At 72.9% G+C, this 47200-nt stretch carries 39 protein-coding genes; 15 read left to right on the top strand and 24 right to left on the bottom strand.

The features are described 5' to 3' along the window. Nucleotides 1-342: 342 nt before the first annotated feature. Nucleotides 343-906 carry an orotate phosphoribosyltransferase gene (gene pyrE / locus LX15_RS27770; protein ID WP_253673083.1) on the bottom strand — a complete coding sequence of 188 codons (564 nt, stop codon included), beginning with the start codon at nucleotides 904-906 and terminating at the stop codon, nucleotides 343-345. Between the two features lie 47 nt (nucleotides 907-953). After that, nucleotides 954-1733: an SDR family NAD(P)-dependent oxidoreductase gene (locus LX15_RS27765; RefSeq protein WP_253673081.1), complete on the bottom strand. Its 780-nt coding sequence runs from the start codon at nucleotides 1731-1733 to the stop codon at nucleotides 954-956. A 226-nt stretch (nucleotides 1734-1959) separates the two neighbouring features. Here LX15_RS27765 and LX15_RS27760 point away from each other — a divergent pair, with 226 nt between their 5' ends. Then, nucleotides 1960-2202, top strand: coding sequence for a hypothetical protein (locus tag LX15_RS27760; protein WP_253673079.1), 243 nt, complete (start codon nucleotides 1960-1962; stop codon nucleotides 2200-2202). A gap of 16 nt (nucleotides 2203-2218) precedes the next feature. Here LX15_RS27760 and LX15_RS27755 read toward each other — a convergent pair whose 3' ends face one another. Both LX15_RS27755 and LX15_RS27750 read right to left on the bottom strand, forming a co-directional pair. Then, complete coding sequence (locus LX15_RS27755) at nucleotides 2219-2947, bottom strand: TtfA family protein (protein ID WP_253673077.1); 729 nt, start codon at nucleotides 2945-2947, stop codon at nucleotides 2219-2221. 274 nt (nucleotides 2948-3221) lie between these two features. Beyond that, a complete protein-coding gene (locus LX15_RS27750; protein WP_253673075.1) occupies nucleotides 3222-3719 on the bottom strand; it encodes a hypothetical protein in 498 nt (165 codons plus the stop codon). A gap of 919 nt (nucleotides 3720-4638) precedes the next feature. Between LX15_RS27750 and LX15_RS27745 the strand changes: the two genes are divergently transcribed. After that, nucleotides 4639-4797: a hypothetical protein gene (locus LX15_RS27745; protein WP_253673073.1), complete on the top strand. Its 159-nt coding sequence runs from the start codon at nucleotides 4639-4641 to the stop codon at nucleotides 4795-4797. A gap of 21 nt (nucleotides 4798-4818) precedes the next feature. Here the strand turns inward: LX15_RS27745 and LX15_RS27740 are convergent, their stop codons facing one another. The 9 genes from LX15_RS27740 to LX15_RS27700 form a co-directional block, all read right to left on the bottom strand. Continuing rightward, on the bottom strand, nucleotides 4819-7236 hold the full coding sequence (locus LX15_RS27740; RefSeq protein ID WP_253673071.1) for an oxidoreductase: 2418 nt from the start codon (nucleotides 7234-7236) through the stop codon (nucleotides 4819-4821). A 170-nt stretch (nucleotides 7237-7406) separates the two neighbouring features. After that, nucleotides 7407-8174 carry an amino acid ABC transporter ATP-binding protein gene (locus LX15_RS27735; protein ID WP_301305368.1) on the bottom strand — a complete coding sequence of 256 codons (768 nt, stop codon included), beginning with the start codon at nucleotides 8172-8174 and terminating at the stop codon, nucleotides 7407-7409. Next, nucleotides 8171-8995 carry an amino acid ABC transporter permease gene (locus tag LX15_RS27730; protein WP_253673069.1) on the bottom strand — a complete coding sequence of 275 codons (825 nt, stop codon included), beginning with the start codon at nucleotides 8993-8995 and terminating at the stop codon, nucleotides 8171-8173. The genes LX15_RS27735 and LX15_RS27730 overlap by 4 nt, the downstream gene beginning before the upstream one ends. A 73-nt stretch (nucleotides 8996-9068) precedes the next feature. Further along, the gene (locus LX15_RS27725; RefSeq protein ID WP_253673066.1) at nucleotides 9069-9884 is read right to left on the bottom strand and encodes a basic amino acid ABC transporter substrate-binding protein; all 816 of its coding nucleotides are present in this window, start codon (nucleotides 9882-9884) and stop codon (nucleotides 9069-9071) included. Nucleotides 9885-10472: 588 nt separating this feature from the next. Then, complete coding sequence (locus LX15_RS27720; RefSeq protein ID WP_253673065.1) at nucleotides 10473-11117, bottom strand: response regulator; 645 nt, start codon at nucleotides 11115-11117, stop codon at nucleotides 10473-10475. Continuing rightward, nucleotides 11108-12289, bottom strand: a complete 1182-nt coding sequence (locus tag LX15_RS27715) for a sensor histidine kinase (RefSeq protein ID WP_253673063.1) — start codon at nucleotides 12287-12289, stop codon at nucleotides 11108-11110. The genes LX15_RS27720 and LX15_RS27715 overlap by 10 nt, the downstream gene beginning before the upstream one ends. 18 nt (nucleotides 12290-12307) lie before the next feature. After that, the gene (locus tag LX15_RS27710) at nucleotides 12308-13045 is read right to left on the bottom strand and encodes a DedA family protein (RefSeq protein WP_372502802.1); all 738 of its coding nucleotides are present in this window, start codon (nucleotides 13043-13045) and stop codon (nucleotides 12308-12310) included. A gap of 195 nt (nucleotides 13046-13240) precedes the next feature. Then, a complete protein-coding gene (locus LX15_RS27705) occupies nucleotides 13241-14662 on the bottom strand; it encodes a M20/M25/M40 family metallo-hydrolase (protein ID WP_253673061.1) in 1422 nt (473 codons plus the stop codon). 823 nt (nucleotides 14663-15485) lie between these two features. After that, nucleotides 15486-16517, bottom strand: a complete 1032-nt coding sequence (locus LX15_RS27700) for an alpha/beta hydrolase (protein WP_253673059.1) — start codon at nucleotides 16515-16517, stop codon at nucleotides 15486-15488. Between the two features lie 258 nt (nucleotides 16518-16775). On the opposite strand from LX15_RS27700, the gene pdhA reads away from it, so the two are divergent. The 3 genes from pdhA to LX15_RS27685 are packed head-to-tail and all read left to right on the top strand — an operon-like array spanning nucleotide 16776 to nucleotide 20549. Further along, nucleotides 16776-18008 (top strand): pyruvate dehydrogenase (acetyl-transferring) E1 component subunit alpha, encoded by a 1233-nt coding sequence (gene pdhA / locus LX15_RS27695; protein ID WP_253673057.1) that lies wholly within the window; start codon nucleotides 16776-16778, stop codon nucleotides 18006-18008. Further along, nucleotides 18008-19042 carry an alpha-ketoacid dehydrogenase subunit beta gene (locus LX15_RS27690; RefSeq protein WP_253673055.1) on the top strand — a complete coding sequence of 345 codons (1035 nt, stop codon included), beginning with the start codon at nucleotides 18008-18010 and terminating at the stop codon, nucleotides 19040-19042. Before pdhA ends, LX15_RS27690 begins: the two co-directional genes overlap by 1 nt. A gap of 10 nt (nucleotides 19043-19052) precedes the next feature. Then, complete coding sequence (locus LX15_RS27685; protein ID WP_253673053.1) at nucleotides 19053-20549, top strand: dihydrolipoamide acetyltransferase family protein; 1497 nt, start codon at nucleotides 19053-19055, stop codon at nucleotides 20547-20549. A gap of 424 nt (nucleotides 20550-20973) precedes the next feature. Here LX15_RS27685 and LX15_RS27680 read toward each other — a convergent pair whose 3' ends face one another. Together LX15_RS27680 and LX15_RS27675 are read right to left on the bottom strand one after the other, a co-directional pair. Continuing rightward, entirely contained in the window at nucleotides 20974-21708 is a 735-nt protein-coding gene (locus tag LX15_RS27680) for a PadR family transcriptional regulator (protein ID WP_253673051.1), read from the bottom strand. A 181-nt stretch (nucleotides 21709-21889) separates the two neighbouring features. Then, nucleotides 21890-22546, bottom strand: a complete 657-nt coding sequence (locus LX15_RS27675; RefSeq protein WP_253673042.1) for an SCP2 sterol-binding domain-containing protein — start codon at nucleotides 22544-22546, stop codon at nucleotides 21890-21892. A 100-nt stretch (nucleotides 22547-22646) separates the two neighbouring features. Between LX15_RS27675 and LX15_RS27670 the strand changes: the two genes are divergently transcribed. After that, on the top strand, nucleotides 22647-23330 hold the full coding sequence (locus LX15_RS27670; protein ID WP_253673040.1) for a TetR/AcrR family transcriptional regulator: 684 nt from the start codon (nucleotides 22647-22649) through the stop codon (nucleotides 23328-23330). 348 nt (nucleotides 23331-23678) lie between these two features. Here the strand turns inward: LX15_RS27670 and LX15_RS27665 are convergent, their stop codons facing one another. Together LX15_RS27665 and LX15_RS27660 are read right to left on the bottom strand one after the other, a co-directional pair. Then, a complete protein-coding gene (locus LX15_RS27665) occupies nucleotides 23679-24521 on the bottom strand; it encodes a MaoC family dehydratase (RefSeq protein ID WP_253673031.1) in 843 nt (280 codons plus the stop codon). Then, nucleotides 24521-25852: a 3-oxoacyl-ACP reductase gene (locus tag LX15_RS27660; RefSeq protein ID WP_253673029.1), complete on the bottom strand. Its 1332-nt coding sequence runs from the start codon at nucleotides 25850-25852 to the stop codon at nucleotides 24521-24523. Before LX15_RS27660 ends, LX15_RS27665 begins: the two co-directional genes overlap by 1 nt. A 76-nt stretch (nucleotides 25853-25928) precedes the next feature. Between LX15_RS27660 and LX15_RS27655 the strand changes: the two genes are divergently transcribed. Further along, entirely contained in the window at nucleotides 25929-27209 is a 1281-nt protein-coding gene (locus LX15_RS27655) for an acetyl-CoA C-acetyltransferase (RefSeq protein ID WP_253673027.1), read from the top strand. A gap of 152 nt (nucleotides 27210-27361) precedes the next feature. Here LX15_RS27655 and LX15_RS27650 read toward each other — a convergent pair whose 3' ends face one another. Together LX15_RS27650 and LX15_RS27645 are read right to left on the bottom strand one after the other, a co-directional pair. Further along, nucleotides 27362-27967: an SIMPL domain-containing protein gene (locus tag LX15_RS27650; protein WP_253673025.1), complete on the bottom strand. Its 606-nt coding sequence runs from the start codon at nucleotides 27965-27967 to the stop codon at nucleotides 27362-27364. A 15-nt stretch (nucleotides 27968-27982) separates the two neighbouring features. Next, nucleotides 27983-29908 carry an APC family permease gene (locus tag LX15_RS27645; protein WP_253673023.1) on the bottom strand — a complete coding sequence of 642 codons (1926 nt, stop codon included), beginning with the start codon at nucleotides 29906-29908 and terminating at the stop codon, nucleotides 27983-27985. A gap of 391 nt (nucleotides 29909-30299) precedes the next feature. Between LX15_RS27645 and LX15_RS27640 the strand changes: the two genes are divergently transcribed. Together LX15_RS27640 and LX15_RS27635 are read left to right on the top strand one after the other, a co-directional pair. Further along, nucleotides 30300-31487, top strand: coding sequence for a DUF8462 domain-containing protein (locus tag LX15_RS27640; protein WP_253673021.1), 1188 nt, complete (start codon nucleotides 30300-30302; stop codon nucleotides 31485-31487). Nucleotides 31488-31788: 301 nt separating this feature from the next. Beyond that, a complete protein-coding gene (locus tag LX15_RS27635) occupies nucleotides 31789-31947 on the top strand; it encodes a hypothetical protein (RefSeq protein ID WP_253673019.1) in 159 nt (52 codons plus the stop codon). A gap of 548 nt (nucleotides 31948-32495) precedes the next feature. Here the strand turns inward: LX15_RS27635 and LX15_RS27630 are convergent. Continuing rightward, complete coding sequence (locus LX15_RS27630; RefSeq protein WP_253673017.1) at nucleotides 32496-34115, bottom strand: trypsin-like serine peptidase; 1620 nt, start codon at nucleotides 34113-34115, stop codon at nucleotides 32496-32498. A 261-nt stretch (nucleotides 34116-34376) separates the two neighbouring features. Here LX15_RS27630 and LX15_RS27625 point away from each other — a divergent pair, with 261 nt between their 5' ends. After that, on the top strand, nucleotides 34377-35042 hold the full coding sequence (locus LX15_RS27625; RefSeq protein WP_253673015.1) for a phosphatase PAP2 family protein: 666 nt from the start codon (nucleotides 34377-34379) through the stop codon (nucleotides 35040-35042). Nucleotides 35043-35138: 96 nt separating this feature from the next. On the opposite strand, the gene LX15_RS27620 is transcribed toward LX15_RS27625, so the two are convergent. Further along, a complete protein-coding gene (locus tag LX15_RS27620; protein ID WP_253673005.1) occupies nucleotides 35139-35879 on the bottom strand; it encodes a class I SAM-dependent methyltransferase in 741 nt (246 codons plus the stop codon). A 101-nt stretch (nucleotides 35880-35980) separates the two neighbouring features. Next, nucleotides 35981-36811: an alpha/beta fold hydrolase gene (locus tag LX15_RS27615; protein ID WP_253673003.1), complete on the bottom strand. Its 831-nt coding sequence runs from the start codon at nucleotides 36809-36811 to the stop codon at nucleotides 35981-35983. 198 nt (nucleotides 36812-37009) lie between these two features. Here LX15_RS27615 and LX15_RS27610 point away from each other — a divergent pair, with 198 nt between their 5' ends. The 3 genes from LX15_RS27610 (at nucleotide 37010) to LX15_RS27600 (ending at nucleotide 41817) form a co-directional block, all read left to right on the top strand. Further along, nucleotides 37010-38878 carry an NHL domain-containing thioredoxin family protein gene (locus tag LX15_RS27610; protein ID WP_253672994.1) on the top strand — a complete coding sequence of 623 codons (1869 nt, stop codon included), beginning with the start codon at nucleotides 37010-37012 and terminating at the stop codon, nucleotides 38876-38878. A gap of 59 nt (nucleotides 38879-38937) precedes the next feature. Next, entirely contained in the window at nucleotides 38938-39258 is a 321-nt protein-coding gene (locus LX15_RS27605; RefSeq protein WP_253672992.1) for a GroES family chaperonin, read from the top strand. Nucleotides 39259-39333: 75 nt separating this feature from the next. Further along, the gene (locus tag LX15_RS27600; RefSeq protein ID WP_253672990.1) at nucleotides 39334-41817 is read left to right on the top strand and encodes a VanW family protein; all 2484 of its coding nucleotides are present in this window, start codon (nucleotides 39334-39336) and stop codon (nucleotides 41815-41817) included. 326 nt (nucleotides 41818-42143) lie between these two features. Here LX15_RS27600 and LX15_RS27595 read toward each other — a convergent pair whose 3' ends face one another. Further along, the gene (locus tag LX15_RS27595) at nucleotides 42144-42548 is read right to left on the bottom strand and encodes a winged helix-turn-helix transcriptional regulator (protein WP_253672988.1); all 405 of its coding nucleotides are present in this window, start codon (nucleotides 42546-42548) and stop codon (nucleotides 42144-42146) included. Nucleotides 42549-42641: 93 nt separating this feature from the next. Here LX15_RS27595 and LX15_RS27590 point away from each other — a divergent pair, with 93 nt between their 5' ends. After that, complete coding sequence (locus LX15_RS27590) at nucleotides 42642-43586, top strand: NADP-dependent oxidoreductase (RefSeq protein ID WP_253672980.1); 945 nt, start codon at nucleotides 42642-42644, stop codon at nucleotides 43584-43586. A 77-nt stretch (nucleotides 43587-43663) separates the two neighbouring features. On the opposite strand, the gene LX15_RS27585 is transcribed toward LX15_RS27590, so the two are convergent. Further along, the gene (locus tag LX15_RS27585; protein WP_253672978.1) at nucleotides 43664-45496 is read right to left on the bottom strand and encodes an acyl-CoA dehydrogenase; all 1833 of its coding nucleotides are present in this window, start codon (nucleotides 45494-45496) and stop codon (nucleotides 43664-43666) included. Nucleotides 45497-45737: 241 nt separating this feature from the next. Between LX15_RS27585 and LX15_RS27580 the strand changes: the two genes are divergently transcribed. Continuing rightward, nucleotides 45738-47048, top strand: coding sequence for a helix-turn-helix domain-containing protein (locus LX15_RS27580; protein WP_253672976.1), 1311 nt, complete (start codon nucleotides 45738-45740; stop codon nucleotides 47046-47048). The last annotated feature ends 152 nt before the right edge of the window (nucleotides 47049-47200 follow it).

Here is a 47200-nt window from a genome sequence, read left to right as displayed (position 1 = left end):
ATGGGACCTCCCATGCCCAGCGTAGGTCGACATCCCCGATTCGGCTGATCAGCGGATCGGGTGACCAGAGCCCCACTGTCCGCCCCAACGGCCACAGCCCGCCGCTTGGAGCGGCCAGCCACCCCCGAACGGGCTATCCCTGAGGGCGATCCGCGACTCCTTGCCCCGGCAAGGAGTCAACCCGCGAGGACGGCGACGGCCCGGCGACGGGGTGGGGCCGTGACGGGGTGGGGCGGCGGGCCGGCGACGGGGTGGGGCCGTGACGGGGTGGGGCGGCGGGCCGGCGACGGGGTGGGGCCGTGACGGGGTGGGGCGGCGGGCCGGCCGCCCCACCCCCGCGGATCACGCCAGGCCCAGGTCGGCCAGGGACAGCAGGTACCGGTAGGGCAGCCCCTCGGCCTCGATCGCCTCCCGGGCGCCGGTCGCGCGGTCGACGATCGTCGCCACGCCGACGACCTCCGCCCCGGCCTCGCGCAGCGCCTCCACGGCGGTCAGGACGCTGCCGCCCGTGGTCGAGGTGTCCTCGACGGCGAGCACCCGACGGCCCTCGACGTCGGCGCCCTCGATCCGCCGCTGCATGCCGTGCTGCTTGACCGCCTTCCGCACGACGAACGCGTCGAGCGCCCGGCCGTCGGCCGCGGCCGAGTGCATCATCGCGCAGGCCACCGGGTCCGCGCCCAGCGTCAGGCCGCCGACCGCCACGTAGTCCCAGTCCGCGGTGAGCTGCCGCAGCAACCGACCGATCAGCGGCGCGGCGCGGTGGTTCAGCGTCGCCCGGCGCAGGTCGACGTAGTAGTCGGCCTCCTTGCCGGAGGACAGCACGACCCTGCCGCGCACGACGGACAACTCGGTGACCAGACGCGCCAGCTCGGCGGTGGCGGTGGCATCGACTTCCGGGATTCCCACGAGGCCCTAGCGTCGCACATCCGGGGGTGGGAGAACATCCGCGCTGGTCAGGTGCGGTTGCGGGCGGACGGCGTCCGGTTGGCGATCCGCCGGAGCAGCGCGCGCGGCACGAACCGGCCCAACGCCACCACGGTCTTGTACTGGGCGCCGGGCACCGACACGGCCCGGCCCCGGCGCAGGTCGGCGAGGCACTCGTGGACGACCCGGTGGGCGTCCAGCCACGCCCAGTCCGGCGCGTCGGCCATGTCGATGCCGGCCCGCTCGTGGAACTCGGTGCGGGTGAAGCCGGGGCACAGCGCGAGCACCCGGACCCCGGTGCCCGCCAGCGCGGTGGCCAGCCCCTCGGAGAAGGAGGTCACGTAGGACTTGCTGGCGCTGTAGGTGGAGCCGCGGCCGGCGAAGAACCCGGCGACGCTGGACACGTTGACCACGTCCCCTCGGCCCCGGTCGAGCATGCCGGGCAGCGCGGCGTGGGTGAGTCGCACGACCGAGGTCACGTTCACGTCGAGCTGCGCCTGGATCTTCTCGTAGTCGGTGGTCCAGAACTCGCCGGAGGTGCCGAAGCCGGCGTTGTTGACGAGCGTGTCCACCGGGCGGTCGGGGTCGGCGAGCCGGGCGGCGACCCGCTCCCGGTCCTCGGCGCGCGCGAGGTCCGCCGGCAGCACCTCGACCGCCACGCCGTGGCGGTCGCGCAGCTCCGCGGCCAGCTTCTCCAGCCGGGGGACGTCCCTGGCGACGAGCACGAGGTCCTGGCCCTCCGCGCCGAGTCGTCGGGCGAACGCGGCTCCGATGCCCGCGGTGGGTCCGGTGACGAGAGCGGTCGGCATGCCCCGACGCTAGCGGCTTTCCCTCGACGGTGGGATCCCCTTGCCTGGTCCGGTGATTCTGGGATCGCCGGCCCGTCCCGATACCAGCGACGACACCCGCTTCGCGCCGGTCGCGGCGGGTTCCCTCACGCCGACCGCCCGACACGGGTGGGCGCCTGGGCACCGGAGGAGTGCGATCACCATGTGGGGTTGCGGGATTCGTCGGGCCGTCCGCACCACGATGTCCGTGTCGTTCGTCAGCGGTGTCGCGCTCGGCCTGGCGACGGCGGGCGCGCCGGCGGAGCCGGGGCGGGTGCCCTGCGACGGCAGGTCGGCCCCGGCCGCGTGCGTCTGGGACAGCCAGGTCCAGCGGTGCCGGGGGACCTGCGGGCAGGGGCGGGTGTGCGCGCAGGTCGACGACACACGCAACTGCTACTGCGTGCGTCCCGAGGCCAGCTCGGCGCGCGGCCGGGCCGCGCGCGCCGACTGAGCGGACGGGCTGGTGCTCAGGAGGACGGGCGGCCGGCGCGGGGCAGCTCGCGGACGTTGGACGGCAGGGGGCGGACGGCGTCGTCGGGCTCGGCGTCCTCGCCCTCCTCGCTGTCCAGCGGGTCGACGATGTCGGCCAGCTCGCCGAGGTCGCGCAGCAGCCGTTCGAGGCGGGCCGGGGCGGCGTTGGCCGGGGCCGCCGCGACGACCCACGCGTCCTCCAACCACACCACGGTCACGTCGTCGCCGATCTCGTCGGCGGCGTCGACCAGGTCCGGGGTGATCAGCGGGCGGGCCGAGGCCAGGTCGGAGACGAACGCGTACCGGTCGCCGACCGGGCCGAGCAGGTCCAGCTCGCCCTCCCTGGGCACCGGGACGCTGGGCAGCCACAGCTCGACGACGGTGGACATGGGGCGGCGCCGGTGGACGGCGACCAGCACCGCGGTGGTCTTGCCGTTGACCTCGTGGTCGAGGACGTGGACGCGGCGGCGGCCGTCGGCGGTGAACGTCGACCCGGTGACCACGTCCCTGCCGGTGCCCCGGCCGCTGACCGCGATCAACCCGTGCTGCCACCGGGTCGGCAGCACCTGGTCGACCTCGGCGAACTGCCATCCCCGGAGTCCGGCCCAGCGGCGGCGTTCCCGGTTGCGTGCCGTCCGCTGGGCCCGGTCCGTGGCGAACAGCGCCACCGCGGCCCCCGCCGCGACGACAGCGATCGTGAACCAGACCCAAGCCGGTGCGCCCACGCAGCGAAGCGTAGCGCCGGCCAGCGGACGGAGCGAAGATCGCTTTGGCGGTGCGGCCACCCGGGTGTGTCCAACGACCGTGTCGGTCGCTACGCGACGCGGGGGCGCGCACCCGGTGTGACCAGGCTTGGGGCCGTCCGTGGGACAACCCCGACCACACTTCGCGCGGCTTTTCGTGTGAACTCCGACGGTGGGTGAACACCGTGGGTGGTCATCTGCCGGGCGGGTCGGCCTCGGCCCCTCCGGGTCCCGCCCCGTCCCTCCCCGCTCCTCCTCAGTCCTTCCTCGCCGTGACCATGACGATCGCGCCTTCCGCCGCCAACAACGCCAGGCCGAGGAGGAGCGCGCCGCGCGGGCCGGCCGGCGGCGCCTCGGACGGAGACGCGGACGGGGACCCGGGCCTCGTCTCCAGCATCGGCGTCTCCAGTATCGGCGTCCTCGCTCCGCCCCCGACTCCGGCCCCGGGATCATCCGTCCGGACGAGGCCGGTCGAGGGGCGCGGGGGCTCTCCGAGCGACAGCCGGTGCGCGCAGAGCAGGAACGCGGTGGCGAGCAACGCCACCGCGACCCACGTGAGCCAGTCCGGCTGGCTCGGCTGGGCGCGGTGCGCCAGCCACATGGCCATCGCCACCACGCCGGTGACGACGCCGAGCGAGCAGACCTCGTCCTGCCAGGCGTTCGCCGTCGCCCACCAGGGCAGCCAGCTCACCAGGACGAACAACGACAACAGGAGGAGCGCGGTCTGTTCGGGCCGTCCCCACCGCTCGATCATCCGGCACCTCCGTTCGCGCGCCTTCCCCCCGGATCGGCCGAACCCCGCCTCATGATCTTGGGCATCGGCGGTGAACACCATGCGCGGGAGGGATCGCAAGGCACCACGCGGCTGGGTCACCTGGTGATGTGGTGTTTTCGCCTGGTCGGGGTGGGAGTTGTCCACAGGCGCCCGGGTTGTCCACAGGCCGGGGTTGATCGGTGGTTCGGGTGGTCGCGCACTCGCTAGGCTGGAGCGGGGCTCGCCCCCCAGGGCGGGTGGGGGCTGTCCTCGGGTGGGTGGCGACGGGCCGGTTCGGTTCCGGTGCCTGATTTCTGTGTTGTGTCAAGGCTGTCGCCGGGTTGGGCGACGGGTTTGTCCACAGGCGGCGAGGTTGTCCACAGGGGACTCGTCTGGGCCTGTGCCGTGGGGTGTTGGCCGGTAGGCTGGAGCGGGGCTCGCCCCCCAGGGCGGGTGGGGGCTGACCTGAGGTAGAGGGTCGGCTCTCGCGGTGGCGCTGACGCGGCGCGCGACTTCGCAGCACTCGATTTCGGTGAATGACGGCGATGGGCCGTCCCTCCGGGCGGTGTCCTGCGGTTCCCCCGGCATGCCGTGCCGGAGGTTCTTCGTCATCCAGATCGCGAACGGCAGCGGGGTGGCGGACGGCAACGGCTGTTCCACAACAGCTCGTTCAGCGGTGATTCCGTCAGCTCCGCCCACGCCTTCGTCTTCGCCGAGCGGCGACGGGATCAGCGCTGGGCCTCAGCGGTGGCTCAGGGTCGGGTCATCCTGCGGTATGACGGCGGCGGGCGAGGGGACCAGCCCTGGGTCGTGGTCCGGTCGCGACCGCGAGTCGACGCGCGTGCGGTGGTCCGAAGACGACAGTGGACATCACCAGGACAGCACCAGGGATGCCCCCAGTCGGAAGGGAAGACCACAGATGGCCACGATCACCATGTCCTCCGCCCCCGCCGCCACCGGGGCCGTCGAGTCGTCGCGCGTCGTGGGCGCGCTGCGCACCGCCGCCCGGTTCACCGGCAACTTCGCGGTCGCGTTGTTCAGCGTCTTCGTGCTGGGCTCCGAGGACGTCATCGGCTGACACCGCCGGCCCCGTCCCGGTTCACCCCCGCTTGAGCAGACGGGTCAGGCCGGCGGCGACCGTGGTGGCGAGGACCCAGCCCACCGCGATCAGCCCGGTGGTGATCCACTTCGAGACCCCCTCGGACCGCCACATGGCGTCGTTGCCGAGGTTGACGATCGGGATGAGCTGGTCCACGACGTAGAGGAACGGGTCCCACACCGGGTGGTCCTCCTCGTTGACCGGCACCAGCGGGTGGAAGGCGAACCAGGCGGTTCCCGCCACCGCGCAGACGACGAGCCAGGCCAGCGCCCTCGCCGGCCGGTAGCCGTAGCCCACCATCCACCGTTGCAGCCAGCTCGCGGCGCGCACCGCCGCGCCCAGCCGGCTCCGCCTGGCCAGCGCCGCGTAGCGCAGGCGTTGCTTCTCGATCAGCACGACCGTCGCGCCGTCCTCGTTGCCCCCGGCGCGGAACGTGGTGGCGAGCTGGTCGTACGGGCCGGGCGAGTAGTCGTCCAGCGCCGAGCGCAGCCAGTCCAGCCGCACCCGCGCGTCCTGCTCGGCCCGGGGGTGCAGCGTGTCGTAGACGAAGTCCTCCAGTTCCACCGGGGGCGGGCCGTGCCAGAGCGCGCCGTCGTCCCAGAGGGACGCGCAGACCGCGTAGCTGAGGATCACTCTCCCCTCGGGCGGCGCGGCCAGCGCCAGGGACAGCTCCTGGCAGCGCAGGCCGTAACAGTGCAGCGCCACGGCCCCCTCGGCGGCGCCGAGCCTGGCCCCGTGCAGCCGCACGTCCCGGCCGACCTGGGCGTTCGCCAGACGGACGCCGCCGGAGGCCGCGAACCCGGAGCCGCACACCACGTCGCGCCCCAGTTGGCCGGCCCTGAGGTCGAGCGACGGTTTGGGCCAGCCGCTGTGCTCGTGCCGGCCGGGGCAGTCGAGCACCGCCGCGCGCAGGTTGAGGCTCACACCGACGCGGGTGCCGGCGAGCAGCAACGTGCCGCAGGCCCGCAGGTCCCGCCCGTCCAGCTCGCCACCGACCGCGAGCCTCGGCGCCCACAAGACGTCCTCCCACGGGTGGCACAGCCGGGCCCGCGTGAGCAGGAGGTTGCCCTGCACGACGGTGTTGAGCATGCGGAGCTGGCCGTGCAGTTCCAGGGCGGTGGCGTCCACGTCGCCGTGCACCTCGGCGGAGTCCAGCCGCACCGCCTGCGCGGCGTCGGGCAGCACCCACGCCTCGGCCGCCGCCTGCCCGAGGCCCCTCGGGCGGGGCTGCGCCGGGTGGTGCCGGTGGCCGGGGGAGTCCCCGCAGGTCTCCTCCGGGTGGTCGGCGGCGCGCACCACCGCCTCGGCCAGGCGCAGGGTGCCGCCGACGCGCGCGCTGGTGAGGCGCACGGTCCCCGTGCAGCGGAACCCCTCGTCCAGCTCGACGTTCCCCCCGACCTGGATGCGGTCGGCGACCAACGCGGCGTGCCGGTCGGACAGCTCGCTCTCCGCCCGCTCCGCCTCGTCGGAGATCAGCGGGCCCGCGGTGAGCTGGGCCCCGGAGAAGCTCATGTCGCTGGCGACGTCCGCGCTGGGCAGGAAGACCCTGCCGTCGGCCCGGAACGGCTCGCCCCTGGCCGGCCCCCAGGTCGCGCTGCTGCACAACAGGTGGCCGCCGACGTGGACGCCGTTGCCGTTCAGCACGTCCCGGCCGGGGTTGCTCAACCACGCGCCGTTCAGCGTGAGGTACCCGCCGAGCCGCATCCCGGCCAGGCGCAGTTCGCCGTCGACCCGCAGTCCGGTGCCGAGGAGGCCGCCTCGTAACCGCATCCGGTCGGCGCGCAACGCGCGCCGACCGGGGTGGTGGAGCCGGCTGTACTCCAGGCGGAGGGAGCCGTTGATGTCGGAGTCGGTGAGGTCGACCGCGTCCGCGCGGACGTCGACAGCGCCGAGGGCGGCGGGAGAGCCGAGCGCTGCGGGAGAGCCGAGCACTGCGGGAGGGCCGAGGGCGCTGGGAGAGCCGTCGACGGTCACCGCGCCGTTGACGGTGCAGCGGTCCAGCGCGACGTCGTTCTCGCTCCGCAGGTTCTTCGCCAGCAGTCCGGGCAGCCAGCAGTCGCTCAGCTCCAGCCCGCCGATGTTGGCCTGCCGCAGGTCGATGGGGTGCTCGAAGCGGCACTCCACGAACTCCAGCACGTGGGGCAGGTCGAGTGCCCTGAGCCCGAGCCGGCCGACCACGAACGCCCGTTCCAACCGGATCACCGGCGAGCCGAGCCAGCGCCGGGAGAACGGGAGGCGCCCGCCGGCCACGCCCTCCACGATCCTGTGGGCCAGGAACTCCGCGCGCACCCGCTGCTCGGCCGGCGGGTCCGGGTCGTGGGCCGAGAAGTCGTCGGGTGGCGGATCGGCCGAGCCGTCGAGGCGGCGTTCCGCCGCGGTCAACGGCGTCATGCCGCGGTCACGCGTCTTCCCGGCCATCCCGCTCCCCTGCCCTCGCACCCAGGAAACCGGGATTTCTCCGGCGAGGCAACGGTTTCACCACCACGCGCCACCATCGCACGAGGCGGAGACGGGGACGGGCCGCCCGGTCCCGGCGCGCGCGGGCGCCGGGGCGGGCGGCCCGCCGTGTCGACCGGGAGCCGGACGGCTCAGGAGGCCGGGTCGCCGGGACCGTGGTGCGTCGGGTCGAGGACCCTGGCGAGGAAGGTGCGGGTGCGCTCGTGCCGCGGCGCGCCGATCACCTGGTCGGCGGGCCCCTGCTCGACGATCACGCCGCCGTCCATGAACAACACCCGGTCGGCGACCTCGCGCGCGAACTGCATCTCGTGCGTGACCACCATCATCGTCATGCCGTCGTCCGCGAGCTGGCGCATCACGCCGAGGACGTCGCCGACCAGCTCCGGGTCCAGCGCCGAGGTGGGCTCGTCGAAGAGCATCAGCTCCGGCGCCATGGACAGCGACCGGGCGATGGCCACCCGCTGCTGCTGGCCGCCGGAGAGCTGCCCGGGCATCGCGTCGACCTTCTCCGCGAGTCCGACCCTGGCCAGGTTCTCCCGCGCGACGCGCTCGGCCTCGGCCCGCCCGCGCCGGAGCACCTTGCGCTGCGCGATGGTCAGGTTGTCCAGCACCGACAGGTGGCTGAACAGGTTGAACTGCTGGAACACCATGCCGATCCGGCGTCGCGCCGCGTCGATGTCCACGTCGGGGTCGGTCAGCTCGACCCCGCCCACCACGACCCTGCCGCTGGTGGGCTCCTCCAGCAGGTTCACGCACCGCAGGAGGGTGGACTTGCCGGAGCCGGACGGGCCGATCACGCAGACGACCTCGCCCCTGCTGACCGTCAGGTCGATGCCCCGCAGGACCTGGAGCGGGCCGAAGGACTTGCGCAGGTCGCTGATCTCCACCAGCACGCTCATGCCTTCACCTCCAGGCCGGCGGACTCCGGCGAGCTGATCCGCTTCCCCCCGGTGCGGCGCTCCAGGTACCGGGAGAGCTGCGAGAGCGGGATCGTGATGATCAGGTAGCAGAGGCCGGCCACGAGGATCGGCGTCAGGTTCGGGCTGACGTTGAGCGCCTCCCGGCCGATCTTGGTCAACTCGTACTCGTCCCGCGCGACGCCGAGCAGGTAGACGAGCGAGGAGTCCTTGGTGAGCAGGATCAGCTCGTTGGTCAGCGGCGGCAGGATGATCCGGAACGCCTGCGGGATGACGATCGTGAACAACGCCATGCCGGCGGGCATGCCCAGTGACCGCGCGGCCTCCACCTGCCCCTTGGGCACGGCCTGGATGCCGGCGCGGATCGTCTCGGCCATGTAGGCCGCGCCGACCAGCCCCAGCGACAGCGCCACCGTGGAGTAGGTGTCGAAGCGGAGCTGGAACGCCAGCGGCACGCCGAAGCCGAACGCGATGAAGACCAGCAGCGCGGGGACGCCGCGGAAGAACTCGATGTAGGCGGTGGCGAGCCAGCGGTACGGACCCACCGACGACATGCGCATCAGCGCGAGCACCAGACCCAGGGCCAGACCCACCGCGAAGCCGAGGGCGGCGTAGATGACCGTGTTCTTCAGGCCGGTGAGGATGACGCCGGGGAACAGCCTGGCGGCGGCGTCGGCGTCGAGGAAGCCGCGGCGGACCTGCTGCCAGTCGATCAGCAGGGCGAGCGCCACGACCACGGCGACCAGCACCACGTACTGGACGACGCGCAGCACCTGGGTGCGTCTGCGCTTGGAAAGTGCCATCAGGGCGACTCCTGGGGAGGGGGTTCGGACACGGCGGGGGCCGGCGTCACCGGCCGGCCCCGTCGTCGGCCGACTACTTCTTCGAGGGCCTCTTGCCGAACCACTTCTCGTAGATCCGGTCGTACTCGCCGCTCTCCCTCGCCTTGCGCAGCACTTCGTTGACCTTCTCGCGGAGCGCGTCGTTGCCCTTCTTCACGACGACGCCGTACTGGTCGCCGGTCTCGAACTCGGCGGTGACCTCGACCTTGTCCGGGTTGGCCTTGACGTAGTCGTAGAGCACGCCGTTGTCGTTGATGCCGGCGTCGACCTGCCCGGTCTGCACGGCCGTCTCCATCAGCGCGAGGTCCTCGAACTGGACGACCTGGAAGCCCTTGGCGTCCTTGTTCCTGTTCGCGTACTCCTCGCCGGTGGTGGCGAGCTGCACGCCGACCTTCCTGCCCCGCAGGTCGTCGAGGCTTCTGATCCCGGAGCCCTTCCTGACGAGCAACGCCTGTTGGGCGTCGAAGTAGGGGTCGGAGAAGTCGACGACCTTCTTCCGTGTCTCGTTGATCGTGATGGCGGCGGCGCCCACGTCGCACTTGCCGGTGTTGAGGTCGGTACCGGTCTGGATGCCCTCGAACGGGGTGTCCACGATCTCCTGCCGGACGCCCAGCTCCTTGGCCACCAGGTCCATCAGGTCGACGTCGAAGCCGACGGTGCTGCCGCCCTCGTCGTACTGGAAGGGCTTGTACGGCAGGTGGGTGCAGGCGGTCAGCACACCCTCCTTGACCAACGCCACCCCTCCGCTGCTGGTGCCGGGCTTGACACTCTCGGCGCATCCGGCGACGCCCACCGCCACCGCGAGCGCGGGGAGCAGGGCGAGCACCTGGTGCCTGGTTCGACGAGCCACGGTGTCACTCCTCGTAGCTGGGTCCGGTCGAGTGCTGGGGATACTGCCATCCGGGTCACGTGATGCACAGCACGTCCGAGTCACGACCGGGGCGATCCGCATGGTTTTTGCGTGGATACCCCGCTTCGGCCGCAAGATGTTGATGCGGATGGGCTACTTCACAACCTCCCGTTCACGGTTCGCACCCATGTGGACACGGCGTGTGCTCGGAGTGGACTGTGCGATGTGGACTTTCGGTGTCATCTTCGCCACTCGGGGCGGGAATCTCCGCGTCAGCGAAAGAGATGACGACGGTCCTGTCAGGACGCTGTCGCCACCGTGCGTTCCGTTTCTGGCACGAACGCGCTTTTACCCACGCGCATCGGCGCCCCCTGTCAAGACGGATTCGGGGAACCTGGCGCCCCACCACGCGCCTCCCCGTTTTCCGGGAATGCTGGGGCGGCGCGAATCGCGGGCGCGCACGCCATTCGCCGGCGGCACCCGATGCGGGGGGCGTCCTCTCCGGAGACGTTCTCTCCCGGGCGTGAGTGGCTTGCCGCGTCTCCACGGTCAAGTGGTCGGCCTACCGACTACCGCCCCCGGCGGCCGTTACGAGCCCAGGTAGCGCAGGACCGCGAGGACACGCCGGCTGTAGCCGGCGGTGTGGGACAGGCCGAGCTTGTCGAAGATCGCGTTGATGTGCTTCTCCACCGCGCTCTGGGAAACGTGGAGCCGCTCGGCGATGGCGGCGTTGGTGTAGCCCTGCGCCATGTGCTCCAGCACCTCCCGCTCCCTGGCGGTGAGCGTGCCCAGCGGGTCGACGTGGGTCGTGCGCGCCAACAGCCGCCGCACCACCTCCGGGTCGAACGCCGCCCCGCCGGTCGCGACGCGGTCCAACGCGGCCAGGAAGTCGTCCACCTGGGCCACCCGGTCCTTGAGCAGGTAGCCGACGCCGTCGGTGTGCGTCGTCATCAGCTCGGTGGCGTACCGCCGCTCCACGTACTGCGACAACACCAGGACGCCCGTGCCCGGCCACCGGTCCCGGATCTCCAACGCCGCGCGCAGACCCTCGTCGGTGTGGGTCGGGGGCATGCGCACGTCCACCACCACGACGTCCGGCCGGTGGGCGGCGACCTCCCCGAGCAGGCTCCCGGCGTCGCCGACCGCCGCGACCACGTCGTGCCCCTCGTCGGTGAGCAGGCGGACCAGGCCCTCCCGCAGGAGGGTCGAGTCCTCGGCCAGGATCAGGCGCATGGCAGCTCCGCGGTGATGGTGGTGGGTCCGCCCGGTGGGCTGTCGACGTGGAACACGCCGTCCAGCGCCGCCACCCTGCGGGCGAGCCCGGACAGGCCCCCGCCGGACGGGTCCGCCCCGCCCCGGCCGTCGTCGCTGATCCGCACGACGACCATGCTCCCCCGCCGGGCCACGCGCACTGAGATCGACCGGGCCCCGGAGTGCTTGGCCGCGTTCGTCACCGCCTCGCAGACCACGAAGTACGCGGCGGTCTCGACCACGGACGGAGGCCGCTCCGGCAGGGCGTAGTCCATCCGCACCGGCACGCCGCCGCGGTCGGCCACCTGCGCCAACGCCTCCTCCAGCCCCAGGCTGTCCAGCGCCGTGGGGTAGACGCGCCACGCCACCTCGCGCAGTTCGTCGAGCAGGTGCTGGGACTGCTCGTGGGCCTGCCGCACCAGCGCCTCGGCCTTGTCCGACCGGCCGGCGCGGCGGGCGCGGCCGAGCAGCATCCCCAGCGCCACGAGGCGCTGCTGCACGCCGTCGTGCAGGTCGCGTTCGATGCGGCGTCGCTCGGCGTCCACCGCGGCCACGATCCCCGCCCGGCTCGTGGACAGCTCCGCGATGCGCAGGGCCATGAGCCGCAGGTCGTCCGGTCCGAGCAGGCGACGGGCGAGCCGCTCCTCCACCGTGGCGACCCCGACCAGCCCCTGCACGTTGAGGTAGAGCAGCAACACGCCGGGCAGGAGCAGCCAGAGGACGGTCTCGTGGGTGACGCGCCCGCCGTCGAGCGTCCCGTCCGTCAGCCAGGCCCACAGGGTCGCGACGGCGAGGCCCAGCCCCAGGGCGAGCAGGAGCAGCACACCCAGCCCGAGCAGTCCGACCATGACCCGGGCCGCGAGGTAGCGCGGGAGTCGACGGTCGTCGCCGTCCTTCTCGGTCTCGACGAAGAGGAACACCGCCAGACGCCACCGCTCGAACTCGGTGAGCCGGCGGGCTCCTGCGCGGAACCAGCGGCGCAGCGTGGGCCGCGCCCAGGGCAGCGCGGCCGCCACCACCGAGCCGATCCCGGCGAGGAGCAGGAACACCAGCTCGACCAGGGCACTTCCCGCGCCGAGGAGCAGGCAGGCGACCAGGCGGGGCAGGGGTGGCGCTGCCCGCACGAAGTGGCGGCGTCGTTTCCGGTGTCCCATGGCTGTGCCTACCGCCGCCTACCGCCCGACCGGTTCCCGACGCCGCTCCTCGCGCTCGTCGCCGCGCTGGCGGTCGCGTCGGTCCCGGCGCGCCGCGACGAGTCGCGACACCACGAAGTAGCCGAGCGCCAACGCGACCACGCCCAGCACGACCTTGGAGTACACGCCGACGTACTCCTCGACGACGGACCAGTTCTCCCCGAGCGCGTAGCCGGCGAGGACGAACAGGGTGTTCCAGATCAGGCTGCCGAGCGCGGTGAACGCGAGGAAGAGCCCGACGGACATGCGTTCCACCCCGGCCGGCACCGAGATGAGGCTCCGGAAGATCGGGATCATCCGGCCCAGGAACACCGCCTTGACGCCGTGCCGGGCGAACCACGCCTCGGTCCGGTCGAGGTCGGACACCTTGACCAGGGGCAGTCGGGCGGCGACCGCGCGGATGCGCTCCCTGCCGAGCGCCGCGCCGACGGCGTAGAGGGCGAGCGCGCCGACGACCGAGCCGACGGTGGTCCACAGGATCGCGGCGAGCAGGCTCATGCCGCCCCGGCTCGCGGTGAACCCGGCGAGCGGCAGGATCACCTCGCTGGGGATGGGCGGGAAGAGGTTCTCCAGCGCGACGGCCAGCCCGGCCCCGGGCGCGCCCAACGCCTCCATCAGGTCGGTGACCCAGCCGACGATCCCGTCCGGCTGGTCGGCGGGACCGGGTGGGCCGGGTGGACTGGGTGGGCCGGGGTGAGCGAGCAGGGCCGGGTTCATGGGCGACTCCGTTCGGTGCGGCGGATCATGCCGAGAACGGTAGGAATTCCCTGCCCTGTTCCGGGACGCGGAGAACCGCATTTCCGGGTGCGGCGCTCCGCAAGGCGTTCTTGAGGAAAACCTCAGGTGAGCGTGCCCGGCCCGGTCAGGGGTCCGTCCTCCGACCACGCGGTGGAGGACGGACCCCGCGACGCGTCAGGCCCGCGCGTGGGCGTCCAGGATCACCGCGACGCCGGCGGTGACCTTCGCGGCGTACTCCAGGTGCAGCGACTCGTCGGGGACGTGGGCGTTGGAGCCCGGTCCGAGCGCGCCGGTCACCACGAACTGCGCGTCCGGGTACGCCTCGTGCAGCAGGCCCATGAACGGGATCGACCCGCCCTCGCCGAGGGTCCGCCACGGCTGGCCGAACACGTCCTCGCTGATCCCGTCCAGGGCGCCACGCAGCCACGGCGCCACCGCGGGCGCGTTCCAGCCGCTCCCGGCCTCCAGCCTGCCCAGCTCGATCCGCGCGCCGTAGGGCACGTCGGTGGTGAGCGTGCGGCACACCGCCTCCAGCGCAGCCTGGGCGTCGGCCGTCGGCGGGAGGCGGAAGCTCAGGCAGAGCGTGGTCCACGGCCGCAGCACGTTGCCCGCGTCGGCGGGCGCGGGCAGCCCGTCGGCGCCGATGACCGACAGGGTGGGCCGCCAGGTGCGGTTCAGCGCGAGTTCGAGGTCGTCGTCGGCGACCGGGCGCACGCCCTGGGCCAGCGGGAACATCCTCGGCAGCACGCCACGGGTGACGTCGACGGTGGCCCGCAGCTCGGCCATGCGGTCCTCGGGCACCTCGACGGTCATCTCGGGGAGCTTGATCTCCCCGGTCACCGGGTCCTCGACGCGGTCGAGCAGGGCCCGCAGCACGCGGAACGAGCTGGGCACGACGCCGCTGGCCGCGCCGGAGTGCTGACCGACGTCGAGCACGTGCGCCGTGACCTCGACCTGCACCAGGCCGCGCAGCGAGGTGGTGAGCCACATCCGCTCGTAGTCGCCGGCGCCCGAGTCGAGGCACACGACGAGCGACACGCGGCCCAGCCGGTCGGCCAGGTGCTCCAGGTAGGCGGGCAGGTCCGGGCTGCCGGACTCCTCACCGGTCTCCAGGAGCAGCACGCACCGGGCGTGCGCGCCGCCGTTGGCGCGGAGCGCCTCGATGGCGGCGATGGCCGCGTACCCGGCGTAGCCGTCGTCCACCGAGCCCCGGCCGTACAGTCGGCCGTCCCTGATCACGGGCTTCCAGGGGTCCAGCCCCTCGGACCAGCCCCCGACCGGGGGCTGCTTGTCGAGGTGCCCGTAGAGCAGGACGGTCCCGGCGTCCTCCTTGGCCGCGTCGGTCGCGGGCACGTCGACCAGCAACAGCGGGGTGCGGCCGTCGAGCTGGATCACCTCGATGGTCACGTTCGGCAGGGTGCGGCCGGCGATCCACCGCCGCACGTGCTCGACCGCGGCGTCGAGATGGCCGCTGGCCGCCCACTCCGGGTCGAAGGCCGGCGACACCGCGGGCACGGCGACCAGGTCGGACAGGCTGGGCAGGACGGCGTCGTCCCAGAGCCCCTGAACAGTTCGGGTCAGCGCTGCACGGTCCACGCCCCGATCCTCCCATCTGGTGAAACGTTCTCATGAACCCGGCCGCGCCCGTTCCCTTCCACCCGGCGGCGCGCACCCGTCCGCGTGACGCGGCGGTCCGGGACGGCGACGGGACGGTGGTCGGTTTGGGACGGCGGACCGGTTGTCTGTCAACCCTTTCACCCATCTGCGGGACGGAGTTATCCACAGGCAACCGGTTTGTCCACAGATCGCTGTTGTCGCGTGGTTGGGGCGATCCGCGCGGGATAGGCTGGAGCGGGGCTCGCCCCCCGGGTGGGTGGGGGGCTGTCCTGGGGAGATGTGTCAGGGCGGGCGTCGGGCGGGCCTCGGGGCCGTGGCGCCGGCGCACCAGGTCGACCTGTTTCGCGGGAACGCTGGTCCACGGACAGGAAGACGGGTGCTGCGGGCGGGCACGTGGGTTCACCGGGCTGATGTGGCTGGCCTCGGTCGCCGCGCACATGGCGCTGTGAAGTCGCTGAAGTCGCTGCGCACGCGGCACTGGGAAGTTGGATCGACCACACCGCACACGTGGGCCTGTTGGGCACGCCCACGAACTACCTGTGCGTGGCGCTGTCCCTGGCCGCGCGGAGCGCGGGTCCGCGGCGTCGGGACTCCCGCCAGTTCCCGTCAGCGAGGTTCCCGACCGCGCCCCGCGAGCAACGGCTGAGCGCACGCGGGCGAGTCACCGCGGTCGAAGAGCCGCGACATCGAAGAAGAGAAAGAAGAAAAGAAGAGAAAAGACTGTCCACAGAGGACAGAGAGGGTTGCGTCGCGGACGGCTCCGCGACGCCCGCCCCGTGCGAGCGTCGCGGAGCCGTGGGCCCTACTTCCTGATGGCGTCGAGCAGCATGGGAAGCGACTTGTGGAGTTCGCGCTCCCAGTAGGGCCAGTCGTGCGTGCCCGGCTCGCCGAGGGTGGCGCTCACCCTGCCCCCGAGGGAACGGAGCCGGTCGACGACGTCGACGGCCTCGGCGTGCAGCAACGCCTCCGCCTTGTCCGGCTGCTTGCCCGGCGCGTCCAGCGGGCCGGGCTCGCCGGTGCCCGCCGAGATGTGGACCGGGATGTTCCTGAGGAAGATCGCCAGGTCGTAGGGGTTGTGCACCGCCCAGATGCGCCGTTGCTTCTCCGGGTCGCCCCAGAGCGCGTTCGGGTCGTCGCCGGCCGCCTTGAGCAGCGCCTGGACGAACGCCGCGCCGGTCGGGAAGGCGTACTGCGGCCCGCCGGGGTGCAGGTTGTGGATCAGCCCGCTGTAGGAGGCCGCCGCGCGGAACATCCCCGGGTGCCGCGCCGCGTAGCTCAGCGCGCCGAAGCCGCCCATGGACAGGCCGGCGACCGCGCGGCGCGGCCCGGCCCCGTAGTCGCGTTCGAGCAGGCCCCGCAGCTCCCCGAGGTGGAAGGTCTCCCACGCGGGCGCGCCGCCCCTGCCGCCGTTCCACCAGTCGCTGTAGAAGCCGGCCAGGCCGGCGTCCGGCATCACGACCAGGACGTCCCGCAGCTCGGGTCGGTCCTCGACGTCGGTGAACGCGGTCCATCCCGTGTGCGATTCGAGGCTGCAACACCCGGCGAGCAGCCACAGTGTCGGCCAGTGCCGCCCCTGCCTCCGTTCCCACCCGTCGGGGAGCAACAGGCGGGCGGTGGCGTTCTGGCGCAGGGCTGGCGACCACACCGTCACGTCGAGAATCCGGTCGCTGACCCGTTTCTCCGCGACGACGTGCGCCCGGTCGGTCGCGGAGAGTGCGGGCGCCTCCGTCGCCGTCGCTGGTGGCGCTGCGAGGGCCGGTGCGGCGGTCAGGGCCGCCGTCACCGCGATGAGCAGCGCTAACAGCGCCGGAAGGGGGCGGCGTGTCGAGCGCATGAAGCCTCCTGGTGTGCTGTGCGAACGAAGGCAAGGGTTCACCCTGCCTTGACCGGTTAACTCGATCAGGTGGTCTCGGCCACATGTGGCAGGGCTCACGGGCGCAGGAGGTTCCGTGTCAGGATGGCTGGTGAGCGATCCGTCAGCGTCGACGGTCCGCCGTCCGTGTCCGACCGACGCGCGACGGCTCCCGCCGGCGACGCAGTCGCGCCGGTCGCCACAAGCGGCCGGGGCGGCCGAGAGGACGAGGAGAGACGCATGTCGTCGCCGGAGCAATGGACGCGTCCGGTGGGCCAGCCAGGGGCTGGGCCGCGGTCGACGGACATCACAGCGGCCACCGCTGGCACACCGACGAGGGACCAAGTGATCGCCGGGCTGAGGGCCACCAGCGAGGGTGGCGCCGACCTGGTGCAACTGCTCACGCCCGAGGGCGAGCGGGTGCACCACCCCGAGTTCGACATCGAGGTGACCCCGGACGAGCTGCGCGGGCTGTACCGCGACATGGTCCTGGTCCGTCGCGCCGACCGTGAGGGCAACGCGCTCCAGCGGCAGGGCCAGCTCGGCATCTGGGTGCCGCTGCTGGGCCAGGAGGCCGCGCAGATCGGGGCCGGGCGGGCGATGCGCCCCGCCGACATGGCCTTCCCCAGCTACCGGGAGCACGGCGTCGCCTGGTGCCGCGGCATCGACCCGACCCAGCTCCTCGGGATCTTCCGCGGCACCGACCACGGGAGCTGGGACCCGCTGGACACGCGGTTCCACCTGTACACGATCGTCATCGGCAACCAGTGCCTGAACGCGACCGGCTACGCCATGGGCCAGCGGTTCGAGGGCAAGGTGGGCGACGACGACGGCGAGGCCACCATCTGCTTCTTCGGCGACGGCGCCACCAGCCAGGGCGACGTCCACGAGGCCATGGTGTGGGCGTCGGTGTACGACGCGCCGGTCGTCTTCTACTGCCAGAACAACCAGTGGGCGATCTCCGAGCCGCTGGAGCGGCAGACCAGGGTGCCGCTGTACCGGCGTGCCGCCGGGTACGGCTTCCCCGGCATCCGGGTGGACGGCAACGACGTCCTGGCGTGCCTCGCGGTCTCCCGGTGGGCGCTCGACGAGTGCCGGCACGGCAACGGTCCGGTGTTGATCGAGGCGTTCACCTACCGGATGGACGCGCACACCACCTCCGACGACCCCACCCGCTACCGCCTCTCCGACGAGCTGGAGGCGTGGAAGCTGAAGGACCCGATCGAGCGGGTCCGGGTGCACCTGGTCAAGCAGCAGTGGGCCGACCAGGACTTCTTCGACTCGGTGCAGGCGGAGGCCGACGAGCTGGCCGCCCGGCTGCGCGAGTTCTGCGTGTCCATGCCGACCCCCGGCCCCGAGCGGATCTTCTCCGAGGTCTACGCCGAGGAGAGCCCGCAGGTGCGGGCGCAGCGCGACGAGTTCCTCGACTACGTGTCCGGTTTCGCGGACGCCCACGCCGGAGGTGAGCACTGATGGCCGCGCCGACCGTGAACCAGCGGACCACCACCGCTCCGGAAGAGGGCAGGACCCCGGTGCAGACCGTGACGATGGTCAAGGCCCTGAACATGGGGCTGCGGGCCGCGTTGGAGAAGGACCCGAAGGTCGTCGTGATGGGGGAGGACGTCGGCAAGCTCGGCGGCGTCTTCCGGGTCACCGACGGGTTGCAGAAGGACTTCGGCGAGCAGCGGGTGCTGGACACCCCGCTGGCGGAGTCCGGGATCATCGGCACCGCGGTCGGCCTGGCCATCCGGGGCTTCCGCCCGGTGTGCGAGATCCAGTTCGACGGCTTCGTCTTCCCCGGGTTCGACCAGATCGTCAGCCAGCTCGCCAAGCTGCGCTTCCGCAGCCAGGGCAGGGTCAGGGTGCCGGTCGTGGTGCGCATCCCGTTCGGCGGCGGCATCGGCGCGGTCGAGCACCACTCGGAGTCGCCGGAGTCCTACTTCGCGCACACCGCCGGCCTGCGGGTCGTCGCCTGCTCCAACCCGGTGGACGCGTACTGGATGATCCAGCAGGCCGTCGAGTGCGACGACCCGGTGATCTTCTTCGAGCCGAAGCGGCGGTACTACGAGAAGGCGCAGCTCGACACGACGGCCACGCCCGACCCGTTGTTCGCCTCCCGCGTGCTGCGGCAGGGCGGGTCGGTGACGGTGGCCTGCTACGGCCCCATGGTGAAGACCTGTCTGGACGCGGCGACCGCGGCCGCCGAGGACGGGGTCGAGCTGGAGGTCATCGACCTGCGGACGTTGTCCCCGCTCGACCTCGGCCCGGTGTTCGACTCGGTGCGGCGGACCGGCCGGCTCGTGCTGGCCAGCGAGGCCCCGAGCGAGGCCTCGGTGACGGCGGAGGTCGCGGCGCGGGTGCAGCAGGAGTGCTTCTACTCGCTGGAGGCCCCGGTGCTGCGGGTGACCGGCTTCGACACGCCGTACCCGCCCAGCAAGCTGGAGGAGGAGTTCCTCCCCGACCTGGACCGGGTGCTGCACGCCGTCGACCGTTCGCTGGCCTTCTGAGGGAGCCGGGATGCCGCAGTTCAAGCAGTTCCCCCTGCCCGACGTCGGCGAGGGGCTGACCGAGGCCGAGATCCTCACCTGGCACGTGCGGCCGGGCGACGAGGTCACGGTCAACCAGATCATCGTCGAGATCGAGACCGCCAAGGCCGCCGTGGAGCTGCCCTCGCCGTGGGCGGGGGTGGTGACCGAGCTGCTGGCCGAGGTGGGCCAGACGGTCGACGTGGGTTCGCCGATCATCACCATCGACGTGGACCCCGGCGGGCCGGCGGCGCAGGAGGACGCCGGCTCGTGCGCGTCCGGTCAGGTGGCGGCGAACGTGGCGCAGGCGGCCAACGGCGCGTCGGCCGGCAAGATCGGCGAGGAGATGCCGGGCGGCCGGATCGCCACGCTGGTCGGCTACGGCCCCAGGGCCACCACCGCGAAGCGCCGGCCCCGCAAGGGCGGCGCCACGGCGTCCGCCCCGGTGGCGGCGCCCGCGGCCCCGTCGGCGCCCGCCGTGCCGGTTCCGCCCGCTCCGTCCGCTCAGCCGGCCGCGACGCCCGAGCCGCGCCCGGCGAACGGGAGGGTGTCCGAACCGGTGGCCCCGGTCGCGGCTCCGGCCGCGCCCGCGTCCCCGTCCGAGCTGGTGCCGCTGGCCAAGCCGCCGGTGCGCAAGCTCGCCAAGGACCTGGGCGTCGACCTGCGCACCGTGCGGGGGACCGGCACCGACGGCGTGATCACGCGTGAGGACGTGGAGAACGCCGCCAGGGGCGGTGTGGCCGCCGGTGCCGTGTCCACTGTGGAGGCCGCCCCGGCGTACGACCCGGCGACGCGGGAACGCCGGGTGCCGATCCGGGGCGTGCGCAGGGCGACGGCGCAGGCGATGGTGGACAGCGCGTTCACCGCGCCGCACGTCACCGAGTTCCTCACGGTGGACGTCACGCCGATGATGGAGCTGCGGGCGCGGTTGAAGAACCACCCGGAGTTCCGGGACGTGAAGCTGACCCCGCTGACGTTCGCGGCGAAGGCGGTGTGCCTGGCGGCGCGCCGCACGCCGGACGTGAACGCGACCTGGGACGCGCAGGCCGGCGAGATCGTCTACAAGGAGTACGTGCACCTGGGCATCGCCGCCGCGACGCCCCGCGGCCTGGTGGTGCCGAAGGTGCGCGACGCCGACCGGATGTCGCTGCGGGAACTCGCGGTGGCGCTGGAGGAGCTGACGGTGACGGCGCGGGACGGGAAGACCTCGCCGGCCGACATGCTCAACGGGACGATCACCATCACCAACGTCGGGGTGTTCGGGGTGGACACGGGAACCCCGATCATCAACCCCGGCGAGTCCGCGATCCTCGCGCTCGGCGCGATCCGCGACATGCCGTGGGTGGTCGACGGGCAGGTGGTGCCGCGCAAGGTCTGCCAGCTCGCGCTGAGCTTCGACCACCGGGTGGTCGACGGGCAGCAGGGTTCGCGGTTCCTGGCCGACGTCGGGGCGATCCTGGCCGACCCGGCGGTCGCGATCACCTACTGATCCGCGACGGCGGAAGCGTACGGGGCGGTCGGTGCGACATCGCACCGACCGCCCCGTCGTCTCCACGGGAAAGTCACGGGAAGCCCGCTGTTCCGTCCCGGCGCCCGCATGCGACCCCGTCTCCCGACAAGCTGTCGCGGGCGCGGCAAGTCCTCCCCGTCCACGAGGCCAACCAGGGCATACAGCGGATCGGCGGCGGCGATGTCGTTCCCCCGTGACATCGCCGCCGCCGTCCGCTTCCCCCTCTTTCCCCTCTTCCCCCTCTTCCCCCTCAGACCACCGCCGGCGTGCGTCGCGCCGCACCCGGCGGAGCGCCCGTCAACGTTGACCGCCGCCGATCAGTGCCGGCTTCTTGCGGTCACTGCCGGTCAGCGCCGTCAGCGGCCCCAGCGCCCGTCCGTCCCTGCCGGTCAGTCCCTGCCGGTCAGTCCTTGGGCTCGACGTCCTCGTCGGCGTCGTCCTCGGCGAGGTCGTCCTCGGCGAGGATGCGGTACATCGCCTTGCGGGTCTCGTTGAGGACCTTGCGGGCCTCCTCGACCTGCGCCGGGTTCCCGGCCTGCATCACCTGCATCACCGCGAACGCGGTCTGCTGGGCCAGGCGCCGGAAGTCGCGGCTGGCGTCGTCGATGTCCTCGGTGACCGCGGCCCACGGCGCGCGCAGCTCGTCCGCCCGCTCCTCGACGTGGGCCCGGCCGGCCTCGGTCAGCTCGAAGGCGCGGCGGCCCTCCAGCTCGACGGCGCGGATGAGCCCCTCGTCCTCCAGTTGCTGGAGCGCCGGGTAGATCGACCCGGAGCTGGGCCGCCACACGCCCTCGCTGCGCTGCTTGATCTCCTGCATGATCTGGTAGCCGTTCATGGGCTGCTCGGCCAGCAGCGCCAGCGCCGCGGCGCGGACGTCACCCCGGCGCACCCTCGGCCGCCGGCCCCAGGGGCCGCCCGGCCCGCCGGGTCCACCGGGCCCGCCGAACGGGAAGCCGCCGAAGGGCGGGAAACCGAAGCCGCCCCTGCCGTGGCCCCGACCGCGCCCACGGCCGTGGCCGTGGGCGCGCTCCCCGTCGTGGTCGTGCTCGTGCCGGCGGCCGCGCATCGCCATCCGCATCCACCGCGCGGCGTCCTCGAACGGAAATCCCCCCGGAAAAGGCATCGCCTGCGTGCTCATGAGAGTTCCCCCTCTCTACGTTGTGTCGCGACCTGTCATCGTCTGTTCGCGACACGTCAACGATATATCGAGACAGCACGCACACGCCAACTTCGTGTGACGACGGACACGAAAAAGGGGGCGTCCCGGCCGGGGCCAACGGCCGGAACGCCCCCGGAACCCCCTCGACCGAGGGGGAGCCTCAGGCGCGAGGGATGTCGAAGAGGCCGAGGAAGCCGGCCGCGAAGCCGAGGTCTCCCCTGACCCGGACCTTTCCGGTCATGAACAGCACGGGCGCGGACGCGACGCCCGTCGCCAGCCGGAGGAACTCGGCGGGCGCGAGGGTGATCGTGGCCCGGGCCTGACGGGTGTGCCCCTTCGTGATGGCGCAGCGCCCGTCCTCGATCACGACCTCGTACCGGTCGTACCCGTCCTCCCCGGGCGCGCCGGTGAGCCGGAAGTGGACGACGGCCCGCGTCGAGCCGGCGCGGTCGGCGCGGAAGTGGGTCTCCATGCGACGGAAGACCTCGTCGAGCACGCGCGCACGCAGCTCGGGGCGCGCGGTGACGGCCTCGACCTGGCGCTGGGACGCGCGGCCCACGAGGCGGGCGAAGGTCCGCGGGGCCATGCGGCCCAGATCCAGGCGCGCGCCACCGTCGGCGAGCCGGGCGACCTCGGTCAGCAGGTCGGCGAGCGCCTGGTCGCCGAGCTTCGCCGGGTCCACGACCCTGCCGAGGACGTCGACGTCGAGGCCGGCGACGGCCTCGTCCGCCGGGTCGAGCCCGCGGAGCAGCGCGATCATCTGGTCGGGGGTCAGCCGTGCGAGGGTGTCCTCGGTGAGGTCCTGGATCTCCGACATCGGCGCCTCCTGTGGCTACTCGCGAGTAAGACTACTTTCGAGTAGATAAGGCCGCAAGGACGCCGGATAACCTGGGTGTTCGGCTCGACGAGGGGGTGTGATGCGTTCAGAGCAGGGGGACCGGCCGGCCCGCGCCAAGCGGCTGCCCCGCGCCGTGCGGGAGCGGCAGATCCTGGACGCCGCGACCGCGGTGTTCTCCCAGCGCGGCTACCACGCGGCGTCCATGGACGAGGTCGCCGACGTGGCCGGGATCTCCAAGCCGATGGTGTACGCGTACCTGGGCTCCAAGGAGGAGCTCTTCGCGGTGTGCATCAAGCGGGAGGCCGGGCGGCTGGTCGACGCCGTCGGCGCGGTCGTCGACCCCGAGCTGGCCCCCGAGGAGCAGCTCTGGCGCGGCGTGCTCGCCTTCTTCACCTTCGTCGGCGAGTACCGCGACAGTTGGAACGTCCTGCACCGCCAGGCCGGCTCCGAGGGCCAACCGTTCGCGGTGGAGATCGCGGAGGGCCGCCGCCGGGCGATCACGCTGATCGGCGCGCTGCTCGCCCAGGCCGCCGTCGCCGAGGGCGTGCCGGAGTGGTTCCTCGGCGAGACCGAGGCCATGGCCGCGGCGCTCGTGGGCGCCGGCGAGTCGCTGGCCGACTGGTGGCTGGACCACCCCGACGAGTCGCCCAGGGCGATGGCCGCCCGCCTGATGAACCTGGCGTGGATGGGCTTCGGCAACCTCGTCAACGGCCGCACCTGGCAGCCGCCCACGACCCCGAAGGCGGACGCCGCGCCAGCCTGAGTCGCGGCGCGCCGCCGGCCGAGGTCGCGGGCGCGGGGCTCCTCTGGCCACTCCCGGCCGGGGCGACCCCAGTCTCGGCACAGCGCCTGTACCCGATCACACGGTCGGCGCCTGTCCCAGATCTCACGGTCGGCGGTTCTTCCCGATCACACGGTCGGCGCCTGTTCCCGATCACACGATCGGTGGTTCTTCCCGTCGTGTCACCCGTTCTGGCGCACGCTGGCCCGCGGTTCTGTCAGACCCGGATGCGACGTTGGGAGTGGGGCCTTCCGCTCCCCCCTAGGGCTCTGATGAGGGCACGAGAGAACGCGCGCGCGGGGGCCGCTCCGGCCTCCGCGCGGGCGCGTGTCAGACGCGGGTGATGTTGCCCGTGAGGTGGGGTTTCCCCCTGTTCGCGCCGTGGAGCCCGAAGGTCCAGCCGCTGGCGTCCTCGTGGGCGGAGAAGGCCACCCGGGAGGGGAGCAGGACCGGGGCCCTGAAGTGGACGTCGACGACGAAGGCGTCGGGCAGGCGGCCCTCCAGGGCCGCGAGGCAGCGGGCCTTCGTCCACATCCCGTGCGCGATGGCGCGGGGGAAGCCGAACGCCCTGGCGGCGAGCCGGCTGAGGTGGATGGGGTTCCGGTCGCCGGAGACGGCCGCGTACCGGCGGCCGATGTCGGCGGGCACGCGCCACAGGGCGCTCGCCGGGGGCGTCTCGCGCCGCTCGCTCCTCCCGGCGCCGCTCCGCCCGCCGGATCGGCGCAGGTAGGTGCTGACGTCGCGCCACACCACCTCCGTCCCGACCAGCGCCTCGGCCACCACGTCGAACTGCTGCCCGCGTTCGTGGGGCCGCAGGTCGACCGCGCGCACCCGCAGGGTGTGCTCCTCGTCCACCCGGAGCGGACGGACCTGGGTGATCTGGTTCCGGACGTGCACGAGGCCGGGCAGCGGGAACGGGAACGACGGGTCCGCCATGAGCCGCACGGCCAACGGGAACGCCACCACGTGCGGGTAGGTCGCCGGAAGCTCGTCGCGAAGGCGGAAGCCACACACGCGCGCGTAGGCGGCGAGGTGCTCCACGTCGACCGGGACGGCCGGCAGCTCCAGCGCGGAGTCGGGCAGGTCCCGGCTCCGGCGGCGCAGCCGGGGCAGCACCGCCCTGCGGTAGAGCGCGCCGAGTTCGGGCGCGCGGGCCAGCGTGTGGGTCGCCATCACGCCCCCAGCAGGCTCTGGCCGCAGACCCGCACGACGTTGCCGTTCACCCCGGTGGACGCGGGGTTGGCGAACCACGCGACCGTCTCGGCGACGTCCACCGGCAGGCCGCCCTGGGACATGCTGTTCATGCGGCGGCCCGCCTCGCGCAGGAACAGCGGGATCGCCGCGGTCATCCGCGTCTCGATGAAGCCGGGCGCCACCGCGTTGATCGTCACGTCCCGCGCCGCGAGGACCGGGGCCAACGAGCGCACCATGCCGATCACCCCTGCCTTGGAGGTCGCGTAGTTGGCCTGCCCGACGTTGCCGGCGATGCCCGCGATCGAGGAGACCCCGATGACGCGCCCGCCGCGCCGGAGGACGTCGGCGCCGAGGAGCGCGTCGTTGAGGCGTTCCTGCGCCGTCAGGTTGACCGCGAGCACGCTGTCCCACTGCGCCTCGGTCATCTTGGCCAGCGTCCTGTCCCTGGTGATCCCGGCGTTGTGGACGACGATGTCGACTCCGTCGTGCCGGTCCCTCAGGTGTTCGGCGAGGCGTCCCGGCGCGTGGTCGGCGGTGATGTCGAGTTGGAGGGCCGACCCGCCGACCCGGTTCGCGACGGCGCTGAGGTCCTGGCCCTGGGCGGGGACGTCGAGGCAGACCACGTGCGCGCCGTCGCGGCCGAGGACCTCGGCGATCGCCGCGCCGATGCCACGGGACGCGCCGGTGACGAGGGCGGTCCGCCCGGCGAGGGGGCGGTCCCAGTCGACCTCGGGGACGGCGCCGACGGGGTCGATCCGCACGACCTGGCCGGACACGTAGGCGGAGCGGCCGGAGAGCAGGAACCGCAAGGTCGACTCGACGGCGTGTTCGGCGCCCACGGACACGGTGACGAGCTGGGCGGTGCTGCCCCGGCGCAGTTCCTTGCCCATCGAGCGGACGAAGCCCTCCACCGCGCGCTGCGCGGTGGCCTCCCGGCTGTCGTCGCACTGGTCGGGAGGAGTGCCGATCACGATCAGTCGTCCGCAGCTCGTCAGCCCTCGGACGACCGGGTGAAAGAAGTCGTAGAGCGCGCGGAGGCCGCGGCTGTCGACGATGCTGGTCGCGTCGAGGACGAGCGCGCCGTAGCGGGCGTCGGACTCGGGGGTGGAGCGGGTGTCGACCCGCGCGGACCTGAGCGCCGCGTGCACCGCGTCGGTCACCCGGCCCCCGCCGCCCACCAGCACCGGGGCGGGGACCAGCGGATCGCCGGGGCGGTGCCGCCGCAGCGGGACGGGGTTGGGCAGGCCCAGTCGCCGGACGAGCAGGCGGCCGGGGCCGGTGGACGCGAACCGCTGGTACCGATCTGCCATGTGACGCCTCCCTACTCGCAAGTAAGCCTACTCTGGAGTAGGTTCACGGCAACAGGGAGTCCCCAGGGAGGTCGGGATGGTCGCGAGCGTCCGCCGGGTGGCAGTCATCGGAGGCAACAGGATCCCCTTCGCCCGGTCCAACGGCCCCTACGCCACCGCGTCGAACCAGGACATGCTGACCGCCGCGCTGGACGGCCTGGTCGCCCGGTTCGGACTGGGGGGCGAGCGCCTCGGCGAGGTGGTCGCCGGCGCGGTCCTCAAGCACAGCCGCGACTTCAACCTGGCCAGGGAGTCCGTCCTCGGCAGCCGGCTGTCGCCGGACACCCCCGCCTACGACGTCCAGCAGGCGTGCGGCACCGGGCTCCAGGCGATCGTCGCCGTGGCCAACAAGATCGCGCTCGGGCAGATCGAGAGCGGCGTCGCCGGCGGGGTGGACACGACCAGCGACGCGCCCCTCGGGGTCAACGAGGACCTGCGCCAGCTCCTGCTGCGGATCAACCGCACGAAGGGGACGCTGGCCCGGCTCCGCCTGCTCACGAAGCTGCGCCCCCGCCACCTCGTCCCGGCCATCCCGCGCAACGCCGAACCCAGGACCGGGCTGTCCATGGGCGAGCACGCCGCGGTCACCGCCGAGCGCTGGGGGATCGGCCGGCAGGAGCAGGACGAGCTGGCCGTGGCCAGCCACCGGAACCTGGCCGCCGCCTACGAGCGCGGTTTCTTCGACGACCTGGTGACGCCCTACCTCGGCCTGACCAGGGACCAGAACCTGCGCCCCGACTCGACGGTGGAGAAGCTGTCGCGCCTGCGGCCGGTGTTCGGCGACGGGGAGAAGGCGACGATGACGGCGGGCAACTCCACGCCGCTCAGCGACGGGGCCTCGGTCGTGTTGTTGGCCAGTGAGGAGTGGGCCGCGGCCCGTCGGCTCCCCGTGCTGGCGTACCTGACGCACTGCGAGACCGCCGCCGTCGACTTCGTGCACGGCGACGAGGGGCTGCTCATGGCGCCGGCCTACGCGGTGCCGCGCATGCTGGCCAGGGCCGGGCTCGGGCTCGGCGATTTCGACCTGTACGAGATGCACGAGGCGTTCGCGTCGCAGGTCCTGGCCACGCTCCGCGCGTGGGAGGACCCGGCGTTCGGCAAGGAGCGACTCGGCCTGGACGGCCCGCTGGGCGTGGTCGACCGGACGCGCCTGAACGTCAACGGCTCGTCGCTCGCCGCGGGGCACCCCTTCGCCGCCACGGGCGGTCGCATCGTGGCCACGCTGGCGAAGGCGCTGCACGAGCGGGGCGGCGGGCGTGGGCTCATCTCCATCTGCGCCGCTGGCGGCCAGGGCGTCACGGCGATCCTGGAGAAGTGAGCGCCGAGCCGGTCGCCGAGCCTCCAGCACAGTCCACAGTCGACTGTCCTAAGTGGAGACGCAACGCGCTTCGGTGATCGGGGCGCGGCCGGGGAAAGCACCGCGACCAGGCCGGTCGACGGCGCGCGGGCGGCTGGGCGCGCCCGGCACGGTCAGTCCAGGAGCGCCCAGGTCGCCGTGCACTGCGCCGTGATCGTCACCGGCTGCGGCTCCAGGTTCAGCTCGCCGACGTCGACCGCCGCCATCTCGTAGGCCCGCGCCGCGCCGGCGAACGTGCCCGCGCCGTCCGCCCCGTCGGTCAGGCGCAGCAACGGGCCGAGCCGCGCGCCCAGCGCCGCGGCGTACCCCTCGGCGCGCCGGCGGGCGTCCGCCACCGCCCTGTGCTGGGCCTCCCACACGGCCTCGTGGTCGTCGGCCAGCTCCCAGTTCGGGCCGCTCAGCGACGCGGGCTCGGCCGCGACCAGGCGGCCGACCAGCTCCTCCAGCCGGCCCGAGTCGCTCACCCTGAGCACGTAGCGCTGCTCGGCCCGCGCGCCGGAGACCCGGTCGCGCTCCCAGTTCTCCATCACGGCGAGCTGGCGGGAGCGCACGTCGACGCCGGGCATCGCGAGCAGCGGCTCGACGTCGGCGATCCGCGTGTTCAGCGCGGTCACCGCCTCGGCCCTGTCGCTCCCCCTGGCGGCGAAGGTCACCCACAGCTCCGCCCGGTCGGCGGTGCGCTCGGTCTCGCCGCTGCCCCTGGTCACCACTTCGGCCATGGCTCCAGCGAACCGTCAACCGGACCGACGCGCAACGATCTCGTCATCGTCAGGGTGAACGTCAGGGTGAACGGGCGACCCGGTCAGGGCGGCGCGGGGCGGCGCGGACCGAGGAGGGGCCGGCGGCAGGTGGAGCGGGTGCTGGAGCCGGCACACCGCGACGCCCAGCCGGCCGACGGCCCTGGCGATCGCCGCGCCCTGGCCGTTGTGCAGCGCGCGGTGCCACCAGCGGCGCGGGCGCACCTCGCCGACCAGCACCAGCACGTGCCGCTCCTGTCGGGCCGCCACCCAGCGGGCGATGGTCGGGCCCACCCCTCCTGGGCCGCGCTCGACCAACGTCAGCGGCACGTCCGGGTGCCACGCCTCCCACTCGCGCTGAAGCTCGGCGGCGCCGGGTCCGACGTCCCCGGTGACGACGTGGACCGCGACCACGCGCTCGCCGAGGGACATCGCCGTGGACAGACAGCGGGAGGTCAGCACGGACAGGCCGGTCACCGGGACCACGACCACGGACTCGTCGCGCCGGGGGCGCTCCGGCGGGGCGCCGAGGCCCAACGCGCGCCCGATCGCCTGGTACGCCCGGTTCACCCTGGTCAGCAGCAGGACGAGCAGCGGGAGCACCACCGCGACGAGCCACGCGCCGGCCGTGAACTTCACGGCGGTGACCACGACCGCGCAGGCGGCGGTCAGCGCCGCGCCGGTGGCGTTGAGGGCGAGCCGCCACCGCCACCCCGGCCCCCGGGTGCGCAGCCAGTGCCGCGTCATCCCCGTCTGGCACAGGGCGAACCCGACGAAGACGCCGATCGCGAACATCGGCACGAGCAGGTCCAGCCGTCCGCCCGTGGCCACCAGCAGGACGGCGCTGAGGGCGGCGAGCACGAGCACACCGGCGCGGTGCACGAGCCGGTCGGCGCGGAGGCCGAACGCGTGTGGCAGGAAGTGGTCCCTGGACAGGCGGGCCGCGAGCACCGGGAGGCCGCCGAACGAGGTGTTGGCGGCCAGCGCCAGCAACGTCACCGTCGCGAGCTGCACGACGAGGTAGCCGATCCCGGTGCCGAACGAGCCCTCGACGAGCAGCGACAACAGCGTCCGCCCCTCCACGGGGCGCACGTCGAACCGCTCGACCAGCGCGGCCAGTCCGAGCAGCAACCCGCCGAGCAGGAGCCCGAGCACCGCCTCGGCGCGGGCCGCGCGGCGGGGCGCGGGGGACCGGAAGGCCGGGGTGGCGTTGGCGATGGCCTCCACTCCGGTCAGGGCGGAGCAGCCGTTGGCGAACGCCGCGACGATCAGCAGCAGGCCGACGCCGGCCGTGCCGTGGGCGGGACCCGGGGCGGGCAGCGGGGTGAGCGGCGCTCCCCTGACCAGGCCCACCACGACGACGCCGACCAGCGCCACCACGAACACCACGGCGGGCAACGCGAAGGCCCTGGCGCTCGCCGCGACACCCCGGAGGTTCACCAGGGTGATCACCGCCAGCGCGAGGAGGCACAGCTCGGTCGTCCACGGCAGCAACGCCGGCACGGCCGAGGTCAGCGCGGCCACCCCCGCGGCCACGGACACGGCCGCGTTCAGCACGTAGTCGATGATCAACGAGGCGGCGGCGACCAGCCCGGCGCGTTGCCCGAGGTTGCGGCGCGACACGGTGTACGCGCCGCCGCCGTCCGGGTAGGCGGTGATCACCTGGCGGTAGGCGAGGACGAGCAGGGCGAGCAGCCCGACGATCGCGGCCGTCACCGGGAGCGTCCACGCGACACCGGCCGCGCCGGCGTCGGCCAGGCCGAACACGACCTGCTCCGGGCCGTAGGAGACCGAGGCCAGCGCGTCGAGGCCGAGCGCGGCCACGCCGGTCAGGACGCCGAGGCGGAAGCGGTGCTCGCCCCGGGCGACGGCGCCGGTCCTGGCGAGGACCGATGGGGGTTTGTCCGCCGATTCTGTTGCCACGTCACGGACTCTGCGACCGCCCCCTGCGGGTCCCGGAACCCCGTTGACGCCCTCCTGATCCTCCTCCCGCCGATCCAGACGCCGTCCTGACGCCCTGGCTGGGCGAAGTCCCCATCCGCTGGCCCTGGGACCTGCCCTGACCCTTCTCCGAACGTGGAACCGCGACCGAGGGTGAAACCGTCGCGGACGCGGTAGCGGGTCAGGTCGCGGCAGCCGCCTCCGCGGCACTCGATGCGCGCGAGGTCCCCCCGTTCCCGGTGCGCTCCTGACGTGGTCGAGCGGCCATCTGGCGACCACCCCAGCGCGCCTCGCGCCACCCGGACGAAGGATGCTCATCGCGCCTTCTGTCCAGATATCGGGAAGCGTCTAGAGAGACCGATAACGTCCCAGCGTGGACCCGGTGCGCAACCCGTTCGCACCCGGCGCCGGCCAGCGCCCGCCCGAGCTGGCCGGCCGGGACCGTGAGCTGTCGGCGTTCGAGGTCGTGCTGGAACGCGTGGCGCGGGGGCGGCCGGAGCGGAGCCTCGTGCTGACCGGCCTCCGGGGCGTGGGCAAGACGGTCCTGCTCGGGGAGCTCCGCTCGATGGCGCTGCGGCGCGGCTGGGGCACCGGCAAGGTCGAGGCCCGCCCCGAGGTGGGGCTGCGGCGGCCGGTGGCGATGGCCCTCCACCGCGCGGTCCGCGATCTCGCGGTGCGCCACCGCGCGCCCGACCGGGTGGACGCCGTGCTCGGCGTGCTCAAGGCGTTCGCGCTCAGGGCGAACGCGGACGGGGCCAGGCTCCGGGACCGCTGGCAGCCGGGCATCGACGTGCCGGCCGCACGCGGCAGGGCCGACTCCGGCGACATGGAGATCGACCTGGTCGAGCTGTTCACCGACGTCGCCGACCTGGCCGCCGACGTGGGGACCGGGGTCGCGCTCCTGGTGGACGAGATGCAGGACGTCCGCCCCGAGGACGTCTCGGCGCTCTGCGCCGCCTGCCACGAGCTGGCCCAGTCGGGCGCGCCGCTGGTCGTGGTGGGCGCCGGGCTGCCCCACCTGCCGGCGGTGCTGTCAGCGAGCAAGTCGTACTCGGAGCGGTTGTTCCGGTACGTGGCCGTCGACCGGCTGACGCGCTCGGCGCACGACCGGGCGGTCACGGCGCCGGTCGGACGCGAGGGCGTGGAGATCACCCCGGGCGCGGTGGAGGCGCTGTTCGAGGCCTCGGGCGGCTACCCGTACTTCGTGCAGGCGTACGGCAAGGCGACCTGGGACGCCGCGCCGACGAACCCGATCACCGCCGAGGACGTGGCCGTGGCCGCGCCGGAGGCCGACGCCGAGCTGGCCGTGGGCTTCTTCGGCTCCCGCTACGAGCGGGCGACGCCCGCCGAGCGGGAGTACCTGGTGGCGATGGCCGAGCTGACCGAGGGCAGGGACGAGGCGGTGGCCACCGCCGGGGTGGCCGAGCGGCTGGGGCGCCGGCCGTCGTCGCTGTCGCCGGCCAGGGACAGCCTGCTGAAGAAGGGACTGGTGTTCTCGGCGGAGCGGGGGCGGATCGCGTTCACCGTGCCGCACTTCGGCCGGTTCCTCCTCCGGGCCTGACCACGCGCCCGAATGATCACCGCCGGCGCGGGGTCCCGGGGCTTTTCTAGATCTTTTTCTAGAGAGCCCGAGAAAACCTGATCGTGATACGCGGATGTGAGCCCCGGCTCACACTCCCGGCCCAACCCGCGTTACAGCAATGTCCGGCAGATCACAGATCCGCCCGCAAGACAGACGGCGTTCACCCCGCATTCGCCGACGAATCGTCGGTTTGTGCGCCACCTCACCGAAGAATCGGGTGCGAACCGGCCTGAGTGTGCCGCATACTTGTCGTGCCGCCGAAGAGTCGAGACCCAAGGGGATGAGCAACCCGATGAACCTCGCCGCGAAGATCCGCGCCCGCCGTGCACAGGCCCGGACTCGCCGCGCAGTGACCCGTGCGATCGACGCCGCCGCCACTCCGGCGCTGCGGCACGAGCTGATGGTGATCGCCCAGGCTCAGGTGAACTCCCTCCGCTGAGTGGACCGCCGCGGCGGCCGCCCATCCTCGACCGGGCAAGCCCTCCCGCCGCGGCGCCCTCCGGAGGCTCGAGCGGCCTCGGTGCACCTCCCGCGCACCGAGGCCGCTCTTTTCTTTTCCGCCAGAAGAGTGAAATACTGCGGGACCATCGGCGACCTGCTGCGCAGTGACCGCGGTCACCAACCCGAATGGGTGTAACGCGGCCGAGTAAGGAACCGATGTTCCAGACGACCCCGCGGTGCTGTCGGACCCCCGACCTGGCAGCACCGCGGGGTTTCCCACGTCCGGGCCCCGTGGCCGCCGCCCCCGCGCCCGTCACCGGCCCGTGATCAAGAAACGCGCGATTGCCCAACGCGCCCGCGCGATCGACTTCCTCTCCCGCCCGCGCCGGACGCGCGAACGCGCGCGGCCGGTGCGCGAAGCCGACCTCCTGGCGAGGGAGCCGACCCTGGCGAGGGCCGGGGCGCTGCCGCCCTCCCGGCGACACCGACGCGAGGGGCCGGGCACAGGAGGTCCCGTGCCCGGCCCCTGACGCGCGCGCGGGCGGATCAGCCGAGATCGACCACCTTCGGGGCGGTGCGGTTGTCGGCGTGGTCGAGGCCCACCGCGCAGAAGCGCCACGGCGCGTCCTTCTTGGCCAGGAAGGTCGGGATCCGCCGGTAGGGCCGGTACCCGGCGGGGTCGGCGCAGTCGGTCGTCGCCCGGGGGCCGTACTTGATCTCGTACCCGGTGATCTCCCAGATCTGGAAGATCGGATTCACCGACCAGCTCTCCTCGGTCTCCCACACGTCGACGACCGGCTCCACCGTGGGCGGGGTGTCGTCCACCCGCACGGCGGCCAGCGACGCGAACCGGTACGGCTGCCACCCCCTGCCGGCGACCGGGCCGGGTCCGCCGACCGCGCACAGCACGTACAGGTTCTCCCCGCGCGGGAGCGGGTCGTCGAAGACGGGCCGGTCGGCGAGCGCGAACACCGGGCCGTAGCCGGCGGGGTCGGCGCAGTCGGTGGTCCCGAAGGGGCCGACCTTCACCCGCGCGTACCGGACCCCGTCCCCACCGAGGGCGGCCTGCCACCGGGCGGGGCTGCTCGTGCCGTCGGCCCGGGTCACGCTGGACCGCGTCACGCCGAGCTGCTGGGTGACCGTGAGCTTCTGCCCGGGATCGAGTTCGCATCGCGGGACGCCGGGCGTGAACTGGTCGCCCGTGAGACAGCCGGCGAGAGCCCGAGCCGGGATCGCGTAGGACCTGCCCTGGCGCGCGGTCACACCGTCCTTCCCCGCCTCGCAGGGACGGCCGAGCATGCACTCGCCGCTGTAGCCGGGCTCGACCGTCGTGTTGAGCAGGGCGACGACCCGGTCGTCTCCCGCGCGCACCATCGGCGACCCGGACGAGCCGCCGACGATCCCGGCGCAGTCGTTGGCCACCGCGCCGGTCCACAGCCAGGGGTCCTCGGCGACGTTGACGACGCCCCGGGCCCGACAGCGGGAGAGCCGCAGGAACTGCTGGTCCTCCGGGAGGTCGTTGAACGGCGCGTGAGCCACCTCGACGGCCTCGCCGGCCCTTGGCGTCCTGCCGTCCAGCCGCAGCGGGCGGACGTCGATCCCGGCCAGCTCGCCGTAGGTCGTGTCCAGCTCGACCACGGCGACGTCGACCGCCTTCATCGTCGCGTAGCGGACGCGGGCGACCCCGAAGGCGCGGTGCTGGTCGACGGTGTCGACGAAGTAGGCCGGGGTGAACCGCCACGCGGCGCTCCCCTGTTCCGTCGACTGGTCGACCCTGACCTCGTTCGTCGTCAACTGGTCGGTCACGCAGTGCCCGTTGGTGACGACGAGCGCCCTGGCGTTCGGTCGGACCTGCCCGTCGCCGGCCACCACGGTGGCGGTGCAGTGCACCCCGTCGTTGTTGACGAGCCGCCCGACGGCACGAAAGCGTTTCGCCGCCGGGTCGGTGGACCGCAACAACGGCGCCGCGTCCCCGCCGCGCGCCGCGCTGCCGTTGTTCGGCACCGCGGGCACCGAGGACACCGAGGGCACCGCGGGCGCCATGGACTCGGCGGACCTGTGGGGCCCCGTGGGTTCCGTGGCCCCGGCCGGGGCGGCGACGGCCAGCAGACCGCCCATCACCACGGCCACGGCGACCACACCGCCTGTTCGCTGCGCTGTGCTCATGCTCTCCCCTCTGGTCCGAGTCCCCCGGCCCGCGGGTCGCGGGGCGGGTTCGTCCCGGTGTGCCGCCGGTCCGGAGGCACCCAGTTGAGGTACGGCCGAGAAATGTGCTCCCTCTCACGAGTGACAGGTGAGCCCCGCCACAGCCCGACGTCCGCGCAGGCGGGCCCAGTGATCAACCGACCACGTGTCACTCGATGAGCGCTGGAATGATCGGACGGGTCAGGGTCACCGGACGTTCAGGAAAGCGGGGTAGCTGAGGTCGTGAACGACCTGGTATTCGACGCGATCAACGGGCTGGCCGGCCGCAGCCCGCTGCTCGACGCGCTCGGCCGGTTCGCCGCCGGCCCGCTGATCTACCTGGTGTTCGTCGCGGGCGCCGTGACGATGCTGCTGGCCATGCGCGGCCGGACCCGGCTGGACAACCTGTGGATGGTCGGCCAGGTCGGCGCGGCGCTGGCCGTCGGTTTCGCGGTGAACCGGGTCCTGCGCTGGATGGAGCTGTCCCGCCGCCCGTTCGAGAGCCGTTCGGTCGTGCAGCTCGTGCAGCACGAGCCGGGCGTGTCCTTCCCCAGCAACCACGCCACCGCGGCGGTGACCGTGGCCCTGGTCGTGGGCGTGTTCGTCTCCGTGTCCTGGGGGATCGGGCTCGCCGTCCCCGCCGTCCTGGTCGCGCTGTCCCGCGTGTTCGTGGGGGTGCACTGGCCCGCCGACATCCTGTGCGGCGCGGTCGTCGGCCTCGTGGCGACGCTGCTCGTGCGGTGGGCCGCCCGGCTGCTGCGCAACCGCCTCCCCGGCCAGCGGCCGGGCGGGCCGGGGAGTCGAGCCGGCAGCGACGCCGACGCCCACGCCCACGCCCTCGACACCGCCGACACGGTTGTGTTGGCCCGTGACCCCGACCAGACCGTGGTCCTCCCCCGCGTGCGCTGAGCTGAGCACCGGCTCCCCGACACGCACGAGTGCCCCGGCCACCACACGGCCGGGGCACTCGGCGTTGTCGGGGACGTTCGGCTCTTCGAAGGGCGGTCAGCACAGGACCAACAGGTCGAGGTGGTCGATCACCGGCGCGGGCGGGTCCTCGGCCGCGGCCGACGCCCACATGCGGCTCATGCCGCGCGCGAACTCCTCGTCGCTGAGCCTGCGCAACACCGTGTTCGCCTCCCGGTGGATGCGCTCGGCCGCGACCCGGAGACTGGGCGCGGTCTGCTGCGGCACCAGGCCCAGCGACAGCACCCGCTCGAACCCGGCGTCGGCGAACGCCGCGCAGACCCGCTCCACGGTCGGGAAGTCGGACAGCGCCTTCGTCGCCTCGGGGAAGTACTGGAACAGCCGGACGCCCTCGTGCCGGCCGGGGAAGACGTCGCGGATCAGCACCGGAGCGCCGAGGCAGAGCACCCGCCGCAGCTCCCTGGCCGCCGCGTCGAGGTCGGCGAGGTGGTGGATCGCCGTGGAGATCCACGCCGCGTCGGCGGCGTCGTCGGCCACGGGCAGCGACTCCGCCGTGCCGGCGACGACGTCGACCAGCGGGTGCGCCGGGATCAGCGCCCGCATCTGCGGCGAGGGGTCGACGGCGGTGACCCGCACGTCGAACCACTCGGCGAAGGCGGTCGCGAACGCGCCGGTCCCCGCACCGACATCGATGATCATCTCGGCTCCGCCGACGTACGGCGCGACCGCCTTCCGCCACCACGCCAGTCCCTCGCGCGGCACCTCGCCGGCCGTCCGGTAGGCCGCGGCGGTGGTGCGGTCGTACGGGATCATGGCCATCGGGGCCGATTCCACCGCCCACCGCCGCGCCTGTCCAGCCCGTGACCGCGCCCGGCCAGCCTCACGCGGCCTCAGTCGGCCTCAGCCGGCCTCACGCCGCCTCAGTCGGCGTCGTCGAGAAGGAAGTCCCTGACGAGGGCGACCAGCTCGTCCGGCCGCTCGAACAGGACGAGGTGCCCGCTGTCCAGTTCGGCGTAGCGGCTGCCGGGGATGGCCTCGTGCAGGGCGCGGGTCTGCTCGACCGGCACCATCTGGTCCTGCCGGTTGCCGACCACCAGGGTCGGCGCGGTCACCAGGTGCGCCCGGTCCCGGATGTCGGCCCGGAGGTCGAGGTCGACCTGGCGCAGCACGCCGGGCGCCGTCGTGAAGTTCGCGAGCAGCTCGGCCAGGCCCTGGTGCCCGAGCCGGGACAGGTACGCGGGGCTGAAGCCGGTCAACGTCAGGAACCGGTGGAACAGGCTCGGCTCGCCGTTCCCCAGCCGCCGCCAGAGGTCGAAGTTGAGCTGGTGGCGGGGGTCGTCGTGGCGCAGCCATCCGGCGAGCAGCACCAGCCGCCGCACCCGCTCGGGGTGCTTGGCCGCCGTCGCCGCCGCCACCACCGCGCCGAGCGAGAAGCCGAGGAGGTCGACCGGCTCGTCGGTGACCGCGTCGGTCGCGGCGACCACCTGGTCGACGAGCTGGTCCAGGGTCAGCGGGCCGCCGCCGTCGGTGGTCTCCCCGCTGCCGGAGTAGTCGGGCGTGATGACCGTACGGGCGTCGGCGAACCGGTCGACGAGGTGGCCGAAGTTGGCCCGCCCGTCGCCTCCGGTGCCGTGGACCATCACCAGACCGGGGCCGCTGCCGGTGACCTCGTAGTGGACCGTGGAGCCAGCAGTGCGGACGCTGGGCATCGTCTCCCCCTTGACGTGGGTCTCGTGCGCTGCGAGGCGCACGCTAAACCTTCACATCAATGTGAGAGTCAAGTTCGGCGGCCGAAGGGGAGAGCGCTGAGACGCCACGAGCCAGGCGCCGCTGTCGCGGCGGCCGCGCGCCGTGCCGGACCGCGTGCGACCTGCCATCGTGTCCGCCCCCAGCCTCCCAGATGACGGGACGGGGAACAGCGCCCAGGACCGCTGGTGTTGGCTTGGGTCGTGACCGCTTCGACTCGTCGCGCCCGTGTCCGCGCCCCCGAGCTGGTGGGCAGGGGCTGGCTGAACACCGGTGGCGAGCAGATCACGCTCGCCGACCTCCGCGGCAAGATCACGCTGCTCGACTTCTGGACGTTCTGCTGCATCAACTGCCTGCACGTCCTGGACGAGCTGCGCCCGCTGGAGGCCGAGTTCGCCGACGTGCTGGTGACGATCGGCGTGCACTCGCCGAAGTTCGCGCACGAGGCCGACCCGGACGCGCTGGCCGCCGCCGTCGAGCGGTACGAGGTGCACCACCCGGTCCTCGACGACCCCGAGCTGGTCACCTGGCAGGCGTACGCGGTCAAGGCGTGGCCGACGCTGGTGCTGGTCGACCCGGAGGGCTACGTCGTGCACGTGGCCGCCGGCGAGGGCCACGCCGAGGCGTTGCGCCGCGTCATCACCGAGCTGGTGGCCGAGCACGAGGCGAAGGGCACGCTGCACCGGGGCGACGGCCCGTACGTCCCCCCGCCGGCCCCCGAGACCGCCCTGCGGTTCCCGGCGAAGGTCGTCGCGTTGCCGGACTCCCTGCTGGTGTCCGACTCCGCGCACCACAGCCTGGTCGAGCTGCGCGGGGACGGCGACGGCGGCGAGGGGTCGCTGCTGCGCCGCATCGGCTCCGGGACCCGAGGGCGCGCGGACGGCGCTCCGGACGAGGCCAGCTTCTCCGAGCCGAGCGGCCTGGCGGTGCTGCCGCCGGAGGTCGCCGCGCGCGTCGGATACGACGTCGTGGTGGCCGACACGGTCAACCACCTGCTGCGCGGCGTGCGCCTGGCCGACGGCCACGTGACCACCGTGGCGGGCACCGGCCAGCAGTGGCGCGACGGCGAGGACGCCGGCCCGGCGTTGGCGGTCGACCTGACCAGCCCGTGGGACGTGGCCTGGTGGGAGCCGGCCGGCGGAGTCGTGGTCGCGATGGCCGGCAACCACACGCTCGGCCTGTTCGACCCGGTCGCGGGCACCGTGCGGCGGTTCGCGGGCACCACCGTGGAGGGGCTGCGCGACGGCGCGGCCGAGGAGGCGTTCTTCGCCCAGACCAGCGGTCTGGCCGTGGTCGGCGACCGGTTGTGGCTGGCCGACTCGGAGACCTCGGCGCTGCGGTGGGTCGAGCCCTCCGCCGAGGGCGGCTTCACCGTGCGCACGGCGGTGGGCACCGGTCTGTTCGACTTCGGCCACCGGGACGGGCCGGCGGACCAGGCGCTGCTCCAGCACCCGCTGGGCGTGGCGGCGTTGCCGGACGGCAGCGTCGCGGTCTGCGACACCTACAACGGCGCGGTCCGCCGGTACGACCCGGAGACGCGCGAGGTGTCCACCCTCGCCGGGGACCTGGCCGAGCCGTCGGGCGCGGTGCTGGTCGACGGCGAGCTGGTGGTCGTCGCCTCGGCCGCGCACCGGCTGGAGCGCCCGGTGCCGCCGGGTGTGACGGCGCGGCTCGTGGCGGGCGCGGCGCACCAGGTGCGGCGGCCGTCGAGCGACCTGGCCCCCGGCGAGGTCGAGCTGGCCGTCGTGTTCACGCCCCCGCCGGGCCAGAAGCTGGACGAGCGCTACGGCCCGTCGACGCGGCTGGAGGTGACCTGCTCCCCGCCGGAGCTGCTGGTGGAGGGCGCGGGCGTGGACACCGCGCTCACCCGTCGGCTCGTGGTCTCGGACACGGTGGCCGAGGGCGTGCTGCACGTGGTGGCGCAGGCGGCGAGCTGCGACGACGACCCCGCCGTGGAACACCCGGTGTGCAGGCTCACCCGACAGGACTGGGGAGTGCCGGTTAGGGTGGTTTCGTCAGGCCCGAGGCGGCTGGCGCTGGTGATGGGCGGGCTGGATGACTCCGGCCTGTGACCAGTGGCAATGCCGACATACCCGAGTGGGGCATCAAGCGCGGGAAGTAGACTCCCGGGGTGCCTGAAGCCAAGCTCGAGATCCAGATGCTGCACGACCGGGTCATGGTCCGGGTCTCGCAGGAGGCGGGGGAGCGGCGCAGCAGCGGGGGCATCCTCATCCCGGCCACCGCGCAGGTCGCGAAGCGACTGGCGTGGGGCGAGGTCTGCGGAGTCGGCAACCACGTCCGGACGGTGAAGGTCGGCGACCGGGTGTTGTTCAACCCGGAGGACCAGTTCGAGGTCGAGGTGCAGGGCCAGGCGTACCTGGTCATGCGCGAACGCGACCTGCACGCCGTCGCCAGCGAGCGCACCGAGCACGGTACGGGCCTGTACCTCTGAGTCGTGATCCGGCTGTGACGCCGACCGGGTAGGGATACGACTCGCCCCGCAGGTCGATCACAGAAGGGGGAGCTGGTGCCGGAGGAGCAGCGCAGGGAGTCCGAGGCGGAGCGGACCGTCGTGCTGTCGGCGGTCACCGGTCGTCCGTCCGACGCCGAGGCGTCGGACAGAACGGAGGACCCCGCGACCCGTCCGTCCGGGCCCGTCCCCGACGAGGGATCGACTGTGGCCCAGATCACCCCAGGGCAACCCCCGGCCGGCCACCGGCATCCACCCGTCGTGGACCCCGCCGACCAGCCGACGGTGGCGCACGAGCCGGTGAGCGAGCAGCCCGTGCCCGACCGGTCCCCCTCGGACCCCACCACCACCCGGCGCCGACAGGACGCGTCAGGGCCGGGCTCGACGGCGTCCGCCGGCGAGCAGCCCACCGTCGTGTGGCCGACCTCCGCCGACCAGGCCTCGCTGGCGGAGCGCGACGAGCAGCCCGCCGAACGGACGGCGATCGTCCGCCCTTTCGTCGAGCAGCCCACGGTGTCCGAGCCGCGCCCTGACCTGTCCGCCGAGCGGACGACGGTGGTGCAGCCGGTCGTCCCACGCGGCGACGTCGACGATCTCGCCGAGCCGGAGGACGCCGCCCTCGCGGGGGCCGGCGTCGAGGGCTCCGGCGAGCGGACCGTCGTGCTCGCGCCCGTGGCCTCCGCCGCGCCGGCCGCCGAGCCAGCGCACCGGGCGGCGGGCACCGCGACCGCGTTGCTCGACCCGCCGGGAGAGGCGGCGTCCGACGCGCCGGAGAAGGCGGAGGGCGCGGACGCGCCGACCGAGCCGCCCGCCGACGCGGCGGCGCGGGCGGACCGGCGACGGCAGGCGCGACGCGCCGGGATCATCGCGGGCGCCGTCGGCGGCGCCCTGGTCCTGCTGTACGGCGTCGACCTCGCGATGAGCCAGGGCGAGGTGCCCAGGGGCGTCACCGTGGCCGGTGTCGAGGTGGGCGGCATGGAGCACGCCGCCGCCGAGCAGAAGCTCCGGGAGCAGATCGGCCCCCGGCTGGGCAAGCCGGTGCGGGTGCGGGCGGGCGACGTGGAGGCCAGCATCGACCCGAAGTCCGCCGGCCTCGAGCTGGACTGGGCGCGCACCGTGGCCGACGCCGGCGAGCAGTCGTGGAACCCGTGGACCCGGCTGACCTCGTTCTTCACCACCCGCGAGGTCGGTGTGGCGAGCCGGACCGACCAGGGCAGGCTCACCGCCGCGCTGGAGGCGCTGCGCCCGAAGACCGACAGGGAGGCGGCCGAGGGCACGATCCGCTTCGAGGGCGTGAAGCCGGTGGCGGTGGACCCGAAGCCCGGTCAGAAGCTCGACGTGCCGCAGGCGGTCAACGAGGTGCTGCCGCACTGGGCCGACGGCACGACGCTCTCGCTGCCGGTGACCACGGTGCCGGTCAGGACCACGCCCGAGGGTGTGCGCAGGGCGCTCGACGAGGTCGCCAAGCCCGCCGTGTCCGGTCCGGTGACCGTGCGCGGCGAGGGCAGGAACGCCACGATCGAGCCCTCGGTGATCGCCTCAGCCCTGTCCTTCCAGCCGGGCGACAACGGCGGCCTGTCCTCGAAGATCGACGAGAACAAGATCACCGAGGCGGTGCGGCCCCAGCTCAAGGACACCGAGCAGCCGGGCAAGGACGCCAGGATCACGCTGGCCAGCGGGACCCCGGTCGTGGAGCCGTCCCAGGAGGGGCGGGGCATCGACTACCCGAAGACGCTGGCCCCACTGGCCGAGGTGCTGCGGAAGACCGACGACCGGTCGCTGAAGGCGGAGTACGGCAAGCAGCCGGCGAAGTTCACCACCGAGCAGGCCAACCAGCTCGGGATCAAGGAGGTCATCTCCGAGTTCTCGACCGGCCAGTTCGCGGCGGACTCCGGCCACAACATCCGGCTGGCCGCCGAGAAGATCAACGGCGCGATCATCAAGCCGGGCGAGACCTTCAGCATGAACCGGCAGACCGGCCCGAGGACGGCCGCGACGGGCTACATCGGCGCCGGCATCATCAACGACGGCAAGCCGGACCGGGCGGTCGGCGGCGGTGTCTCGCAGATGGCCACGACGCTCTACAACGCGGCGTACTACGCGGGCATGACCGACGCCGGGCACACGCCGCACAGCTACTGGATCAACCGTTACCCGAAGGGGCGGGAGGCCACGGTCTTCCAGAACCCGGACGGCAGCAGCGTGATCGACCTCCAGTTCCGCAACGACGGCAAGACCGGCGTGATGATCGAGACGATCTGGACGCCGTCGTCGATCAAGGTGCGGTTCTGGGGGACCAAGACCGTGCAGGTCGAGGGGCTGACCGGGCCGGAGACCAACCCGACCGACCCGCCGGTGAAGCACGGCAAGCCGGGTGAGCAGTGCTCGGCGTCCCCCGGCACGCACGGGTTCACGGTGACCGACACGCGGGTGATCAAGGACCTGAGCGGCCGGGAGATCAAGCGGGAGTCGCGGACCGTCCGGTACGACGGCCAACCCAAGATCGTCTGCGCGCCGGCGGAGCACAAGCCCGAGGGCTGACCCCTCGGGCGCTCCCGCCCCCTCGCTCCGCTCTCGCTGGTGCGGGCCCGTCCCGCACCAGCGACCCCCTTCCCCAGGTCAGCCCCCACCCGCCCTGGGGGGCGAGCCCTGCTCCAGCCTATCGGCCCGTCACCCAGCGCTCCAGATCATCACGCCGCGCTGTGGACAACTCCGGGTGCTGTGGACAACTCTGCCTCTTCAGCCCCGCCAGGCCCCGCCCCCGGAGAGTCCTCACCCGCCCTCACCAGCGGAAACGAGCCTGTCAAGAGGCCGGCCACCACACCTTCGGGCCCCCAGGGTGGCACCACGGTGCGTCACATCGGCGCTCACTCCTCCGGCTCCACCTGCCCCGCACGGGCGTCATACGCCGCGCGTGCGGCATGCATCTGAGGCAGGTGCGCCTCCACCCACCCGCGCAGGGCGACCAGGTGCCGCCCGACGCCCTCCCCCAGCTCGGTGAGCGAGTACTCCACGCTCGGCGGAGTCGTCGGATAGACGGCGCGGCGCACCATCCCGTCCCGTTCCAACGCGCGCAGGTTCTGGGTCAGAACCTTCTGGCTGATGCCCTCCACCCGCCGCCGGAGCTGGCAGAACCGCAGCGGCCCCTCGACCAGCGCGCCCACGACCAACGCCGTCCACCGGTTCGCGACGAGATCGAGGATCTCCCGGCTCGGGCAGTCGCGCAGGTAGGCGTCCGACTGTCGTCGCCGCAGGTCCGGGGCAGTTTCCATAAGACACCTACATAACGAAAAGGTGCCTTCTGGTCAACGGAAACCAGAACACCGAGGATGGGAGCAGCCCAAACGATCAAGGGAAGGACAGGCATGACAACGCGAATGCGGCTCGTGCGCCAGCGGGAGTTCGGCGGCCCCGAGGTGCTGCGGGTGGAGGAGGTCGACCGCCCGAGCCCGGCCACCGGCGAGGTGCTGGTGCGGGTCCGTGCCGCTGGCGTGAACCCCGTCGACTGGAAGACCCGGGCCGGCCACGGCGTCCCCGGCATGCTCACGCTGCCCATGACGGTGGGCTGGGACGTCTCCGGCGTGGTCGAGGAGGTCGGACCGGGTGTCACCCGGTTCCGCCCCGGCGACGAGGTGTTCGGCATGCCGGCGTTCCCCCGCCAGGCCGCCGCGTACGCCGACTACGTGCTGGCCGCGCCCCGGCAGCTCGCCCGCAAGCCGGTCTCCGTGGACCACGTGAGGGCGGCGGGCCTGCCGCTGGCCGGGCTGACGGCGTGGCAGTTCCTGGTGGACACGGCCGACGTCCAGCCAGGGCAGCGGGTGCTCGTCCACGCGGCCGCCGGCGGCGTGGGGCACCTCGCGGCGCAGATCGCGAAGATCCGGGGCGCGCACGTGATCGGGACGGCGCGGGCGGAGAAGCACGACTTTCTGCGGGGGCTGGGGGTCGACGAGGTGGTGGACTACACGGCGGTCGACTTCACGAGCGCGGTGTCCGACGTGGACGTCGTCGTGGACCTCGTCGGCGGCGAGACCGGCCTGCGGTCGCTGGACGTGCTCCGCCCCGGCGGCCTTCTGATGACCGCGCCGATCCACGCGCCGGAGATCCAGGCCGCCGCGGAGCGGCGCGGCCTGCGCTACGCCAACGTCGTCGTCGAGCCGGACCACGTCGGCCTGAGCGAGCTGGCCGCGCTGGTCGACAGCGGGCGGCTGCACGTGGAGGTGGACTCGGTGTTCCCGCTGGAGCGCGCGCCCGAGGCACACGCGCACGGCGAGACCGGCCGCGCCAGGGGCAAGATCGTCCTCACGACCTGACCGGGGAGCCCGCCAGGAACGCCGAGTGGGGCGGGACCCGGGAGGGTCCCGCCCCACTCACCCGTCGAGGGGTCGGCTCAGAACGCGGCCTCGTCCACGTCCATGAGCGCGTTGTCGGTCGTCTCGGTGATCCGACGCCGGGCCGACAGCTCGGGCAGCACGTTCTTGGCGAAGAACGAGGCCACGGCGACCTTGCCCTCGTAGAACGCCTTGTCCTTGGCGGAGGCGCCGGCGTCCAGCGCGGCCAGCGCGATCTCGGCCTGGCGCAGGAGCTGCCAGCCGACCAGCAGGTCGCCGGCGCTCATCAGCAGGCGGACCGAGTTCTGGCCCACCTTGTAGATGTTGCGCACGTCCTCCTGCGACGAGGTCAGGAAGCCGATCATCGCGCCGAGCATGCCCTGGAGGTCCTCCAGAGCCTGCTTGAGCAGGGCGCGCTCCTCCTTCAGGCGGCCGTTGCCGCCCTCGGACTCCAGGAACTTCTGCACCTCGCCGGCGACGAAGGCCAGCGCCTGCCCCTTGTCGCGGATGATCTTCCGGAAGAAGAAGTCCAGCGACTGGATGGCCGTGGTGCCCTCGTAGAGGGTGTCGATCTTGGAGTCGCGGATGTACTGCTCGATCGGGTAGTCCTGGAGGAAGCCCGAGCCGCCCAGGGTCTGGAGCGACTGCGCGAGCAGCTCGTAGCCGCGCTCGGAGCCGACGCCCTTGACGATCGGCAGCAGCAGGTCGTTGACCCGCTCGGCCAGCTCGACGTTGTCGCCGGCGGCGATGCGGTCCTGGAAGCTCGCGGTGTACAGGTACACCGCGCGCAGGCCCTCGGCGTACGCCTTCTGGAGCATCAGGCTGCGCCGCACGTCCGGGTGGTTGATGATCGTGACCCGCGGGGCGGTCTTGTCCGTCATGCGGGTGAGGTCGGCGCTCTGCACCCGCTCCTTGGCGAACTCCAGGGCGTTGAGGTAGCCGGTGGAGAGGGTGGCGATGGCCTTGGTGCCGACCATCATCCGGGCGTACTCGATGACCTGGAACATCTGCGCGATGCCGTCGTGCACCTCGCCGAGCAGCCAGCCCTTGGCGGGGACGCCGTGCTGGCCGAAGGTGACCTCGCAGGTCGTGGAGACCTTCAGGCCCATCTTGTGCTCGACGTTGGTGACGAAGGCGCCGTTGCGCTCACGCGGCTCGCCGGTCTCGGTGTCGAAGAGGAACTTCGGCACGAGGAAGAGGCTCAGGCCCTTGGTGCCGGGCTTCGGCTCGATGCCGGGGCCCTCGGGGCGGGCCAGCACCAGGTGCATGATGTTCTCGGTCATGTCCTGGTCGCCGGACGTGATGAAGCGCTTCACGCCGTCCAGGTGCCAGGAGCCGTCCTCCTGGAGCACGGCCTTGGTGCGGCCGGCGCCGACGTCCGAGCCGGCGTCCGGCTCGGTGAGGACCATGGTGGCGCCCCAGCCCCGGTCGATCATGATCTGGGCCCAGCGCTTCTGCTCCTCGGTGCCGTTGCGGTACACGACGGAGGCGAAGTTCGGGCCGGCCATGTACATGTAGATGGCCGGGTTGGCGCCGAGGATCAGCTCGGAGGCCGCCCACTGCACGGTGGGCGGGATGCCGAAGCCGCCCAGCTCGTTCGGCAGCGCCAGGCGGTACCACTCGCCGTCCCAGAGCGCCTTGAAGGACTTCTTGAACGACTCGGGCAGGGTGGCGCTGTGCGTCGCGGGGTCGAACACCGGCGGGTTGCGGTCGGCGTCGGCGAAGGACTCGGCCAGCGGACCGGTCGCGAGGTTGTTCAGCTCCGTGAGCACGCCCCTGGCGGTGTCCTCGTCGGCCTGCTCGAACGGCCCGGTGCCCAGCCGCTCCTGGACCTTGAGCACCTCGAAGAGGTTGAACTCCAGGTCCCGCAGGTTGCTCTTGTAGTGGCCCATCTCGTCAGCTCCCGTGTGCGTGCGGGTCGGCCGGCGGGGCACGCCCCCTTACTGACCGGTAACAACGAGAGTATTACCCATCGGTAACCGACGGCAAGTGTGCTCCGTGAGACCCGTCGCACTCGACCGACCGCTCGGCGCGCGGGAGGCGATCGGACGAGCGGTTCACCTTGGTCGATAACACCCGAAAGGCGCCCGAAAGCGCGTCGCCGAGCGCGTTCGGATCGCTACCGTCCGTCTCATGGGTGTGGACCTGGCCGCCGTCTGGGAACGACCCGACGTGCGCGCGGCCCTGGCGCGGCATGACATGGGCGCGGTCTTCCGGGCTGTGGCTGCCGCCGGGCTCACCCAACGCGAGATCGCCGACCGCACCGGGCAGAACCAGTCCGACGTCTCGGCCATCGTGCACGGCCGTGAGGTCCAGTCCTACGACCTCCTCGAACGCATCGCTGTCGGCCTCGGCATCCCCCGTGGTTACATGGGTCTCGCCTATTCCCCCGGCTGCGGGCCACGCTCGCCGGACGAGGAGGAGGACGAGGACGTGAAGCGTCGACGGTTCCTCGCCCACGCGGGCCAGGTCGTCCTCGGCGTCGCCGTCTTCGGCGAACCCGCCGAGGTTTCCCTACGACAAGTCGAGGCCACCCCCCTCCCGCAGAGGGTGGGGATATCGGACGTACAGCAACTCGACGACGCGGTGCGCCGCATGTTCGTTCTCGAACGACACCATGGTGGGGGTGTCGTCCTCCATCTCGCGGAGGGACTCGCTGACTGGAGTCATCAACTCCTTCACGCCCAGACGTCGGACGCCGTACGTCACGCGCTGCTGGGCGCAGTCGCACGTCTTCACGGAAAGGTCGCCTGGGCGGCCTACGACCTCGGTATCCCGGACAAGGCGCGCCACCATCTCCTTGTCGGGCTCCGACTAGCCCGCGAAGCGGATGATCCTGGCGTCCAGGCTTACCTGCTCAACACCGCAGCTCGCGTCGAGATGCACAACGGCTCTCCCGACACAGCCCTCCAACTGCTTCACTTCGGATACACGCCTGCTCTCGCCACCAGGTCCTCTCTGTTGATCGCACTCATGGAGTGCAAGATCGCGGGTGCCTACGCGAAGCTCGGCGCACGGGAACCCGCAGTGCGAGCGCTCGCCACGGCACGTGAGAGCTTCGACCGCGCGGCAGACGAGGAGAAGCCGAGCTGGCTTGGATCCTTCTTCACCCGCGCGTCGTTGGCGGGGGCGGAGGGCGTCGCTTGGGCCTCCTTGGGCGAAGAGGAGTCCGCCATCAACTCACTCACGACAGCAGTACGGGCTCGTGGCGACAACTCCCCTCTTGCTCAATCCTTCGAGCTGGCCGAACTGGGCGCAGCACACCTTCGCAACGGTGATGTGCACGAGGGGATTCGCATCGGGATGAAGGCGCTCGACCTGGTCGGTCCGCTCCGGTCGCAACGCGCGCGGGACCGGCTCGTACCACTGCACAAGGCCGCGATGCGATCCGGACGGCAGGCCGCCGACCTCGCCCACCGCGTCACCCTCGCCCGCACCACCTGACGAGGCGACACCATGCGACGTCGACACTCCCTCACACGCCAGTCAGGTCCTCCTCGACTAGCTTGAGTTTTAACGTCTGGGTGGCTGGCGGTGACCCTGGTTGATCATGAGTGAAGCCCTTGGTCGATTCTTCTTCTCGCGACAGACGAAGA

This window comes from Streptoalloteichus tenebrarius (genome assembly GCF_024171885.1).
Taxonomy (GTDB): Bacteria; Actinomycetota; Actinomycetes; order Mycobacteriales; family Pseudonocardiaceae; genus Streptoalloteichus; species Streptoalloteichus tenebrarius.
The sequence above is the reverse complement of the archived record's forward strand: the minus strand, read 5'-3'. Positions and strand labels throughout refer to the sequence as shown.

Coding starts and splice junctions, on each gene's coding strand:
- LX15_RS27690 (WP_253673055.1), top strand. CDS start 18,008: ATGGCCGCGCCGACCGTGAACCAGCGGACCACCACCGCTCCGGAAGAG.
- LX15_RS27620 (WP_253673005.1), bottom strand. CDS start 35,879: ATGGCCATGATCCCGTACGACCGCACCACCGCCGCGGCCTACCGGACG.
- LX15_RS27660 (WP_253673029.1), bottom strand. CDS start 25,852: ATGGCAGATCGGTACCAGCGGTTCGCGTCCACCGGCCCCGGCCGCCTG.
- LX15_RS27635 (WP_253673019.1), top strand. CDS start 31,789: ATGAGCAACCCGATGAACCTCGCCGCGAAGATCCGCGCCCGCCGTGCA.
- LX15_RS27650 (WP_253673025.1), bottom strand. CDS start 27,967: ATGGCCGAAGTGGTGACCAGGGGCAGCGGCGAGACCGAGCGCACCGCC.
- LX15_RS27720 (WP_253673065.1), bottom strand. CDS start 11,117: ATGCGCCTGATCCTGGCCGAGGACTCGACCCTCCTGCGGGAGGGCCTG.
- LX15_RS27715 (WP_253673063.1), bottom strand. CDS start 12,289: ATGGGACACCGGAAACGACGCCGCCACTTCGTGCGGGCAGCGCCACCC.
- LX15_RS27595 (WP_253672988.1), bottom strand. CDS start 42,548: ATGGAAACTGCCCCGGACCTGCGGCGACGACAGTCGGACGCCTACCTG.
- pdhA (WP_253673057.1), top strand. CDS start 16,776: ATGTCGTCGCCGGAGCAATGGACGCGTCCGGTGGGCCAGCCAGGGGCT.
- LX15_RS27585 (WP_253672978.1), bottom strand. CDS start 45,496: ATGGGCCACTACAAGAGCAACCTGCGGGACCTGGAGTTCAACCTCTTC.
- LX15_RS27730 (WP_253673069.1), bottom strand. CDS start 8,995: ATGGCACTTTCCAAGCGCAGACGCACCCAGGTGCTGCGCGTCGTCCAG.
- LX15_RS27735 (WP_301305368.1), bottom strand. CDS start 8,174: ATGAGCGTGCTGGTGGAGATCAGCGACCTGCGCAAGTCCTTCGGCCCG.
- LX15_RS27590 (WP_253672980.1), top strand. CDS start 42,642: ATGACAACGCGAATGCGGCTCGTGCGCCAGCGGGAGTTCGGCGGCCCC.
- LX15_RS27765 (WP_253673081.1), bottom strand. CDS start 1,733: ATGCCGACCGCTCTCGTCACCGGACCCACCGCGGGCATCGGAGCCGCG.
- LX15_RS27750 (WP_253673075.1), bottom strand. CDS start 3,719: ATGATCGAGCGGTGGGGACGGCCCGAACAGACCGCGCTCCTCCTGTTG.
- LX15_RS27655 (WP_253673027.1), top strand. CDS start 25,929: ATGGTCGCGAGCGTCCGCCGGGTGGCAGTCATCGGAGGCAACAGGATC.
- LX15_RS27740 (WP_253673071.1), bottom strand. CDS start 7,236: ATGGCCGGGAAGACGCGTGACCGCGGCATGACGCCGTTGACCGCGGCG.
- LX15_RS27680 (WP_253673051.1), bottom strand. CDS start 21,708: ATGAGCACGCAGGCGATGCCTTTTCCGGGGGGATTTCCGTTCGAGGAC.
- LX15_RS27700 (WP_253673059.1), bottom strand. CDS start 16,517: ATGCGCTCGACACGCCGCCCCCTTCCGGCGCTGTTAGCGCTGCTCATC.
- LX15_RS27630 (WP_253673017.1), bottom strand. CDS start 34,115: ATGAGCACAGCGCAGCGAACAGGCGGTGTGGTCGCCGTGGCCGTGGTG.
- LX15_RS27665 (WP_253673031.1), bottom strand. CDS start 24,521: ATGGCGACCCACACGCTGGCCCGCGCGCCCGAACTCGGCGCGCTCTAC.
- LX15_RS27580 (WP_253672976.1), top strand. CDS start 45,738: ATGGGTGTGGACCTGGCCGCCGTCTGGGAACGACCCGACGTGCGCGCG.
- LX15_RS27670 (WP_253673040.1), top strand. CDS start 22,647: ATGCGTTCAGAGCAGGGGGACCGGCCGGCCCGCGCCAAGCGGCTGCCC.
- LX15_RS27685 (WP_253673053.1), top strand. CDS start 19,053: ATGCCGCAGTTCAAGCAGTTCCCCCTGCCCGACGTCGGCGAGGGGCTG.
- LX15_RS27710 (WP_372502802.1), bottom strand. CDS start 13,045: ATGAACCCGGCCCTGCTCGCTCACCCCGGCCCACCCAGTCCACCCGGC.
- LX15_RS27745 (WP_253673073.1), top strand. CDS start 4,639: ATGGCCACGATCACCATGTCCTCCGCCCCCGCCGCCACCGGGGCCGTC.
- LX15_RS27675 (WP_253673042.1), bottom strand. CDS start 22,546: ATGTCGGAGATCCAGGACCTCACCGAGGACACCCTCGCACGGCTGACC.